This window comes from Bradyrhizobium sp. 613_E4_N2_2 (genome assembly GCF_052075995.1).
In the GTDB taxonomy this organism is placed as follows: domain Bacteria; phylum Pseudomonadota; class Alphaproteobacteria; order Rhizobiales; family Xanthobacteraceae; genus Bradyrhizobium; species Bradyrhizobium barranii.
In genome coordinates this window covers 569,201-625,930 of the sequence record NZ_CP197234.1, presented here as the reverse complement: position 1 = coordinate 625,930, position 56,730 = coordinate 569,201, and the positions used below count along the sequence as shown (strand labels likewise).

At 63.8% G+C, this 56,730-nt stretch carries 51 protein-coding genes and 1 tRNA gene (2 of these 52 only partly in view); 18 read left to right on the top strand and 34 right to left on the bottom strand.

Annotated features, from left to right (window positions below):
• A protein-coding gene (locus tag AB7290_RS02915; protein WP_085403616.1) for a branched-chain amino acid aminotransferase crosses the window boundary here: on the bottom strand, positions 1-19 show its beginning. It extends 869 nt beyond the left edge of the window; the window shows 19 of its 888 coding nt (coding positions 1-19); the start codon lies at positions 17-19; its stop codon lies beyond the left edge, outside the window.
• A gap of 104 nt (positions 20-123) precedes the next feature.
• On the opposite strand from AB7290_RS02915, the gene AB7290_RS02910 reads away from it, so the two are divergent.
• A complete protein-coding gene (locus AB7290_RS02910; RefSeq protein ID WP_085403617.1) occupies positions 124-1,059 on the top strand; it encodes an alpha/beta hydrolase in 936 nt (311 codons plus the stop codon).
• Between the two features lie 97 nt (positions 1,060-1,156).
• On the opposite strand, the gene AB7290_RS02905 is transcribed toward AB7290_RS02910, so the two are convergent.
• On the bottom strand, positions 1,157-1,405 hold the full coding sequence (locus AB7290_RS02905; protein WP_071916977.1) for a hypothetical protein: 249 nt from the start codon (positions 1,403-1,405) through the stop codon (positions 1,157-1,159).
• A 481-nt stretch (positions 1,406-1,886) separates the two neighbouring features.
• Between AB7290_RS02905 and AB7290_RS02900 the strand changes: the two genes are divergently transcribed.
• Positions 1,887-2,087 (top strand): diguanylate cyclase domain-containing protein, encoded by a 201-nt coding sequence (locus tag AB7290_RS02900; RefSeq protein ID WP_094184333.1) that lies wholly within the window; start codon positions 1,887-1,889, stop codon positions 2,085-2,087.
• Between the two features lie 16 nt (positions 2,088-2,103).
• Here the strand turns inward: AB7290_RS02900 and AB7290_RS02895 are convergent, their stop codons facing one another.
• From AB7290_RS02895 to AB7290_RS02885, 3 genes are all read right to left on the bottom strand, one after another.
• Positions 2,104-2,664: a carboxymuconolactone decarboxylase family protein gene (locus tag AB7290_RS02895; RefSeq protein WP_028149518.1), complete on the bottom strand. Its 561-nt coding sequence runs from the start codon at positions 2,662-2,664 to the stop codon at positions 2,104-2,106.
• Between the two features lie 110 nt (positions 2,665-2,774).
• Complete coding sequence (locus tag AB7290_RS02890; RefSeq protein WP_085403619.1) at positions 2,775-3,938, bottom strand: PLP-dependent cysteine synthase family protein; 1,164 nt, start codon at positions 3,936-3,938, stop codon at positions 2,775-2,777.
• Positions 3,939-4,044: 106 nt separating this feature from the next.
• Positions 4,045-4,509 (bottom strand): Lrp/AsnC family transcriptional regulator, encoded by a 465-nt coding sequence (locus AB7290_RS02885; RefSeq protein ID WP_038943290.1) that lies wholly within the window; start codon positions 4,507-4,509, stop codon positions 4,045-4,047.
• A 163-nt stretch (positions 4,510-4,672) separates the two neighbouring features.
• Here AB7290_RS02885 and AB7290_RS02880 point away from each other — a divergent pair, with 163 nt between their 5' ends.
• Positions 4,673-5,686 carry a 1-aminocyclopropane-1-carboxylate deaminase gene (locus AB7290_RS02880; protein ID WP_085403702.1) on the top strand — a complete coding sequence of 338 codons (1,014 nt, stop codon included), beginning with the start codon at positions 4,673-4,675 and terminating at the stop codon, positions 5,684-5,686.
• A 188-nt stretch (positions 5,687-5,874) separates the two neighbouring features.
• Here the strand turns inward: AB7290_RS02880 and recQ are convergent, their stop codons facing one another.
• The 5 genes from recQ to AB7290_RS02855 form a co-directional block, all read right to left on the bottom strand.
• Positions 5,875-7,740: a DNA helicase RecQ gene (gene recQ / locus AB7290_RS02875; protein WP_085403620.1), complete on the bottom strand. Its 1,866-nt coding sequence runs from the start codon at positions 7,738-7,740 to the stop codon at positions 5,875-5,877.
• A 302-nt stretch (positions 7,741-8,042) separates the two neighbouring features.
• Positions 8,043-8,786 (bottom strand): polysaccharide deacetylase family protein, encoded by a 744-nt coding sequence (locus tag AB7290_RS02870; RefSeq protein ID WP_085403621.1) that lies wholly within the window; start codon positions 8,784-8,786, stop codon positions 8,043-8,045.
• A gap of 106 nt (positions 8,787-8,892) precedes the next feature.
• Positions 8,893-9,894: a homoserine O-succinyltransferase MetA gene (gene metA / locus AB7290_RS02865; RefSeq protein ID WP_085403622.1), complete on the bottom strand. Its 1,002-nt coding sequence runs from the start codon at positions 9,892-9,894 to the stop codon at positions 8,893-8,895.
• Positions 9,895-9,906: 12 nt separating this feature from the next.
• Positions 9,907-11,208 carry an O-acetylhomoserine aminocarboxypropyltransferase/cysteine synthase family protein gene (locus AB7290_RS02860; RefSeq protein ID WP_085403623.1) on the bottom strand — a complete coding sequence of 434 codons (1,302 nt, stop codon included), beginning with the start codon at positions 11,206-11,208 and terminating at the stop codon, positions 9,907-9,909.
• A gap of 423 nt (positions 11,209-11,631) precedes the next feature.
• Positions 11,632-13,206: an amidase family protein gene (locus AB7290_RS02855; RefSeq protein ID WP_085403624.1), complete on the bottom strand. Its 1,575-nt coding sequence runs from the start codon at positions 13,204-13,206 to the stop codon at positions 11,632-11,634.
• A gap of 264 nt (positions 13,207-13,470) precedes the next feature.
• On the opposite strand from AB7290_RS02855, the gene AB7290_RS02850 reads away from it, so the two are divergent.
• Entirely contained in the window at positions 13,471-14,289 is an 819-nt protein-coding gene (locus AB7290_RS02850; RefSeq protein ID WP_085403625.1) for a uracil-DNA glycosylase, read from the top strand.
• Positions 14,286-15,896 carry an amidohydrolase family protein gene (locus AB7290_RS02845; protein WP_135215346.1) on the top strand — a complete coding sequence of 537 codons (1,611 nt, stop codon included), beginning with the start codon at positions 14,286-14,288 and terminating at the stop codon, positions 15,894-15,896. Before AB7290_RS02850 ends, AB7290_RS02845 begins: the two co-directional genes overlap by 4 nt.
• A gap of 7 nt (positions 15,897-15,903) precedes the next feature.
• Here AB7290_RS02845 and AB7290_RS02840 read toward each other — a convergent pair whose 3' ends face one another.
• Positions 15,904-16,938, bottom strand: coding sequence for an aldo/keto reductase (locus AB7290_RS02840; RefSeq protein ID WP_085403627.1), 1,035 nt, complete (start codon positions 16,936-16,938; stop codon positions 15,904-15,906).
• A gap of 10 nt (positions 16,939-16,948) precedes the next feature.
• Positions 16,949-18,130: an MFS transporter gene (locus AB7290_RS02835; protein WP_085403703.1), complete on the bottom strand. Its 1,182-nt coding sequence runs from the start codon at positions 18,128-18,130 to the stop codon at positions 16,949-16,951.
• Positions 18,131-18,228: 98 nt separating this feature from the next.
• Between AB7290_RS02835 and AB7290_RS02830 the strand changes: the two genes are divergently transcribed.
• Positions 18,229-19,179 carry a LysR family transcriptional regulator gene (locus AB7290_RS02830; protein ID WP_135215347.1) on the top strand — a complete coding sequence of 317 codons (951 nt, stop codon included), beginning with the start codon at positions 18,229-18,231 and terminating at the stop codon, positions 19,177-19,179.
• A gap of 47 nt (positions 19,180-19,226) precedes the next feature.
• Here AB7290_RS02830 and AB7290_RS02825 read toward each other — a convergent pair whose 3' ends face one another.
• The 3 genes from AB7290_RS02825 to AB7290_RS02815 form a co-directional block, all read right to left on the bottom strand.
• Positions 19,227-19,661, bottom strand: coding sequence for a cupin domain-containing protein (locus AB7290_RS02825; protein ID WP_014490468.1), 435 nt, complete (start codon positions 19,659-19,661; stop codon positions 19,227-19,229).
• A gap of 186 nt (positions 19,662-19,847) precedes the next feature.
• Complete coding sequence (locus tag AB7290_RS02820) at positions 19,848-20,813, bottom strand: LysR family transcriptional regulator (protein WP_161495886.1); 966 nt, start codon at positions 20,811-20,813, stop codon at positions 19,848-19,850.
• A gap of 226 nt (positions 20,814-21,039) precedes the next feature.
• Entirely contained in the window at positions 21,040-22,449 is a 1,410-nt protein-coding gene (locus AB7290_RS02815) for an amidase (RefSeq protein ID WP_085403630.1), read from the bottom strand.
• A gap of 100 nt (positions 22,450-22,549) precedes the next feature.
• Between AB7290_RS02815 and AB7290_RS02810 the strand changes: the two genes are divergently transcribed.
• Positions 22,550-23,110 (top strand): TetR/AcrR family transcriptional regulator, encoded by a 561-nt coding sequence (locus AB7290_RS02810; RefSeq protein WP_085403704.1) that lies wholly within the window; start codon positions 22,550-22,552, stop codon positions 23,108-23,110.
• A 355-nt stretch (positions 23,111-23,465) separates the two neighbouring features.
• Here AB7290_RS02810 and AB7290_RS02805 read toward each other — a convergent pair whose 3' ends face one another.
• The 6 genes from AB7290_RS02805 to AB7290_RS02780 form a co-directional block, all read right to left on the bottom strand.
• Positions 23,466-25,199 (bottom strand): long-chain-fatty-acid--CoA ligase, encoded by a 1,734-nt coding sequence (locus AB7290_RS02805; RefSeq protein WP_085403632.1) that lies wholly within the window; start codon positions 25,197-25,199, stop codon positions 23,466-23,468.
• Between the two features lie 347 nt (positions 25,200-25,546).
• Positions 25,547-25,708 carry a hypothetical protein gene (locus AB7290_RS02800; protein ID WP_161495887.1) on the bottom strand — a complete coding sequence of 54 codons (162 nt, stop codon included), beginning with the start codon at positions 25,706-25,708 and terminating at the stop codon, positions 25,547-25,549.
• 126 nt (positions 25,709-25,834) lie between these two features.
• A complete protein-coding gene (locus AB7290_RS02795; protein ID WP_085403633.1) occupies positions 25,835-26,155 on the bottom strand; it encodes a hypothetical protein in 321 nt (106 codons plus the stop codon).
• 184 nt (positions 26,156-26,339) lie between these two features.
• Positions 26,340-26,762 carry a tautomerase family protein gene (locus AB7290_RS02790; RefSeq protein WP_085403634.1) on the bottom strand — a complete coding sequence of 141 codons (423 nt, stop codon included), beginning with the start codon at positions 26,760-26,762 and terminating at the stop codon, positions 26,340-26,342.
• Between the two features lie 141 nt (positions 26,763-26,903).
• The gene (locus AB7290_RS02785) at positions 26,904-27,764 is read right to left on the bottom strand and encodes an SDR family oxidoreductase (RefSeq protein ID WP_085403635.1); all 861 of its coding nucleotides are present in this window, start codon (positions 27,762-27,764) and stop codon (positions 26,904-26,906) included.
• A gap of 157 nt (positions 27,765-27,921) precedes the next feature.
• Entirely contained in the window at positions 27,922-28,455 is a 534-nt protein-coding gene (locus AB7290_RS02780; RefSeq protein WP_085403636.1) for a PaaI family thioesterase, read from the bottom strand.
• 300 nt (positions 28,456-28,755) lie between these two features.
• Between AB7290_RS02780 and AB7290_RS02775 the strand changes: the two genes are divergently transcribed.
• Positions 28,756-29,718, top strand: coding sequence for a helix-turn-helix domain-containing protein (locus AB7290_RS02775; RefSeq protein WP_161495888.1), 963 nt, complete (start codon positions 28,756-28,758; stop codon positions 29,716-29,718).
• 146 nt (positions 29,719-29,864) lie between these two features.
• On the opposite strand, the gene AB7290_RS02770 is transcribed toward AB7290_RS02775, so the two are convergent.
• Positions 29,865-29,954, bottom strand: a tRNA-Ser gene (locus AB7290_RS02770).
• Positions 29,955-30,150: 196 nt separating this feature from the next.
• Here AB7290_RS02770 and AB7290_RS02765 point away from each other — a divergent pair.
• Complete coding sequence (locus AB7290_RS02765; protein WP_063980509.1) at positions 30,151-30,492, top strand: hypothetical protein; 342 nt, start codon at positions 30,151-30,153, stop codon at positions 30,490-30,492.
• 37 nt (positions 30,493-30,529) lie between these two features.
• Here AB7290_RS02765 and AB7290_RS02760 read toward each other — a convergent pair whose 3' ends face one another.
• The 5 genes from AB7290_RS02760 to AB7290_RS02740 all read right to left on the bottom strand — a co-directional run bounded on the left by AB7290_RS02760 (position 30,530) and on the right by AB7290_RS02740 (position 39,330).
• Positions 30,530-31,993, bottom strand: coding sequence for a trehalose-6-phosphate synthase (locus tag AB7290_RS02760; protein ID WP_085403638.1), 1,464 nt, complete (start codon positions 31,991-31,993; stop codon positions 30,530-30,532).
• A gap of 235 nt (positions 31,994-32,228) precedes the next feature.
• On the bottom strand, positions 32,229-33,050 hold the full coding sequence (gene otsB, locus AB7290_RS02755; protein ID WP_063980508.1) for a trehalose-phosphatase: 822 nt from the start codon (positions 33,048-33,050) through the stop codon (positions 32,229-32,231).
• A gap of 3 nt (positions 33,051-33,053) precedes the next feature.
• The gene (locus AB7290_RS02750; protein WP_085403639.1) at positions 33,054-34,541 is read right to left on the bottom strand and encodes an MFS transporter; all 1,488 of its coding nucleotides are present in this window, start codon (positions 34,539-34,541) and stop codon (positions 33,054-33,056) included.
• 502 nt (positions 34,542-35,043) lie between these two features.
• Entirely contained in the window at positions 35,044-37,077 is a 2,034-nt protein-coding gene (locus AB7290_RS02745; protein WP_085403640.1) for a methyl-accepting chemotaxis protein, read from the bottom strand.
• Between the two features lie 213 nt (positions 37,078-37,290).
• Entirely contained in the window at positions 37,291-39,330 is a 2,040-nt protein-coding gene (locus AB7290_RS02740) for a methyl-accepting chemotaxis protein (protein WP_135215351.1), read from the bottom strand.
• A gap of 341 nt (positions 39,331-39,671) precedes the next feature.
• On the opposite strand from AB7290_RS02740, the gene AB7290_RS02735 reads away from it, so the two are divergent.
• The 4 genes from AB7290_RS02735 to AB7290_RS02720 all read left to right on the top strand — a co-directional run bounded on the left by AB7290_RS02735 (position 39,672) and on the right by AB7290_RS02720 (position 44,749).
• Entirely contained in the window at positions 39,672-40,157 is a 486-nt protein-coding gene (locus AB7290_RS02735; RefSeq protein WP_085403642.1) for a (2Fe-2S)-binding protein, read from the top strand.
• A gap of 85 nt (positions 40,158-40,242) precedes the next feature.
• Complete coding sequence (locus AB7290_RS02730) at positions 40,243-42,585, top strand: xanthine dehydrogenase family protein molybdopterin-binding subunit (RefSeq protein WP_085403643.1); 2,343 nt, start codon at positions 40,243-40,245, stop codon at positions 42,583-42,585.
• Positions 42,586-42,598: 13 nt separating this feature from the next.
• A complete protein-coding gene (locus tag AB7290_RS02725) occupies positions 42,599-43,399 on the top strand; it encodes an FAD binding domain-containing protein (protein WP_085403644.1) in 801 nt (266 codons plus the stop codon).
• Between the two features lie 231 nt (positions 43,400-43,630).
• Positions 43,631-44,749, top strand: coding sequence for a CaiB/BaiF CoA transferase family protein (locus AB7290_RS02720; RefSeq protein ID WP_085403705.1), 1,119 nt, complete (start codon positions 43,631-43,633; stop codon positions 44,747-44,749).
• Between the two features lie 138 nt (positions 44,750-44,887).
• On the opposite strand, the gene hppD is transcribed toward AB7290_RS02720, so the two are convergent.
• Positions 44,888-46,006 carry a 4-hydroxyphenylpyruvate dioxygenase gene (hppD, locus tag AB7290_RS02715; RefSeq protein WP_085403706.1) on the bottom strand — a complete coding sequence of 373 codons (1,119 nt, stop codon included), beginning with the start codon at positions 46,004-46,006 and terminating at the stop codon, positions 44,888-44,890.
• A 119-nt stretch (positions 46,007-46,125) separates the two neighbouring features.
• Between hppD and AB7290_RS02710 the strand changes: the two genes are divergently transcribed.
• Positions 46,126-46,605, top strand: a complete 480-nt coding sequence (locus AB7290_RS02710) for an Lrp/AsnC family transcriptional regulator (RefSeq protein WP_038959069.1) — start codon at positions 46,126-46,128, stop codon at positions 46,603-46,605.
• Positions 46,606-46,678: 73 nt separating this feature from the next.
• Positions 46,679-46,990, top strand: coding sequence for a DUF1272 domain-containing protein (locus AB7290_RS02705; RefSeq protein ID WP_085403645.1), 312 nt, complete (start codon positions 46,679-46,681; stop codon positions 46,988-46,990).
• 114 nt (positions 46,991-47,104) lie between these two features.
• On the opposite strand, the gene fahA is transcribed toward AB7290_RS02705, so the two are convergent.
• The 5 genes from fahA to AB7290_RS02680 all read right to left on the bottom strand — a co-directional run bounded on the left by fahA (position 47,105) and on the right by AB7290_RS02680 (position 52,785).
• Positions 47,105-48,379: a fumarylacetoacetase gene (gene fahA / locus AB7290_RS02700; protein WP_085403646.1), complete on the bottom strand. Its 1,275-nt coding sequence runs from the start codon at positions 48,377-48,379 to the stop codon at positions 47,105-47,107.
• A gap of 227 nt (positions 48,380-48,606) precedes the next feature.
• Positions 48,607-49,953, bottom strand: a complete 1,347-nt coding sequence (hmgA, locus tag AB7290_RS02695; protein ID WP_085403647.1) for a homogentisate 1,2-dioxygenase — start codon at positions 49,951-49,953, stop codon at positions 48,607-48,609.
• A 2-nt stretch (positions 49,954-49,955) separates the two neighbouring features.
• Complete coding sequence (locus tag AB7290_RS02690; protein WP_085403648.1) at positions 49,956-50,912, bottom strand: MBL fold metallo-hydrolase; 957 nt, start codon at positions 50,910-50,912, stop codon at positions 49,956-49,958.
• A gap of 23 nt (positions 50,913-50,935) precedes the next feature.
• Entirely contained in the window at positions 50,936-51,160 is a 225-nt protein-coding gene (locus tag AB7290_RS02685; RefSeq protein WP_014490505.1) for a DUF2783 domain-containing protein, read from the bottom strand.
• A gap of 8 nt (positions 51,161-51,168) precedes the next feature.
• Complete coding sequence (locus tag AB7290_RS02680; protein ID WP_085403649.1) at positions 51,169-52,785, bottom strand: FAD-dependent oxidoreductase; 1,617 nt, start codon at positions 52,783-52,785, stop codon at positions 51,169-51,171.
• 110 nt (positions 52,786-52,895) lie between these two features.
• Between AB7290_RS02680 and AB7290_RS02675 the strand changes: the two genes are divergently transcribed.
• Both AB7290_RS02675 and AB7290_RS02670 read left to right on the top strand, forming a co-directional pair.
• Positions 52,896-53,438: a MarR family winged helix-turn-helix transcriptional regulator gene (locus AB7290_RS02675; protein ID WP_085403650.1), complete on the top strand. Its 543-nt coding sequence runs from the start codon at positions 52,896-52,898 to the stop codon at positions 53,436-53,438.
• A gap of 45 nt (positions 53,439-53,483) precedes the next feature.
• Positions 53,484-54,248 carry a class I SAM-dependent methyltransferase gene (locus tag AB7290_RS02670; RefSeq protein ID WP_244623222.1) on the top strand — a complete coding sequence of 255 codons (765 nt, stop codon included), beginning with the start codon at positions 53,484-53,486 and terminating at the stop codon, positions 54,246-54,248.
• Between the two features lie 19 nt (positions 54,249-54,267).
• Here the strand turns inward: AB7290_RS02670 and AB7290_RS02665 are convergent, their stop codons facing one another.
• Positions 54,268-55,074: an N-acyl homoserine lactonase family protein gene (locus tag AB7290_RS02665; protein WP_085403652.1), complete on the bottom strand. Its 807-nt coding sequence runs from the start codon at positions 55,072-55,074 to the stop codon at positions 54,268-54,270.
• Positions 55,075-55,441: 367 nt separating this feature from the next.
• Between AB7290_RS02665 and AB7290_RS02660 the strand changes: the two genes are divergently transcribed.
• Positions 55,442-56,730 carry the 5' portion of a caspase family protein gene (locus AB7290_RS02660; RefSeq protein WP_085403653.1) on the top strand. It continues 220 nt past the right edge of the window, so only the first 1,289 of its 1,509 coding nucleotides appear in the window; the start codon lies at positions 55,442-55,444; its stop codon lies off the right edge, out of view.

Genomic DNA, 56,730 nt, shown 5'->3' with positions numbered 1-56,730 from the left:
GTTTCTTGATCTCGGCCATGACCGGCCTCCCTTGGACATACCCGGGCACTATTGTCCCAATGTCTAAATGATTCCCTGCTGGGATATGGTGCGTTACCCTCTCCGACGAGGGGAGAAGGATCCATGCCGCTTGATCCGCTTGCAAGGCGTTTGTTGACCATGATGGCTGCGGCCGCCCCGCAGGGGCGGAGCCGGCCGAGCGTGGAGGCACGGCGGCAGTCGCTGGCCAAGCTGATGCAGTTTGCGCGCACTGATGCGCCGGATGTGACCACCGCCGACGGCACGCTTCCGGGTCCCGGCGGAGAGCTGCCCTATCGCCTTTATTCGCCCGCATCAGCCGGCGACCACGCGCCGGGCTTCGTGTTCTTTCATGGCGGCGGGCTCGTGGCCGGCAGCATTGCGACGCATGACCGCATCGCGGCGGCGCTGGCGCATGTAACCGGCTGTCGCCTCGTCTCGGTCGATTACCGGCTCGCGCCTGAGTACAAATTTCCTGCCGCCGTCATTGATGCGATCGCGGCCACGGAGTGGGTCGCGCGGCAAGCTTCGTCGCTGGGCATCGACGCCGAACGGCTGGTGGTCGGCGGCGATTCCGCCGGCGCCACGCTCGCTGCGATCGTGTGCCAGGAAGCGATGCAGACCACCGGCCTCTCGATCGTCGCGCAATGCCTGATCTGCCCGGTGCTGGATTTCGAGGAGACCTCGCCTTCGCGCGAGGCATTCGCCGAAGGCCATCTGATCGATCGCGCCACCATCGAAGCCGATCTCGCGGATTATCTGCCTGATGGCATCGACACCGCCGACCCCCGTATCTCGCCCTTGCGCGCGATGCGGCTTGCAGGCCTGCCGACCGCGATCATCCACACCGCCGAATTCGATCCGATGCGCGATGAGGGCAATGCCTATGCGCGCAAGCTGCTCGCCGCGGGCGTCGCGGTCGAGCACGTCTGCCATGATGGCATGGTCCACAATTTCCATGCCATGGGCGCGATCCTGCCGCAGGCGCAGCTCGTGCTGTCGCAGATCGGCGAACAGGTTCGGCGGGCGGTGGAGAAATGAGGCGCTTTCTTACCCTCTCCCCCTGTGGGAGAGGGTGGATCGCCGCGTAGCGGCGCTTCGCGCCACCTTCTCCACAAGGGGAGAAGGGAAGAAGGCATCACGCGCGCGCGCCGAGCACGGCCCGCGCCGCCACGACGTATTCCAGCCAATGCGCATCCGCATAGCGTTCGGCCTGCCGTGCGCAGGTGACGTCAGGGGCATGGGCGGCGGCAATCGTGCGCGCGAATCGCTCTTCGGCGACCGTCACGTCACCGGGCTCGGCCGACGGTACGCTAGCCGCCGCCGCGGTCGGAGCGACAGCGAGGCCCGCCAGACCAGTGAGCAGGATGCGGCGTGACGTGTTCATGGCTGTGTCCTTCCAATGTCCGGCCCGCACTCCGGCCGGCGCGTGTGTCAGTGCGATCACGGCAGGGTAGCCGCGCACATCCGTGCCGTCCATCGCTTACGGATACCGCTTGACCCCACGAGCGATCACGTTCCATCCAACAACGGTTCCGTCATCAAATCGCCACGCGTCGGATTGTCACGTGTCCCATCACGGCCCATCGCATCGCCAGGCTTCGCGCGCGCTGTCGCGATGGGACTGCTTTGTCTGGCGATCTCGGCAGGCACTGCCTTCGCTGCCGACGATGAGGACGACGCGCCGGCAAAGCCCGATGTCCCCAACATCTACCTCGATCTTCGCACGATCTATGCGACGATCCACCCGCCGGCACGCTCGGGCTCGGCTTCGGCAACACATCATTGTCGGCCGCATTCGAAGCGCTGGCGGTACGCAGAGGCACGACGCTGCCGAGCGGCTTGCCGGCGGCATCCGCAAGCGCGTGATGAGCGCGCAGGTCTTTGCCGACAAGGTTCAGTTCGGCCTCACCGTGAGCATCGGCATGGCGGAAGCCACCGTCAGCATTTCCGGCATCGACGCGCTGATGGGCGCGGCCGATCATGCGCTCTACCAGGCCAAGGCCGAAGGCCGCAATCGCTGCATCGCCTGGGCGCCCCCGCCGCCTGCAGGCAAGGCGGCGGAGTGATCGAAGGACGCAGCGTCTACTCCGGCACCGGCACGTCGAACGTGTTGAGGGTGACCGAGACCATGCAGTAGACGCCGACGAGATAGGACAGTTCGGCCGCGCCGTGCTCGCCGAACTCCTTCACCGCGGCGCGCCAGGTCAATTCCGGCAGCACGCCGCCGCTGACCAATGCGGACGCCACGTCGTAGGCGACGGCCTCCTGCTTGGTGAGATCGACCGGCCGCTGGCCCGCGACGATGGTCGCGAGCTTCTCGTCGGAGAGGCCGCGCTGCTCGGCAACGAGCACATGAGCATAGAGCTCGTAACCGGAGCGGAAATGCGAACCGGTGACGAGGATCGCGACCTCGCGCACCGGGGCCGGCAGCAGCGGGTTCGATGCGATTGCCTTGACCAGCTCCCACACCGGCTTGCCGAAACGCGGCTCGCGGATCCAGGGATTCCACGGCCCCAGCAGCGCGCCGTCGTCGCGCATGTTCACGAAGCCCTTGAAGTGGTCCTTGATGCCGGCTCGCATGTCGTCATAGAGGGGCTTCTGTTCGTCGGTCAGATCTTTCGGATCGAGAATGGGAAGGCGCACGGCGGGGATCTCCTCGTTGAGAAGAGGCGAAGCTCACCCGCGTGTGCGTGCAAGGCAAGTGAAGTTGCCGTGACGGTCGTGCCATTTTGGAAGTGGCAGGGAAACGTCGGCTAGGATGCCTCGGGGCTTGGTACGATCTGCGGATTTGCGACGTCGTCGACATCGAGCGTCAGTGGCTCGCCCGTCGTGAGGAACGACGACAGGGCCGCCTCGAACGGCGCAGGATCGAGGCCGCGCCCCTTCAGCCATTCGGGCTCGTAATAGGTCTGCCGGTAGCGCTCGCCGGAATCGCAGATCAGCGTCACCAGCGACCCTGATACGTTCGCCTGTCGCATCTCCGAGGCGAGGCGGCACAGTGCCAGGAAGTTGGTGCCGGTGGAGCCGCCGACCGCGCGGCGCAGCCGGCGCGACAGCACGTTCATCGCCGCGATCGTTGCCGCATCCGGGATCTTCATCATGCGGTCGACCACGCCGGGGACGAAGGAGGGTTCGCAGCGTGGCCGGCCGACGCCCTCGATCAACGATGGGCGTTCGCAAACGTGAGAGCGGTCCTGCGTGCGGAAGCAATCGAAGAAGGCGGAATGCTCGACATCGGCGACGCACAGCCGTGTCGGATACTGGCGATAGCGCAAGTACCGCCCGATGGTGGCCGAGGTGCCGCCGGTGCCGGCGCCCATCACGATCCAGTCCGGGATCGGCCGCGGCTCGCCCGCCAATTGCGTGAAGATCGATTCGGCGATGTTGTTGTTGCCACGCCAGTCGGTGGCGCGCTCGGCGAAGGTGAACTGGTCCATGTAGTGGCCGTTCAGCCGCGTAGCGAGCGCGGCGGCTTCCGCGTAGAGCGCGCGGCCGTCGTCGATCAGGTGGCAGTTGCCGCCATAATGCTCGATCGCGGCGATCTTCTCCGCCGAGGTCGTGCGCGGCATCACGGTGTAGAAGGGCACGCCGATCATCTGCGCGAAATAGGCTTCCGACACCGCCGTCGATCCCGACGAGGCCTCGACCACGGGCGTGCCTTCGCGGATGTGGCCGTTGCAGAGCGCGTAGAGGAACAGCGAGCGCGCAAGGCGGTGCTTCAGGCTGCCGGTCGGATGCGTGGACTCATCCTTCAGATAGATATCGATGCCTGATAGCGCCGGCACGATCAGCCGGATCAGATGCGTGTCCGCCGTGCGGCACTGGTCGGCCTCGATCGCGGCGACGGCCTCGTCCACCCAACCGCGCCGATAGGCCGGCCCGGCCGGATTGAGGTGGCGGAAGGGAAATGTCTGCATCGCCTGAACCTCCCATGATGCGGATCGCGCATCAAGTGCACTGGATTTTGTTTTGACGCGTTTTATGACGCGAACCGGTTTCCACTTCGCTGGAAAACGCTATGGCTCAAAACTCCAGCGGTGCGTTGTCGACGACCTCCTTCATCACGAAGAAGGTGCGGGTCTGGCGCACGCCGGGCAGTGCGATCAGCTGTTCGCCGTGGATGCGGTTGAAATCCTCCATGTCGCCGACGCGGATCTTGAGGAAATAGTCGAAGTCGCCGGCGACGAGGTGGCAGTCGAGCACGCATTTCAGCCTGGTGATCGCCTGCTCGAAGGTGGCAAAACTCTCCGGGGTCGAGCGGTCGAGCACGACGCCGACCATCACCAGCGTGCCCTTCGCCACCTTCTTCGGCGCGACCATGGCGCGGACCGCGGCGATGAAGCCGTCCTCGAACAGGCGCTGGGTGCGGCGATGGCAGGTGGCGGGGCTGATGGCGACGGTTTCGGCCAGCTCGGCGTTACTCAGCCGGCCGTTATTTTGCAGCAATCTCAACATCTTGAGGTCAGTGCGGTCGAGTCGGGCGGCCATGGAAGAAGCTCTCGGTCTTTGGCTCTAATCTGGAAGAAAGTAGATCTATTGGACGCTAGGCTGCAAGCTTTGCGACAGTTGCTGCGCAATATTTGAAAGCACATTTGCCCACGGCAGTGCTAGGCGCTTTAGCCAATTCAACGCCAATCGGGATGACCCAATGATGCTGGACAAATTCGCGCGCTATCCGCTGACCTTCGGCCCGACGCCCATCGAGAAGCTGGAGCGGCTGTCGAAGCATCTCGGCGGCAATGTCGAGATCTATGCCAAGCGCGAGGACTGCAATTCCGGCCTCGCCTATGGCGGCAACAAGCTGCGCAAGCTCGAATACATCATCCCGGACGCGATCGCCTCGAACGCGGACACGCTGGTCTCGATCGGTGGCGTGCAGTCCAACCACACCCGCATGATCGCCGCCGTCGCCGCCAAGATCGGCATGAAGTGCCGCCTGGTGCAGGAAGCCTGGGTCCCGCACGAGGACGCCGTCTACGACCGCGTCGGCAACATCATGCTGTCGCGCATCATGGGCGCCGACGTGCGCCTGGTGGACGACGGCTTCGACATCGGCATCCGCAAGAGCTGGGAGCAGGCGATCGAGGAGGTGAAGGCGGGGGGCGGCAAGCCCTACGCGATTCCCGCCGGCGCATCCGTGCACAAATTCGGCGGGCTCGGCTATGTCGGCTTCGCCGAGGAAGTGCGCAAGCAGGAAGCCGAGCTCGGCTTCAAGTTCGACTACATCGTGGTCTGCACCGTCACCGGCTCGACCCATGCCGGCATGCTGGTCGGCTTTGCGGCGGATGGCCGTGCGCGAAAGGTGATCGGCATCGACGCGTCGTTCACGCCGGCGCAGACGAAAGCGCAGGTGCTCTCGATCGCGCAGAACACCGCAAAGCTCGTCGAGCTCGGCAAGGACATCGTCGAAGACGACGTCGTGCTGATCGAGGACTACGCCTATCCCGCCTATGGCGTGCCGTCGGAAGAGACCAAGGAAGCGATCCGCCTCACCGCACGGTTAGAGGCGATGATCACCGACCCTGTCTATGAGGGCAAATCGATGCAAGGCCTGATCGACCTGACCCAAAAGGGCCATTTCGAGAAGGGCGCAAAGATTCTCTACGCCCATCTCGGCGGCGCGCCGGCGCTCAACGGCTACGGTTACGCATTCCGGAACGGCTGAGGCAGCGCCGTACCTCGCGCCTCCACTCGCTGTCGTCCCGGGCAAGCGTAAGCGCAGACCCGGGACCCATAACCCCAGGGAGATGTTTGGCGAAGAACGTCTCCCCACGTGCCCCAAGATAAATCACGCGGTATGGATCCCGGATCTGCGCTCCGCTTCGCTGCGCTTGTCCGGGATGACGAGAAGCCCTACCGCGCCTTGACGATCTGGAGCAGCTCGTCGCCGTAATGCTCGAGCTTCTTGTCGCCGATGCCGGGCACGTTGCGGAGCTCGTCCAGCGTCGTCGGCCACGCCCGGACGATGCCGTCGATAGTGGCATCGTGCAGCACGACATAGGCCGGCACGCCGCGTTCGCGCGCGATGTCCGAACGCCAGGACCTCAGCCGCGCCCGCAATTCGGGATCGACATCACCCTGCGGCGCGTTGGCCGCAGGCGCGAGGTCACCACGGCGGGATTTTGTCCGGCTCGCGCGAACACGCGTGCCTGGCGCTTCCTCGCGCAGCCAGACTTCGGTCTCGCCGCGTAGCACACCGCGCGCGCTCTCCGTCAGCTTCAGCGCGCCGAACGCCTCGCTGTCGCTGTACAAATGCCCCATCGCCACCAGCTGCCGCAGCACAGTGCGCCACTGCTTCTCGTTCAGCTCGCGCCCGATGCCGAACACGGACAATTTGTCGTGGCCGAACTGCGTCACCTTTTCGGTGAGGCGGCCAATCAGGACGTCGATCAGCTGCATCGCACCGAAACGCTGCCCGGTGCGATAGGCGCAGGACAGCAGCTTCTGCGCCAGCACCTTGCCGTCGCGCATCTTGGGCGGCGTCAGGCAGTTGTCGCAATTGCCGCAATTGTTCGCCGACTCGGCCTCGCCGAAATAGGCGAGCAGCCGCTTGCGCCGGCACTGCGCAGTCTCGGCGAGGCCGACCAGTGCGTCGAGCTTGCCGATCGACACCCGCTTGAAATCGTCAGAACCGCTGGACTCGTCGATCATGCGGCGCTGCTGCACGATGTCGGAGAGACCATAGGCCATCCAGGCCGCCGACGGCTTGCCGTCGCGACCGGCGCGCCCCGTCTCCTGATAATAGGCCTCGATGCTCTTCGGCAGATCGAGATGGGCGACGAAGCGGACGTCGGGCTTGTCGATGCCCATGCCGAAGGCGATGGTCGCGACGATGACGATGCCGTCCTCGTTGAGGAACCGGTCCTGGTTGCGCGAGCGTATGCTGCTGTCGAGCCCGGCGTGATAGGGCAGCGCCGCAATGCTGGCGTCGTCGAGCGCGGCGGCAACCTCCTCGACGCGATTGCGCGACAAGCAATAGACCACGCCGGCGTCGCCCGCATGCCGCTCCCGGATGAATTCTTTCAGCTGCGACACTGCGTTGCGCTTGTCGACGATCTCGTAGCGGATATTCGGGCGGTCGAAGCTGGAGACGAATTGCGGGCTGTCGGCGAGCCGGAGGCGCTCGACGATCTCCTTGCGCGTCAGATCGTCGGCGGTCGCGGTCAGCGCGATGCGCGGAACGTTCGGAAAACGTTCGGCGATGATGGAGAGGCCGACATATTCGGGGCGGAAGTCATGGCCCCATTGCGAGACGCAATGCGCCTCGTCGATCGCGAACAGCGCGACCTTCGCCTGCGCCAGCAGCGCCAGGCAGCGCGGCGTCACCAGGCGTTCCGGCGCGACATAGAGCAGGTCGAGATCGCCCGCGATCAGGCGGCGCTCGATGTCGGAAGCTTCCTGCAGCGTCAGCGACGAGTTCAGCGCCGCGGCGTTGACCCCGGCCTCGAGCAGGCCGGCGACCTGGTCGCGCATCAGCGCGATCAGCGGCGACACCACGATACCGCAACCTTCGCGCAGCAGTGACGGCAGTTGATAGCACAGCGACTTGCCGCCGCCGGTCGGCATCAAGACCAGGCAATTGCCGCCATCCGTGACGTGCCGGATGATCTCGCCCTGCGCGCCGCGGAACCCCGGCAAGCCGAACACCGAATGCAGCACCGACAGCGCGTCGCGGCCGTTGGCCGGCGCAGGCAGCGGGGCGGTGGAGGGAGCGGACATGGGTGTGTCGGTGCAAGGCCGTAGGATTCGTCACAAGGCCAGTCGCATGACCGCGCGGGCATGGCAAGACTGTTTGGATGGCAGGCAGGACTCTTCCCCTCTCCCCTTGCGGGAGAGGGTGGATCGCCGCGTAGCGGCGAGACGGGTGAGGGGTATCTATCCACGGATTCGGTAAAGCTTGCTCGGTGGAGACATACCCCTCATCCGGCGCCATAGCCGAAGCTTTGCTTCGGCGTTCCTAGGAACGGCGGCCGAAGGCCGCCTATGCCACCTTCTCCCACAAGGGGAGAAGGAAGAAGAAGCTACGCCCCGATCCGTCGCAGCGCTTCCGCGACCGTCACGATCGGCATGTCGCGCTTCCCGGCCGCCTCCAGCGCATGGCGCATCAGGTGCGGCGTGCAGCCGTAGGGGCTTGGCGCGTCGGCGACGTCGTGGCCGTAGAAGATCAGCCATCCGCCGCTTGTCACCGCCTCGTCGAAATAGCGATCGACGCCCGCAAGATCGATCTCGCGATCGACCAGAGGCGAGGCGCGCAGGAACTGGAGGTCGATGACGTCGCGATTGACGCCGGGAAGGATGCCACGCGCGGAGCGAAAGGCCTTTGCAAGCTGCGGCTTGCGCCAGACCGAGGCGATTCCATAGGGGTAGGCGAAGTTCTCCAGCACGATCGAGGAATCGATGCCGTGGAAATGGCTGCGGTTACGCTCGATCTCGCGCGCCATGGCGGCCTCGTCGAGATCGGCCGAGCTCTGGTGCGAAAAGGTATGGCAGGCAATCTCGTGACCGGCCAGGTGAAGCCGCACGATCGCGTCGTTCGACAGGCCGTGCCAATGATCCGACGGACGATCGATCAGGCTGCCGGCGAGGTAATAGGTGCCGCGGCCGCCATGCCCCTCGAGAAGCTCGGCGCCCTCGCCTGCAGCGCTATCGGGCGCGTCGTCAAACGTAAAGCTCACCATCGGCGCATGCGCAGGCAGCCGGTGCGGCGCGGCACGAAAATGCCGGGCCAGCCGATTGCTCACGCGTCCCTGGAGTGCCGACCACACGACTGCGTTTCCTGCGATTCCCTTGTTTCTCTACTGAAACATTCGTGCACTGGTAGAGGCAAGCCTAACGCCCGGGTAATCCTAATGCGGAACCAACGCCCTTCGTCTAGCGTGCCAGGACCGAAATATCGGCTTCCGCACCGAGATATTGCAGCCAGTTGCGGAAAAGCGCCGCCGCGGCGCTGCCAGCGGCGATATCGGCGCGCAGATTCAGCGCAGGCAGTTCGTTGGTGAGCGCGGGGTGGCGCTGTTGGGTCGCCTTCTTCTCGAACCGGGCGAGCTTCTCTTCGGTCGCTGCGTCAAAATAACTCACGGGCAGGTGCGGATAAGCCTCGCGCTCGCGCGCGAGATAGCGGCCGATATCGCGCAGATATTCGCGCTGAAGCGATAGCGCATCGTATTCCGGGTGGCCCTGGAAGAACACGAAGCGGCTGGCATATTGCCTGACGAAGATATCGACGCCGGCCTTTGCCGAACGCGTCAGCACCTGGTAGCCGGCCTGCGTGAGGTCGCTCTCGGCGATCTCGTTCAGGCGGGAATGCGAGACCTTGAGGGGCGCAGGCGCAGCGCGCGTCAGCGCATCGTTCGTCGCAGCTTCGCAGTCGAAAATGCCGTGACATTTGGCCGGGAGCCGCCGCCTCACGATGCCGTCGAGATGCAGCACCGCCGCATGCGCGGCGAGGCACGACCAGATCGTCGAGCGCGTGTTGACCTTGGCCCAGTCGATCAGCTCGGTGAGGTCGCGCCAATACGGCTCCTGGTCGAGCTCGGGCGCGACCGGCTCGGCGCCGGTCACGATCAGCCCGTCGAACTTGTGGCGCCTGAGCTCGCTGAGTTCCGAATATTCGCTCTCGACATGCCACTTCGCCTCGGGCGACCGCTTCACCGAGGGCAGCGAGAAACAATGGAAACGGATGCGGCGCGGACCTGCGGCCGCCTGGAGCAGCCGCATGAACTGCCGCTCGGTCGCCTTCAGCGCCGGATCCGGCATGTTGTTGATCAGACCGATCGTGAGATCGGCGAAACCTTGGTCGCGCGCGAAATCGCCTTCGGCCGGCACCAGCGCCGGGCTCGATATACCTTGATCCCTGTCGATCAAGATCGTCATCGGCGCCGTCGCCTACTCCGCGGCCTGGAGGCGTGCCGACGGGCAGGCCTTCTCGAGCGCCTGGTCGATGTCCTCGATGATATCTGCGGAATGCTCGATGCCGATCGAGAGGCGGATCGTCTCCGGCAGCACGCCGGCGACGCGCTGCTGCTCCGCCGACATCTGCCGGTGGGTGGTCGAGGCCGGATGGCACGCCAGCGACTTGGCATCGCCGATATTGACCAGGCGCGTGATCAGCTTCAGCGCATCGTAGAAGGTCTTGCCTGCTTCCATGCCGCCCTTGATGCCGAAGGTGAACAGCGAGGAGGCGTTACCGTCCAGATATTTCTGCACCAGCGGATAGTACGGGCTGTCCGGAAAGCCGGTGTAGTTGACCCAGGCAACGCGCGAGTCCTTGCGCAGGAATTCGGCGACCTTGCGGGCGTTCTCGACATGGCGCTCCATGCGCAGCGCGACGGTCTCGATGCCCTGGAGCAGCAGGAAGGCGTTGAACGGCGACAGCACCGAGCCCATGGTGCGCTGATAGATACTCCGCGCGCGCTCGATATAGGCGGTCTTGCCGAAGCGCTCGGCATAGACGAGGCCGTGATAGGAGGCGTCAGGCTTGTTGTAGCCGGGGAAGCGGTCGGCGTGCTTCGCCCAGGGGAAGTTTCCGGAATCGACGATGGCCCCGCCCAGCGTGGTGCCGTGGCCGCCCAGAAACTTGGTCAGCGAATGCACGGCGATGTCGGCGCCGTAGTCGAACGGCTTGAGCAGGATCGGGGTCGCGACGGTGTTGTCCACGATCAGCGGCACGCCGTGCGCATGCGCGATCTTGGCGAGAGCCTCGATGTCGCAGACATTGCCGGCGGGATTGCCGATGGTCTCGGCGAACACGGCGCGCGTGTTCTCGTCGATCAGTTTTGCGATCGCATCCGGCTTGTCGCTCTCGGCGAAGCGGCCGGTGATGCCCTGCCGCGGCAGGATGTGCGAGAGCAGCGTGTGCGTGGTGCCGTAGAGCTGCGGCACGGAAACGATGTTGCCGCCGTGATCGGCGACGTTGACGAAGGCGAAATGCAGCGCAGCCTGGCCGGTCGCGACCGCGAGCGCGCCGACGCCGCCTTCGAGCTGGGCGATACGCTTCTCCAGCACCGCGCTGGTCGGATTGGCGATGCGGCTGTAGCGAAAACCTTCGGCCTCGAGATTGAAGAGCGCGGCGCCGTGATCGGCGCTGTCGAAGGCATAGGCGGCGGTCTGGTAGATCGGCACCGCAACTGCGTGCGTGGTGGCTTCGGGCTCGTAGCCGGCGTGAATAGCGATCGTCTCGTTGCGCATCGTGCCACCTCCGCGTGGAGCGGGCCGCACTTATTGGCCTGTATGAGGCATGTGCGTTGTCCGCCGCTCCTCTGTTAGAGGTGGGTGGTAAAGCGGACAATAATTCGCCTAGAGATCGAGGAAGTAACCCTAACGATTGTTGGTGAATTGGCTAAAACTTGAATCGAATTGGATTAATGAATTGCTGCGAGTCAACGCGGCAGTGACGGTGCTTCCCTTCTCCCCTTGCGGGAGAAGGTGGCGCGAAGCGCCGGATGAGGGGTATCTATCCATACGGCTAAATGCTCGCCTGTGGGGAGAGACCCCTCACCCGTCTCGCCGCTTTGCCATAGCCGATGCAAAGCATCGGCGTTCTAAGGACGGCGGCCGAAGGCCGCCTATGCCACCCTCTCCCACAAGAAGGGGAGAGGGTGAGAGTACTCCCTACTCCATCGTCTCCCAGAGCCGGTGAGCGAGCACACCGGCACGCTTCTCGATCGCGGCCGCCGCATCGAGCGCGAGGTCCTCGCGATAGCGGCCGGCGATCAGCTGCACGCCGATCGGCTTGCCGTCATGCAAGGTCACCGGCACCACCGCGCCGGGCAAGCCCAGCACGTTGATGGCGGAGATGAAGCGGATCTCGCCCCAGAAGATTTCCTTCACGCGATCGGCGCTGACGGTGTCGTCGCGCGGTCCCGGCGTCGGCTTCACCGTGGTCGGCGCCAGCACGACCGGATACTCTTCGAAGAACAATTGCCAGGCGCGGATATGGCCGTTGCGTGCGGCCGTCGCCTGCATCCAGGCCTTGAGATCGAGCACATTGGCCTTGGTCTTCATGCCGCCCCAGGCCTTGTGGAAGTCCTCGGACGTCACCTTCAACATACCGGCCTCCTGCATCACCACGGTCTCGTTGGTGATGATGTCGCACCAGGTCTGCCAGACCCCGTCGATGTCGGGGACATCGACCTCGGTCACGCGATAGCCGGAACGCTCCAGGTGATCGGCGGCCTGACGCAGCGCCGCGCGGACGGATGGATCGACGTCCATATCCTCCGGAATCCTGGCCAGTGCGACCTTGATCGGTCCCTTCGGCTTCGGCCCGGCCAGCGGCGCCGGCACCCACCAGGGATCGCGCGGATCGCGCTGGCTCATCACATCGAGCGCGAGGCGGACGTCGCCGACGTGACGGGCGAGCGGGCCCTGCGCCGACATCAGATGCGCCAGCATCGGCCGCTCGGCCGTGGCGCTTCCGTTGAAGGCGGGGATGCGCCCCTGCGTCGGCTTGATGGTGGCGACGCCATTGCAATGCGCCGGCCAGCGCAGCGAGCCGCCGATGTCGTTGCCATGGGCGATGGTGCCGATGCCGGCGGCGACCGCCGAGCCCGCTCCGCCCGAGGAACCGCCGCAGGTGATGTTCGGATCCCAGGGGTTCAGCGTCAGCCCGTGTAGCGGATTGTCGGTGAAGCCGCGGAAGGAGAATTCCGGCGTGTTGGTGAGGCCGATGACGATCGCGCCGGCTTTCTTGAGATTGCGCACCACGGGCGAGTCCGACGGCGCGACAAAATCCTTGTTGGCGGGCACGCCGTTGAAATTCGGCCGGCCTTCGTAGTCGACATTCTCCTTGATCGTGATGGGCACGCCGTGCAGCAGGCCGAGCGCGCCGCCCCTGGCGCGCTGCTTGTCGGCCGCATGCGCAGCCTTCAGCGCTTCCTCGCTGAGATCGACGACAACCGCGTTCAGCCGCGGATTGACGGCGCGCATCCGTTCGAGATGCACTTCGACGGTCTCGACCGCGGAGATCGCGCCGTTGCGGATCGCGGCTGCGGTGTCGACCGCGGACCATTGCCAGACCGGACCTTTCGGACGGCGTGCCGTGGCCGCCTTACGCGGTGCCGGCTTCTTGACCGTCTTCTTGACCGCCTTCGCAACGGCCATCTTGCGGGCGGTGCTCGTCTTGACCGAGGTCTTCGTTACTTTCCTTGCAACACTTTTCTTCTTCGTCGCCGTCTTCTTCGCCACGCCGCATCTCCAAAAAATTGCGCGGCGGAGGTTATGGAGATCACGCGAGCGTGTACAGGCGCGTTTCTGCATGGCGCGTCGCCGCGACGCTCTGCCACGGGCCGGCGCGAGAGACGCGCATGAACCTTTGGCCCCGCTCTCCTGACCCATATACTGGTTGAATGGTGGAACAAACCACCGCTAAGATTGTGCCATCAAGATTGTGCCATGGCGATTAGGTTTTTGACCTAGCTATTCTGACAGCGACGCATCGGAGCATTTGCCATGCTCGTGGAATTCGACAGCGGATACGATCAGCAACCCTTCCGCGATCTGTGCGCCGACTATCCGGCCGCTGAAACCTACGATCCCGACGATTTCCGGATTGAATGGGGGCCGATCTTTCACCGCGGCCGGCTCGACGGATCGGCGCGTGTGCTCGTCGTCGGTCAGGATCCCGCCCAGCACGAGACGATCGTGCGCAGAATTCTGGTCGGCACTGCGGGCCGCCGGACGCAAGGTTTCCTGGCGAAGCTCGGCATCACGCGGAGCTACGTGATGGTGAACACCTTCCTGTACAGCGTCTACGGGCAGAGCGGCGGCAACAAGCACAAGAACGAGCCGGGGATCGTCGAGTATCGCAACAAATGGTTCAAGGCCGTACTCGCGCCGGGCAATATCGAAGCCGTCGTCTCACTCGGCGGCCTCGCCGACGAGGCGTGGAAGGCCTGGCTCAAGACGTCCGACGGCGAGGCCTACAAGACCCTCGCCTATCAGCATATAACGCACCCGACCTGGCCGGAAAGCTCGGCCCACGATAACGCGACGCGGGCCGCGAACACCAAGATCATGCTGACCAAGTGGAATGCCGCGCTCGCGGCTCTCGCGCCTGGGCTCCAGCATCCCGACGTGCCGACGACGCTCGTGCCGTATGGGGACGCCTTCAAGCCGACCGAGCTCTTCGACATCATCGCAATGGATCTTCCCGCCGGACTGCCGGCGTGGATGCGCGGAGACACGCCATGGGCCGTGCGCCAGGGCGCCGACGCGGCCACCAAGCGGCGCACGATCACGATCACCATCCCCGACGGAGTGATCCCATGAGCCCGGCTGCCAACCCGAAACGATGGGCCCTGAGCGGGCGGATCGTGACGATGACCGCCGAGGGCGACGTCATCAAGAGCGGGACGATCTTCATCGAGGACAATCGCATCGCGGCGATCGTACCCAAGGGACAGCCGGCCCCGGCAGGCTTCGAGGCCGTCGTTGCAGTGGCGACCGGCGGCACCATCTATCCTGGCCTGATCGAGCTGCATAATCACCTGAGCTACAACATCCTGCCGCTCTGGCGCGTGCCGCAGCCCTACGGCAATCGCGACCAATGGCAGAACGCCAAATCGTACAAGACGTCGGTGACCGGCCCGATGAGCGCGATCGCGCTGGCCGACGACGGCTCGCTGCTGCCGGCCCTGGTCCGCTATGTCGAAGCCAAGTGCATGGTCGCCGGCACCACGACGAGCCAGGGGATCACGCTGTCGAACTGGAGCGGCACGATCCATAAATATTACAAAGGCGCGTTGCGCGCCGCCGAGATCGGCAGCCCGCCCGATCTGCCGCGGGCACACTCGAAGATTCCCGACATCGATGCCGAGGATTGGGCGAAGTTCGACAACGAGTTGAAATCGTCATCGTGCTTCCTGCTGCATCTCAGCGAAGGCATCGATACCAAGGCGCATAGCCACTTCCTCGCCTTGCGCAATTCCGAGGGAGATTGGGCGATCGAGCCGTCACTCGCCGGCATTCATTGCACGGCACTCGATGCGACCGACTTCGGAACGATGGCCGAAAACCATGCCAAGGTCGTCTGGTCGCCCCTGAGCAATCTCCTGCTCTACGGAAAGACGACCAATGTCGTTGCCGCGCGCACGGCCGGCCTCACCATTGCGCTCGGTTCTGACTGGTCGCCGTCCGGCAGCAAGAACCTGCTCGGCGAGCTGAAGGCGGCCAAGGTCGTGTCCGCGCATTTCAATCTCGGCTTCAGCGACTACGACATCGTCTCGATGGCGACGCGCAATCCGGCCGCGATCCTCAAGTGGGATACGAAGCTGGGAACGATTGCCAATGGCAAGTTCGCCGACCTTCTGGTCGTGAAAGGAGTCACCGGCGATCCGTACGCTCATCTGATCAAATCGCGCGAGCAGGACATCGTTCTGGTCACCATCGGCGGACGAGCCCGTTATGGGACGAAGACGGTCATGCAGAAGGCGGGCGGAATCGGCGAGGCGCTCAAGATCGGCAGCAGCGCGCGGGTGATCGACTTCACCTCGCCCGACCAGGATCCCGGGATCGAGAGGATCACGCTGGCGGAGGCGACGAGCCGCCTCCGTGCCGCGCTCGGCAATCTCGGCACCTTGCAGCCGCACAGCCTCGCCATGAGCGATGCGATCGCCCGCGGAGCGGTGTCACGCACTGGATGGCGCCTCGCGCTCGACGAGCAGTTCGGCAACAATGTCCAGCTCCGCCCGCGGCTGGAATATAACGGCGTCAGGACCGGTCCGGATTTGGCGGCGGTGGCGGCAGCGGCCGAGCCGCTGCACCCGATCAAGCTGGATGGCCTCACGGTATCAGGCGATCCCGCGTTTCTGGACACGCTGAAGAACGAGCCGAATCTTCCAGCGGGAATCGCGACGGCGATCGCGGCTTTTTACTAGTCGTTCGTCACACCAGCGGCGGATTGAGGCGCGTAAAGCCTTCCTGGATGCGATAGGGGTAGTAGGGATAAGGCGGCATCACGGCGCTGACCTCGTCGAGACGCGTGATCTGCGCAGCGCTCAGCGACCAGCCAACCGCGCCGAGATTGTCGCGCAATTGCGCTTCGTCGCGGGCACCGATGATCACCGAGGATACGGTCGGACGCGACAGCAGCCAGGCAATCGCGATTTGCGGCACGGTGCGGCCGGTCTCCGCGGCGATCGTATCAAGCACGTCGACGATGGCATAGAGACGCTCATCATCCACGGGCGGGCCGAACTGCGCGGTGGCGTGCAGACGGCTGTTCGCAGGGAGCGGCTCGCCGCGCCGGATCTTGCCGGTGAGCCGGCCCCAGCCGAGCGGGCTCCAGACCAGCGCGCCGACGCCCTGGTCGCGAGCGAGCGGCATCAGTTCCCATTCATAGTCGCGGCCGAGCAGCGAATAATAGACCTGATGCGCGACATGGCGCGGCCAGCCGTGCCGTTCGGCAATTGAGAGCGACTTCATCAGCTGCCAGCCGGCGAAATTGGAAACACCGACATAGCGCAGCTTGCCGGCACGTACGAGCGTATCGAGCGTGGACAGCACCTCCTCGATCGGCGTGAACGCATCGAAGGCATGGAGCTGGAGCAGATCGAGGTAATCGGTGCCGAGCCGCCGCAGCGCTGCTTCGACCGAGGCGACCAGACGATATCGCGAAGAGCCGGCATCGAGCGGACCGTCGCCCATCGGCAGGCTCATCTTAGTGGAGATCAGCACCTTGTCGCGGCGTCCCCTGATCGCGGCGCCGAGGATTTCCTCTGACGCGCCGTTCGAATAGACATCGGCGCTGTCGAACAGATTGACGCCGGCCTCGAGGCAGATATCGACCAGCCTGCGCGCTTCGTCAGCGCCGCTGCGGCCCCAGGCCGAGAACAGCGGGCCTTCGCCGCCAAACGTGCCCGTGCCGAAGCTGAGGACGGGTACCCTGAGGCCGGAAGCGCCGAGATTGCGATATTCCATGATCATTCTCCTATTCCGCCGGGCACGCCGCGACTGCGGACTGCGTTCGATCGAGCTGAAGGCTCCATAGCGCAAGCACGAGACCGACGGCCGTGATGCCGGCCGCGACCAGCGGCAGCGCGGAGAGACCGAGCCCGCGGTCGATGGTGACGCCGCCCGCCCAGGCGCCGAGCGCGTTGCCGAGATTGAAGGCGGCGATGTTGAGGCTGGACGCGAGCGTACGGCCGCTGGGGCCGGCGGCTTCCAGCACGCGAAGCTGGAGCGGCGCGACGGTCGCAAAGGCCGCGATGCCGAGCAGCAGGATCAGGGCGATGGCTGCGATCTTGACCGACAGCATGGCGGCAAGGCCAAGCAGCACGATGGCGAGCGCAGCGAGCGTGCCGATCAGGGCACGCGCGAGGCCACGATCGGCGAGCTTGCCGCCGGCGACGTTGCCGATCGCGAGACCTGCACCGAACACCAGCAGGATCGGCGACACCGCGGCTTCCGAGAAACCGGCGAAGCGCGTCAGGATCGGCTGGATATAGGTGAAAACGACGAACAGGCCGGCAAAGCCGAACACGGTCATGGCAAGGCCGAGCAGCACCTGCGGCCGGCCGAGCACCGCGATCTCCTCGGAGAGCGAGATCGGCTTGTCGCCATTGCCGACATGGCCGGGCACGAATGTGGCCACCACTGCGAAGGCGATCACGCCGATCACCGTCACCGCCCAGAATGCCGCGCGCCAGCCGAGCATCAGGCCGAACCAGGCGCCGAAGGGCACGCCCAGGAGCGTCGCGACCGTCAGGCCGATGAACATGGTCGCAATCGCCGACGCGCGCTTGTCCTCCGCGACGAGGCTGGTGGCGACCACCGAGCCGACGCCGAAGAAGGTGCCGTGGGCGAGCGAGGTCAGCACCCGCGCCGCCATCAGCCATTCGTAGTTCGGCGCCAGCGCGCAAGCCGCGTTGCCGAGCGTGAAGATCGCCATCAGGGCGAGAAGGACGGTTTTCCGCGGCATCCGCCGCGTCGCCAGCGTCAGCACAGGCGCGCCGACGAAGACGCCGAGCGCATAGCCGGAGATCAGCAGCCCCGCGACCGGCACGGAGACATGCATGTCCGCGGCGACCTGGAGCAACAGGCCCATAATGATGAACTCGGTGGTGCCGATGCCGAAGGCACCGGCGGTGAGGGCGAGGACGGCGGGAGGCATGCGTGGCTCCAATGCGAGGGACGAGCCACGCAGATAGCCGCAGCGCAGCAAAACCATTAGGATGTCCGCAATCCAATCATTTGTGACGTGAATTCAATATGGCCCGTTTCGACACCAACCGCTCCGCCGAGATGGAGGTTTTCGTCCGCGTCGTCGATCTCGGCGGATTCACCCAGGCCGCGCGAAAACTGCGCCTGACGCCGTCGGGCGTCAGCAAGCTGATCTCGCGGCTGGAGACGCGCCTCGGCTCGCGGCTGATCAACCGCACCACGCGCAAGCTGACGCTCACGGAGGAGGGCCAGGCCTTCTACCAGCGCGCCGTGCGCATTCTCGGAGAGATGGAAGAGGCCGAGCGCGAGGCGGCTTCAGGTGCTGCGCCGCGCGGCCGCCTCACGGTCAACTGCAACATTCCCTTCGGCATGCTGCACGTCCTACCGCTGATTCCCCGCTTCCTCGAACGCCATCCCGAGGTCACACTCGACCTCGTGCTGACCGACACGCTGATCGACCTGATGCAGGAACGGGCCGATATTGCCATCCGCGTCGGGCCGCTGAAAGCTTCACGCCTGGTCGCGCGAAAGCTCGGCACCAGCCGCATGGTCGTCGTCGGCACCCCAAACTATCTGGCGCGCTTCGGCACGCCGAAGACGCCGGCGGATCTCACTGAGCACCGCGGCATCGGCTGGACCTTTCCGCGCATCCGCGACGGCTGGCCATTCCGGCGCGGCGACCGCACCGAGGAAGCCATGCCGCCTCCGGCCGCGCGCGCCAGCGACGGCGAGATCGCCCGCCGCCTCGCCCTCGGCGGCGTCGGCCTCGCCCGCCTCGCCCTCTTCCACATCGGCCCCGACATCGAATCGGGCCGCCTCGTCCCGGTGCTGCAAAGCTACAATCCCGGCGACCGCGAAGACATCCACGCCGTCTATGTCGGCCACACCGCGCCCCTGCCCGCGCGCGTGCGCGCGTTCATCGATTTCCTGGCCGAGCATGTGCGGGTGAGCGACCCCGCGCTGAAGCGCGCGGGGGACGGGAGGTGGAGGGTGGCCTAGGGACGTCGAAATCGCGGCGATACGCGCGTTCGGTGCTGCCCATCGTGTCATGGGAGCGGACCAACTATCCGTTGGCCGTTGCGCGCTGCGATCGTCGGCAGCATGTCCATGTGCTGCTCGCGCGGCTCGGGGATCCTGTGCAGATCGCGGAAGAATTCCTCGTGACGACGCGGCGTGGAGACGAGGATGTGTCTCGCGTCGGCCGGCCCCTCATTGGTGAAGCCGTGAACAACTCCTCTCGGCACGAGAATCCGCGAACCGGGTCCAGCGACCTCGGTCTGGTCTCCCACGAGGTATTTCACCTGGCCCTCCAGGAGGACAAACAGCTTGTCCTCCTCCTCGGAGATGTGGGCGGGTGCCCCGAAGCCCGGCTTGATGGTCATGTCCAGCACCGTGAACGGGCTTTCCTGCGGATTGATAATTTTCGTCGTGAGACCGGCAAATTCGGTCGTTTCGAACTTCGTCGTGATGACGCTCTGCATGGGCCAAGGCTCCATTGACTTCGGAGCTCAGTAGATTGCATGCGGGAGGGCTGCGGATTAGTCCCCTTCCGCAAGCCACAGCGGCTGTAGTTCTGGCCAATTGGCATCGGAGTTTCCCGAAGACCAGTTCTGCTGCCCGAACGGTCCACCTCAAACTGTCGGCATGAACAACGACAACTACGGAAATCACCGCCCCGCAGCTGCAAGCTGTCGCTCGAACACACGGGTAAAATCCGCGACCTTGGCGCTCAGATCGGCCCGCGACGGATATGTGAGATGCAGGCGGATCGTCCCGGAGAACTGCTCTGGCAAAACCGGCACGACGAGCCCCGATGCATATTCCACTCTGCAGAGGGCTTCCGGAAGCAGACCAATCCCCTGGTGATTCAGCACAAGCTCACGAGCAAGAGCGAAGGAGTCGACCGCGACATGAAAGGCGGGCCACGTCGCCCCGCCCGGCAAGGAGCGGGATAGAAGGCGCAGCAATTCCGGCCTCGATGGCCCGATCAAGGTCGACGCGTCGCGAATATCGACGGGGATCCCGTGACTGCTCACATAGTCTGCGCTCGCATAAAGACCAAACTTCATGTCGATTGCGCCCTTGATCAGGGCTTCCTGAGGATTGGCCGCTCCGATGCGGAGCGCAATATCAATATCCCGGGAGATGAGATCGAGCACGTCGTTAGTGAGCGACACCTCAAAGCGCACATTGGGGTGATCGTTTCTGAAATCCCCGATCGCGGCTGCCACGATCCTGACCGGAAAGTCGGCCGGCAGCGTGATGCGGATTTCGCCGGCATATGGGTCGTCAGCACCGCTTACCCCCCGGATCGCGTTGACAAGCAGGGCAAGCGCGCCAGCCGAACGCTGGTAGAGTTCTCGTCCTGCGGCCGTGAGGGCAAAAGCGCGCGTGGACCTCTTGAAGAGCCGCGCACCGAGCGCCGCCTCCAGGCTGCGGATGCGCAAGCTGACGGACGACCTCGGCGTGTTGGTTTCGCGGGCTGCCGCCGCAAATCCGCCGGCGCGCACGACAGCGACGAATGTCTGCAGGGAATTCAGGTCGATCGGCTGCGCGTCGGTGTGAGCGAGACTTGAATGTTCATTCTGATCATCCTTCTCGGCCTCTTCGAGAGCGCTGCTGTGTGCCTTCATGACGTCCTGCTTCCGGTGATGGTCCGGCGCGCGCGGGAACTTCATAAGGGAAGGGAGCGGCAACCGATAGCGAACCTATGGACGGCAACAATGACCGGAGCTCATCAGGATTTGCGACGCAATTGAACGTGACCGTCGGTTGATTGAGCAAGCCGCGATATCGTCAGCTCATCCTTCATGGTGGATGCTCTCAGGGGAGGGCGGGATGAATCCCGCCCTCTCATCGTCAGATAGTCGGATGAAGGTCGCGAACGGGGCTAACCTCCTCGAGGAGCGAGGCGATCTTGAGCGTCGTCGATTCCGCCAACCAGGAGGAGACGATTTGCACGCCGATCGGAAGGCCATCATGGCTCGTTCTAAACCGCATTGATAGCGCGGGCATTCCCGTCAGGCTAAACGGTGATGTCGCGCTCATCACGTGGAAGGGCGAAACCGTCACGCCATCGACCACGAGGTCCTTGAGACCGTGTTTGGTCGCCGGGAACGGGGTCACCGGACATAGCAGCACATCGTACCGCTGGAAGTATTCGGCGAAGCTGTCGCGAAGGCGCTCTATGGCCTGCTCGGCGGCGACGAAGTCGACGATCGGCGTATCAGGTGCATCAAGGACCAGTTTGGCGTGCCTGAAGATCTCGGCCTCATGGCCGGCGGTGACCTTCTCGAACTCGCGCCGGGATTCCATCTGCTGGAGCTGCCAGAGGACGCTGTTGGCATCGGTCTGCTCCAGCACCGGCAACCGGACCTCCTCAACGTGGCAGCCTGCATTCCTCAGTGCATGCGCCGCTGCCTTCACGGTCGCGACCACCTCCGGATCGGTTGGTCCGAAGAAGCCCGGGGAGGCCAGCCAGCCCACACGAAGCTCACGGGTCGATTTCGTACCTACCCCTGTATCGAGGCTGGGCGAGCTGACCGAGAAGCCGTCGGCACCGTCAGGTCCTGCCATCAAGGAATAAGCGAGCGCCACATCGCGAACCGAACGCGCCATCGGACCGATGTGCCAGAAACGGCGCGGCACCCGGGGCCAGTGGCCCGTCATCGGCATTCGACCGTGAGTGGCCTTGAATCCGACGACACCGGTATGCGCTGCCGGGCCGCGCAAAGAGATCGAGAGATCGCTGCCCACACCGAGTGGCGACATGCCCGCTGCGATGGCAGCGGATTCACCGCCGCTCGATCCGCCCGGCGTGTAGTCGAGGTTCCAGGGGTTGTTGGTTTGGCCCGTCAGGAGATTGTCGGTTTCGATCGAATAGGAAAATTCGGGCGGGTTCGTCTTTGCGATAAGAATGGCGCCGGCGGCCTTCAGCCTGGCCACGACGGTGGCATCAGTGTCAGGCACGCGCCCCCTGAAAATCGGCGAGCCGCGCTGTGTCAGCACACCCGCCGTGTCGATCCCATCCTTGACCGTGAACGGAACGCCATGGAGAGGGCCGAGCTGGGCGCCCGATATCACCGCCGCTTCGGCCGTCCTGGCGCCTTCCATCGCGCCGTCGGCCAGCGTCACGATCGCATTCAGCTTGGGATTGACCGCCGCGATGCGGTCGAGATGCGCCTGCATGACCTTGACCGGCGAAAGCTCCCGTTGAGCGATCAGCTGGGCGATGCGCGTGGCGTCCATTCCAACGATGTTATCCATCATATCTGTCCTACCTGCCATTTGGTAGGCTGGACATGTCTCTCGCATTTATGGACTTCAATCCCTACCTGTCATTTGGTAGGGACACGTTGAGGTGATCACGATGAGCGAAAATGCGAGGGAAGCAATCCTGGCCGCGGCGCGCAGGACAGCGCAGGCCCACGGGTATGGCGGGTTGAACTTCCGCGACATCGGGGCTGAAGTCGGCGTCAAGGCTGCGAGCATCTATCATCATTTCCCCGGCAAGGCTGAGCTCGGGGCCGCGGTTGCGAGACGCTACTGGGAGGATACGGCGGCGAACCTCGAAGCTCTTTCAAAAGCGAACGGAGATCCAAGAAAAGCGCTCCGGGCCTATCCGGGACTTTTTCGTCGATCGCTCGAGCAGGACAATCGCATGTGCCTCTGCAGCTTCATGGCGGCCGAATATGATGATCTGCCGGACGCCGTGAAAACCGAGGTGCAGGCGTTCGTCGATGTCAACGTGGCGTGGCTGACCAGGATGCTCGCCGCAGCTTCAGTTCCCGCCAGCAAGCGTGAAGCAAGGGCGCGCGCGATCTACGCGGCCGTTGCCGGCGCGCAGCTGATGGCGCGGAGCCGCGCCGACCTGAAACTGTTCGATGTGCTGATCGAAAGCTATCGCGGATCAGGCTTGATCCCGACTTGAAAGCCGATCCTGCCTGCGCCGTCCAAATAGCTGGCGGAGATGAATCGCGGACATCTTTGGCTCCTTCACGTCGGCGCTTGCGTGCCAATTGACAGTCAATTGGAGAACGTGCTCGCCCTGCGGACGAGCAGTTCATCGCCCTTTTCGGCTGATTTCGAGCGCGGGTGCCTGGTATGGCGTTGAGACAACAACGCGCTGACCGGGCGCCAGTACTGTCACAAAGCGGATCGGCGTTCCCGCTGCACCCTGTGCAAGAGTCGTGACGACGCGGAATCCATCGGGCTCGACCGTGCAGTAGGCGACGCCGGATACATCGCCGAGATTGATGCTCAGGCCCTCGATCGGCCGCAGGCCGTTAGCGTGTGCGGCTCCGAGTGAGGCGAAGGTGACGGCGGCTGCGAGAAGCGAGCTGCGGACTGACATAGGAACCTCCGTTGGCTTCGGCGGCGGGCGGGTTGCCCGTCTGGCTGATCGCGGCGAAATCGCGGTTTCCGTAAAGCTCGCGCAATTTGGTCTTCAGGACTTTTCCGGTCGCCCCGTGCGGAAGCTCGTCGACGAACAGAACATCGTCCGGCATCCACCACTTCGCGATCTTGCCCTCGTAAAAGGTCAGGAGATCTTGCGCCTTGAGCCTCGATCCCTGGCGCCGGACCGCAAGCACGAGCGGGCGTTCGTCCCATTTTGGATGCGCAATACCAATCACCGCCGCTTCGACGATTTCGGGGTGGGTCATCGCCAGGTTTTCGAGTTCGATAGACGATATCCATTCGCCTCCGGACTTGATGACGTCCTTCGAGCGATCCGTAACCTGCATATAACCGTCGCTGTCGATCGTGACGACATCACCCGTGAAAAACCAGCCATCGGCACGCTCGCTTTCCGGCATCTTGTAATAAGCGCGGGCAATCCAGGGCCCCCGAACCACGAGGTCGCCAACGGCCTTGCCATCGTGGGGGAGTTTTCTGTTGTTGCCATCGCGAATGCCGATTTCGACCCCGAAAAGCGCACGTCCTTGTTTGACCTGGCGAGACCGCCGTTCAGCTCTCGACGAGGTCATGTGCTTGCGCAGTGGCTTCGAGATCGTCGCGAGCGGGCTGGTTTCCGTCATGCCCCAGCCATGCAGAACTTCTACTCCGTATTCGTCCTGCAGCGTTTCCATCAGGGCGGCCGGACATGCCGTGCCACCGATCAGCGCGCGATTGAGCGTCGTCGGCTTCACGCCGGCGCTTTGCAGGTATCGAACATAGCCCAGCCAGACCGTCGGCACGCCGCCGGCGAAAGTCACCCCGTGGTCCTCGAACAACCTGTGCAGGCTCTCACCGTCGACGTTTTGGCCGGCCATCACCAGCTTCGAACCCCTCGCCGTTGCACAATACGGCATTCCCCAAGACATTGCGTGGAACATCGGCGAGACAAGCGCGACCGTGTCATCCAGAGAAATGCGACAAGCGTCTGGGAGCGCTGCGGCGCAGGAATGCAGCACGGCGCTGCGATGGCTATACAGCACACCCTTTGGGTTTCCTGTCGTTCCCGACGTGTAGCACAGTCCGCATGCCGTGTTCTCGTCGAACTCCGGCCATGCATAGGCTTCCGAGCACCCGGAGAGAAATCCTTCATAGGATGGGAAGCCTTTGGCTCCCACGAGCTTTGCGTCGCCAGCCTCGCCCAGATATATCCACGCTTCAACAGTCGGACATTGCGGCATTAAAGAGTGTACGAGATCGATAAAAGCCAGATCGAAGAATACAATCGCATCTTCGGCGTGGTTGATGATGTATATGATCTGGTCCGCGAACAGCCTTGGATTGATCGTGTGGCAAACAGCTCCCATTCCGGAAATGCCGAAGTATAGCTCCAGATGCCGATAGCTATTCCAGGCTAAGGTCGCCACGCGATCGCCTGGCTTAATGCCGATCGAATCCAATGCATTTGCGAGCCGAGAGCTGCGCTCGAGAAGGCCGCTGTAGTTCGTGATGTGATCGGGCCTGTCGGGAGTTCGGGAGACGATCTCGACATCGGGAAAGGAGCGCGCCGCGTGCATGAGAATGGACGACAGGAGCAACGGAGTTTGCATCATTAAGCCAAGCATGGCGAATGTTCCCTCGGTTTCAACGCTTTCACTTCAGCCGCAAGCGACTGTTCGTGCGGGCAGGAGATGGTCCGCACGGGTATCCATTTGGCGGGAGGTTTTCATCAGCCAGGACGACGTCTCGCCCGCTCTCTCGCCCTTGGGCGCCCGGCCCCCGAAAACGCGCCTTCGCGCGAGACCTGAGAAGGATGGCGAGCTTGAAGTGAACGACTAGCAGCCTGATCGCAAAGGACGTGACGAGCCATATGACTGACAGGGGCATTTGTCTTCCAAACACGATTTAGATTCGATGCTGTGAATGAAGCTAAGACTCTGGAAGCTGGATGTCGTGAGCCGCCGGCGCCCTTTCACCGGTACTGGCACGCACCGCTCACTGCCACGTCGCGCCGCGAAGCGGTCAGGGCCGACGCGGAGACGGATAACGGCGGCGCGGATAGGGCTGGAAGCAACGCCAACGTCATGAGCAGGGTACGACGGTCGATGCCGGAGCGCAGAATGGCTTCCTTCATGTTCGGCTACTCCTAATTCAAATAGATCGGGTGGAGCAGGTTCGGCGAAAATGCGATGGACCGCTCTGCCGCTGATCACGCTCATCGCCCTTCCCGTTCGCTGGGAAGGCGCCATTTGGCCGGAAATTAGTTCGAGACCGATTTCACCTTGCGGACGAGCACGCTGTCGCCGTTCCGGCTGATTTCGAGCGCATTTACCTGGTGCGGTGTTGAGAACGCCACGCTCTGACCCGGGGCAAGAACACACACAACACGGATCGGCGTTCCCGTCATGCCCTGTGCAAGGGTCGTTACGACATGGAATCCGTCGCGCTCTACGGTGTAGTAGGCGACACCGGACAGTTCGCCAACGTCGACGCTCATGGCATCAATCGGACGCAGGCCATCGGCGTGGGCGGGCTGCAGAGAGGCGAATGCTGCGGCAACAAGCAGGCTACGGATCGACATAGCGATCTCCTTTGGGTTGCGACATAAAACCTGTAAAGCGTCGAGGCTGAAGAACACTGCGACGAGCCGGCCGGGCGGTATTACGTCCGCCCGGCGCCTTTCGGCATTTTGGCGTTCGCGCCGCCGAAGCTTGGCGGATTGATACCCATCGCCGCGATCAGCTCGCTGAAGGTTGCGCCCACACTCAGGTATATGCTGACGGGCGGTCCTCTTTGACCCAGTGCTTTTCAGCCTCAGAATCGGGGTCAGGCGGCTTCATTCCTTGGATGGTCCAGAAATCGATTGGCGTTTCGTCAATGTGGACCTCCCAGCCATAACCCCGCTCTCGTGTGAAGGGATTGAGCGTAGTGTTGACGCGCTCCAGCCACCACGCTCGCCGCTCGGGAGCAGTTGCGCGAGCAATCTGATCAATCCAAATCCTGACAAAATCGTTCGCTGCCTTTCCACCGATAAAGAACGAGTTCCTTGGCAATTCGTGAAAGACAACGCTTGCATAGAACCGGGGCAAGCCGACATCCGCGTAGAGGTCCGTGATACGCGTCGCAAGCGCGCACTTGTCCTCGGCTGAGTACGCATTTTCCGGACAGTAAATATGCCACAGAGGCATTTGAGCTCTCCTTGTTAAGCTTTGGCGATATTCGTCCTGGCTTCTTCATTCTTTCGAGGGCCTATTCCTGGCAGGGCGCGCCCGCCAGCGTGCTGCCGCGTGAGGACGGGTCGACGGCAGGCGCCGACCCGGAACGCTCCATCACGCGAGTTTTTCGAGATGCCCGAGGCCCAGACCGTCGACGACGGCCCTCTGGACGGGCGCGATGTCGGCATTGATCTTGTCAGCACCGAACGACGTGCCCACCACCGTCCGAGCGGCGCGACTGCCCTTCGCCTGGCCGACGAGCTTGGCGACGGCCTCGGCAATGTCATGAGGCTTCGGAGCGTCCTTTCCCTGCAACATTGACGTGAAGGTCTTGTAAATGGCGTCGGGAATCTGGCCGACCTCGCCGTAGGACTTCGTGATGTCGCCGTCGGCAGGCCTCTGGATGCTCGAGTACAGGCTTGTCGGGTAAGCGCCAGGCTGAACTTCCACCACGTCTACGCCGAGTTGGGAGACCTCCAGCCGAATGCTGTCGGTCAAAGCTTCGATCGCCATCTTGCTCGCGCCGTAGATGCCGACGAAGGGGAACGTCACCCGGCCGAGGACCGAGCCCATGTTGATAATGAGGCCTTCGCGCTCCCGACGCATCGAAGGCAGCACTGCCCGCGTAACGCGGAGGAACCCGATGACGTTGGTGTCGAAGATCGCCTTCGCCTGATCCGCCGTGAAGGCTTCGGTTACGCCGACCGACGCAATGCCGGCGTTGTTGACCAGCACGTTGATCTTGCCGGCCTCGGCGAGGATAGAAGCAATGGCGCGATCGACCGAGCCGTCATCGGTAACGTCGAGTTCCACGACGCCTATTTTCTGGCTCCGCAGCGCGTCGGCGTGGCTGCGATTGCGGCCGGCGATGTCGCGCATCGCGGCAAACACGCGATAGCCGTCGCGCGCCAGCTTTTCCGCGGTTTCGCGGCCGAAGCCGCTCGATGTGCCGGTAATGAGAATAGTCCTGGTCATGGTTTGACTCCGGTGATGAGGGTTGCGGGTCAATGCGAGATGATCAGCCGGTATGGCTGGTCAGGAACTGGCGGGGTACCGCGACCGGGATGTCCGAGAACGAGCTTGAACAGACGTCGGGAGCGGCGGGCTGGAGTGATGAAGCCTTGGATGCGAGTCAGAAGGCGAATTCCAGGCTGGCGTGCGCAACCAACTTTCCCGTCGACGCAAACGAAACGCGGGTTTCCGTGAAGGCCGACGCTTTGCCAAAGCGCAATACTTCTGCTCTTACATGATAGTCATCGTTGACGGCTGGACGCAGGAAGTGAGTGTGCTGATACACGGTGCCTTTAGTGATGAGCCCCGTCGTGCCCACAGACAGTGATGCAACCGAGTCAATGGCCGCCATAATTGCCTGGCCACATACCGCGCAGCTTGACAATTTGAGCGCATCATTTTGTGGAAGCATCGCGGACACGATGCCCGGGCAGACCTTGAACTCGCGAAGGCCGAGCATTTTCACCCAAGGCGCGAAAACATATTCGTACAACTCAAGAACGGTGGCATCCGTCACTGGCAAACAATGAAGCGGAACCGGAATTCCAGGCCGCCCAACTGCCGAGGCAGGATCGGACTCGTTTTGCGTTGCCTGCTCGGTCACAAGAGCCCGGTTTCCCGTTAGCGTCATTGTATTCTGAACTTCTGCAATCATTGTTGTCTCCGATTCTCGTCAAAGCGTGACTACGATGATCGGAATCTAGGCGGCTGGACCGCAGGTGTCGTGAGACGATCGCGCCCAATCGTCCGTACGAACGCGCACCGCCTGGCGCGCCTCGCGGCCATGCTGACACGATCTCGGGGGCGTGATTTGGCGTGACGCAGAGTTGAGTGGGACCCGTCCCGGGCCACGCTAGCTTGATCAAACGTCTACCCGTGGTTTCGGCGCGGGCCATTACAAACCGTGCGATTAGGCTTGCCAAGACTCGCTTTACCAAGACCCGCGGAGGCGATGATGCACCCGAGCGACGATTTTCTCAGCGCTCCAGAATTGGACTATGACGGTTTCCGAGCTGCAATGCGCGAGGATTGGGGATGGTTTACTCCTGCTCGCGAAACCAACATCTTCGCCAGCAAGGTGCGCACGCGGCGCCTCTTCGGATTCGCTGCAGTGGATCTCACCTGCAGCGCTACCCGCCTTGAGCGGACGGAACAGGACATTCGCCGTGATAATATGGAGTACTATTTCGTCACAGTTCAGGATACCGGCGAATCGATTATCATTCACAACGACCGAGTCGTAAATATCACTGCTGGCGATGTCGTCCTGCTCGATTCCACAAAGCCCGTGACATTCATCTCGCGGGCCCAAGACAGCGCGCGATGGCTTGGTGTGCAAGTGCCGCGCCAGAAGCTGGCGTCGCATCTCGGCTTCGAACCGCAAGGTGGCGTGTGCGGTCCTCGCCAGGCGCAAGCGTCACGTCTGCTTTGTCAACTCGCTCTTGACCCGATCAGCGATGCAGAACCGGCGTTCGCGTCGACTGATAACTTTATGCATCTGGTGGTCTACGATCTCCTCGGCGCACTGTTTGCACCTCCCGCCCCGCTTGGCTCGCGTCACAACGACAAGCTGTTCATGCGCGTCTGCGGCATCATAAAGGACCGCTTTGCCGATCCGGACATCTCTCCGCGGGAGGTGGCTGCCGAGGCGGGAATTTCACTGCGCTATTTGCAGAAACTGTTCACGGTCCGTGGGTCGACATGCGGTCACTACATATGTTCGGCCCGTCTGGATCATGCGGCGCGTCTGATCGAACGCCGCGCGTTGATGAAGACAGGTCAGCCGCTCAGCGATATTGCCTACGCCTGCGGCTTTCGCGACTACACGCATTTTGCGCGCGGCTTCCGCCGGCGTTTCGGCACCGCGCCGGGCGCCGTCGGAGCAGGCACCACCGATAACGACAGCGCACGGGTGTGAAGGCTGCAGAAACAGAGGCAAGCGCAGTTAAGCTCGGCTCTCGACCGAATTCAGAAAGGATCTCGCTTTCCAACCCCTGCCGCGCCCAGAAGCAAGCCGGGGGTCGACCGTCGAAAACAGAGATCTACCTAACATTCGATAGGAGCTGGCGGAGAGAGTGGGATTCGAACCCACGGTACGGTTTCCCGCACACACGCTTTCCAAGCGTGCGCCTTAAGCCACTCGGCCATCTCTCCGGAGCGCCCTCTCTTGAAGGGGAGCCGATGATTTTGCAAGAGATCGCGGGTAAATCGGGTGAATTTTCCGTAAGACATTGTATTTGAAAGACAATATCTGGCGCCAGCTGGCGCTTCGGAACCGCTCAAAGGCTGAACCGGAAGCGGGTTTGGCGCGACGATTCACTCAAGACCGCCAAACACGACCGGGGACGCCATGACCATCCAAAAGACCATCGTCGCGCTGGGCCTGATTTCGGCCCTTGGCTCCGCCTTTGCCGCGTCGGCCGCCGCGCAGGTCTGCACCCGGCAGGGCGTCGACGTGAGTTGCGACGACGGGCGGCGCGGGGTGCTTTCGGGCGATGCCATCATCTGGCCGGACGGGACGCGCTCGAACGCCTCGCCGCATCCGAGCGTGATCATCGGCAACAAGAGCTCGGTGCATGTCGGACCCGGCGTGTTCGTCGGCCAGGGCAAGGGCATGGTGCCGCTGGACGATCCCAACGCGCCGAACAAGCGGCAATGCGCGATTCTGGACGGGGTGTCGTATTGCTATTGAGCACCTCTCCCCGCGAGAACGGGGAGAGCAAGAGAGCTTAAATCAACCTTACACCTGATATCGCCGACTTCAGCCAGCGTAGCGCCTGCGGCGGCTGGGTCTCGAGCGGCGCGACGACGGCCTTCTCGGTCCGGCACTTCTCCAGCTCGGCAACGAAGTCGGCGGACCATTGCTGGATGGTGTGGCCGCGCAGCGTCTTCATCATCGCGTCCCAGCGCATCTTGCGCTCGGTGAGCGACATCGCGGCCGCGACCGCGATCGCGCGGGCCATGCCGTCGATATCGTGCGGATTGACCAGCAGCGCCGTTTCGAGCTCGTTGGCGGCGCCGGCGAACTTCGACAGCACCAGCACGCCGGGATCGGCCGGGTTCTGCGCGGCGACATATTCCTTGGCGACGAGGTTCATGCCGTCATGCAGCGGCGTCACCACGCCGATCTGCGCGGTGCGGTAGAGACCCGCAAGCACGGCCTGGCTGAAACCCTTGTTCAGGTAGCGGATCGGCGTCCAGTCGACCTCGCCGTGGCGGCCGTTGACGTCGCTGACGAGACGCGCGACCTCGTTCTGGAGATTGCCATAGGCCTCGATCGCACCGCGCGAGGGGTTGGCGATCTGGAGCAGCGAGATGCTGCGCGCAAACTGCGGATGCTCGGTCCAGAGCCGGTCGAACGCGCTGATGCGATTGACGAGACCCTTGGAATAGTCGAGCCGGTCGACGCCGATCGCGAGCCGCTCGCCGTTGAGACTGCGGCGCAGCCGCGACACGTCGGGATGCGAGGCCGATTTCGCCGCGTAAGCCGCGAACTTTTCCGCATCGATGCCGATCGGAAAGACCTCGCAACGCGTACGGCCATGCTGCGAGATCGCGACGCCGTCTTCGACGGCGAGACCGAGTTCACTCGCGACATAGCCAAGGAAATTCTGGCAATCCTCATTGGTCTGGAAGCCGAGCAGATCGTAGGCCAGCATCGCCGTGATCAGTTCGCGATGATTGGGCACGCCCTGCATCACCGCGACGACCGGCCACGGCGTGTGCAGGAAGAAGCCGATCGGATCATCGACGCCGAGATCGCGCAGCTCCGCGCCGAGCGCGAGGAAATGATAATCCTGCACCCAGAACGCCGTTTTCGCTTTCCGGAAGCGCATCAAGGCGCGCGCCATGAAGGCGTTGACCTCGCGATAGCTGACATAGTCGTCGCGCGAGACGCGGATCAGATCGCTGCGCGAATGCAGCGCCGGCCACAGCGCCGAATTGGCAAAACCTTCGTAATAGCCGCCGTAATGCGCCGCCGGCAGATCCAGCGTCGCTATCGCACCCGACCCAAGCGCTTCGATCTCGGCGAACGGTTCCTTCTGATGGCCGTCGCGCACACGGCCCGACGAACCCACCCAGATAGCACCCGAATGTTCCACCACGGGAAGCAATGCCGCAGCCAAGCCGCCCGTCATCGGCTCGTTGGGTTTACCGCGCGCAACTCGATTTGAAACGACGACTAAATTCACAGGTCGTCCCCTCCTTCATTCCAACCCGTTTAACTGCTGTTCATCAATATGGTTCCTGTCCATCATTTGTACGAAATGAAACCAAAATCAGGCACATGCGTTGGAACCAGTTTTTCTGCTGGGAACCCGGCGGTTTCGCTCAACAAAGTCAGTTTTCGTGACTGTGTTGCCCAGCATGAATTGCGCGCGCAAGCGAACGACGCGAGCGACAATGTGGCCCCGAGGTGTCGGTGCCTTATTCCAACCTTGTGTCGTCGAGCAGACGCGCGAGGAACGCGCGCACATCCTTCGGCTCATCGAAATGGCCGTTGACGCCGATGGCGCGGCGACCGACCGAGAAGGACAGCCCGTTCATGTCGGGCATGATCGCGAACACGGTCTCATCGGTAACGTCGTCGCCAATGAAGATCGGACGGCGCCCTTTGAAGGGCTCATGCTTCATCAATTCGCGCACGCCGGTGGCCTTGGTGAAGCCGGAATGCTTGATCTCGCAAACGAACTTGCCGGGCAGCACCTCGATCGGCGCATTGGGCAGATCGGCGCGGATCAGCGAGACGGCTTCGAAGATCGCCTTCTCCGCATGCGGCGCGAGACGATAATGCAGCGCCAGCGAATAGCCCTTGTCCTCGAGCAGAATGCCGGGGCTGAGCTTGGCGATCGCAGCCAGGCGCCGCTTCAGTTCCTTGTCCATCGGCGGCGCGTGCACGTCGTCGGCCTCATTGCCCACCGACAGGCGCATTTCCGCGCCGTGACCGGCGACCGCGCGAAACACGTCGGGTGCGAAGATCAGGTCGATGTCGTTGAGCGAACGGCCGCTGACCATCGCCAGCGCGCCGGACGTGCGCTCGGTCAACAGGTTCAGCGTTTCCGACAGGCCCGGCGGCACCCACACCTCGCGCGGCGTCGGCATCAGGTCGAGCAGCGTGCCGTCGATGTCGAGCAGGATCGCGGTCTCGCCGAGATGCGGCACGAGCGCATGCGGCACCGGCACCGCGTCGGGCGCTTCTTCGTCAACCATGGGGCGCTTCTGATCCAATTCCGCGAGTTCCGATTTCATAGTCTACTCCATAAAGGCAAGCGGCCGCGCGATTTGTTCGAGCGATTTGCGTTCCGCGGCGACGGCGTAGCGCCACGCCACGATCGCAGCCACGATCATCAGGAAGGCCCCCAGCAAATAGCCCGCGAACACGCTGGTGCGTGATCCCGTGTCGATCAGCGCGCCGAACAGCGCGGGCCCGATCACGCCGCCGATGCCGGTGCCGATTGCGTAGAACACCGCAATCGCCAGCGCGCGCACTTCCAGAGGGAACGTCTCGCTGACGGTCAGGTAAGCCGCGCTCGCGGCGGGCGAGGCAAAGAAGAAGATCACCATCCAGGCAATGGTCTGCCCCTGCGCGCTCAGCGCGCCGATCGAGAACAGATAGCCCGAGAGCGCCAGCAGCACGCCCGACACGCCGTAGGTAAACGTAATCATGACGCGGCGGCCGAGCGTGTCGAACAGGCGCCCGAGCAGCAGCGGACCGAGGAAGTTGCCCGCGGCGAACGGCAGGAGATACCAACCGACATGCTCGGCGCTGATGCCGTAGAAGTCGGTCAGCACCAGCGCGAAGGTGAAGAAGATCGCATTATAGAAGAATGCCTGCGCAACCATCAGCACGAGGCCGACCAGGGAGCGCTGGCGATAGACGGAGAACAACGTGTGCACGACCTCCCTGATCGGCGTGTGGTCGCGCATCTTCAGTCGGATTTTCGTGAAGCGGCCGTCGCTCGCATGCTGGTCGTGCCCGATCACCGAGCGCTCGATCTCGTCCACGATGGCGTGGGCCTGGTCGGGCCGGCCGTGGATCATCAGCCAGCGCGGGCTCTCCGGAATCCACATCCGCATCAACAGCACGACGAGGCCGAGGATCGCGCCGATGAGATAGGCGAGGCGCCAGCCGAGATCGGGACCGATCAATGCGGGATCGAGCAGCACAATGGCCGCCACCGCGCCCATCGCCGCGCCGATCCAGAAACTGCCGTTGATGACGAGATCGGTCCAGCCGCGATAACGCGCCGGCACCAGTTCCTGGATCGTCGAGTTGATCGCAGTGTACTCGCCGCCGATGCCGGCGCCGGTGAGAAAACGAAACAGCGCGTAGCTCGCGACATTCCACGACAAGGCGGTCGCGGCAGTCGCGGAGAGATAAAGCGCCAGTGTGATGAAGAACAGTTTCTTGCGGCCGATGCGATCGGTGAGCCAGCCGAAGCCGAGCGCGCCGAGCACCGCACCGGCGAGATACGCGGAATTGGCGATACCGAGATCGAGATTGGAGAATTGCAGCGACGGACTCTGCTTCAACGCGCCGGAGAGCGCGCCGGCCAGCGTCACCTCGAGCCCGTCGAGGATCCAGGTGATCCCGAGCGCCAGCACGACGCGGGTATGAAAGCCGCTCCACGGCAGCGCATCGAGCCGCGCGGGAATGCTGGTCTCGATGATGCGGTCAGCCGCGACCGCCGCAGAGACTGCAGGTCCATAATTCAGCGCTGGGCTTTGCTGCAATTCCATCGCGTTGCTGGGTCTAACCAATGGAAGCGGCCCCGGTTCACATGGTGTGGACGGGGGCGTTCCGATCATGGAGGTGCGGCATTCCGCCTGCCACCTGCGACAACGCCTGCGGCAAAGGCGGGTTCCCGCGGGAACAGCCGCTGGGATCGTCCGTTTCCGATGGAGCCGCAGGGAGTTGACGCATGGCTCACGTCAGAAAGACGACACATTCGCGCAAAACCTGGAGCGCGCGAAGGTGGAGTTGAAGCGGACGTTCGGGAGGGAGTGAGACTCGCTCTTTACCCCGCTGTCGTCCCGGACAAGCGAAGCGCAGATCCGGGACCCCTAACCACAGAAAGTGGTTTGGCGAAGACTTGGAGTTACCACCGTCCGTCTCAACTATCCGTTGGGAGTATGGATCCCGTATCGGCGCGCGCCTAAGGGCGCGCTTGTCCGGGACGACAGCGGAGTATGAGGCGATAGCGAGGTCTTCAGGCGCCAAGCGCCTGACGCGCGGCGAGCCTTACGCGGCCCTGATATTGCCCATAAAGCGATCGAGCTCGGCGCGCAGGCGCGTGCTTTCGGATGACAACGTCTTGGCCGAGTTCAGCACCTCTTCCGAGGCCGAACCGGTTTCGGCGGCGCCGCGGTTGACCTGGCCGATGTCGGTGGCGGCGGTCTGGGTGCCCTGCGCAACGGTCTGGACGCTGCGCGCGATTTCCTGCGTCGCGGCGCCCTGCTGCTCCACTGCGCTCGCAATCGACGTCGAGATCGACGAGATCTGGCCGATGGTCGCACCGATTTCCTTGATCGCGGCGACCGACTCGGCGGTCGCACCCTGCATCCCCGTAATGTGGGAGGAGATTTCGTCGGTTGCCTTCGCGGTCTGACTAGCCAGCGACTTCACTTCGCTGGCGACCACTGCGAAGCCGCGGCCGGCCTCGCCCGCGCGCGCCGCCTCGATGGTGGCGTTGAGCGCAAGAAGATTGGTCTGCTCGGCGATCGCCGTGATCAGCTTGACCACTTCGCCGATCTGCTGGGCGGCGTGCGAGAGCTTGCCGATGCGGCCGTCGGTTTCCTTCGCCTGCACCACGGCAGCTTCCGCAATACGGCTGGAGTCGCGCACCTGGCGGCCGATCTCCTCGACCGAGGCCGAGAGCTCTTCGGTGGCGGTTGCGACCGACTGCATGTTGCTGGAGGCCTGCTCGGACACGCCGGCGACCTGGCTCGACAGGCTCTGCGTGGTCTCGGCGGTGCGGGTCAGCGTGGAGGCCGCCGATTCGAGCTGCACGGCCGAGGCCGAGACGTTGGAGACGATGGCGCCGACGGCGCTCTCGAAATCGTCGGCAAAGCGAATCAGCTCGGAGCGGCGGCTTGCGGCCTGCTCGCGATTTTGGGCTTCGCTGGCGGCGGCGTCGCGCTCGGCTTTCGCGACAGCCTGAACCTTGAATTCCTCGACTGCACCGGCCATCTCGCCGATCTCGTCCTTGCGTCCCAGGCCCGGCAACACGACGTCGAAATTGCCGGACGCAAGCTCGCGCATCGCCTTGCACATCGCGATCATCGGACGCGAGATGCCGTTGCCGAGCATCAAGGCCAGCACGGCGCCAATGGCGAGGCCGCCGAGTGCCATCATCAGCATCAGCCGTTCGGTCTCGGTGATGGTGGAGTTGGCGCTCGCTTCGATGCGCTGCTGATCCGAGGTCAGATCGGACCGCAGCTCGGCCGAGAGCTTGAGAATGCCCGCCGCCGTCTTGGTCATCTCGCCGTTCAACTTGACGATGACCTTCACGTTCTCGGTCAGCTTCGAGAATGAGGTGCGGTACTGCTTCAGCAGATTGCCGATCTCGGTGACGCGGTCGGTGATCTTCTGGTCATTGGCATAGATCGAGACCAGCAGGGTCTCCAAAAACTTGATGCGGGCGATCACGCCGTCGGCGGTCTTCGGCTCCGGCTTGGCGACGAAGGCACTGACCGAGGTCGAGACCGCGAGATATTGCGAGGTGACGTCCTTGGCCGTGGTCTGAACCGAGTTCAGCCCTGCCAGCGCGGCCGTATCGGCGAGATCGTCGAACTTGAAGCGGATCTTGTTGCCGACGCTGTTGAGCTCGTCGGCGGCGATCTTGTTGTTCTCGCGCGTCAGCGTGATGATCTCACCGAACACCTTGGTGAAGCGCTGGAATTCGGCCCCGAGCTTGCCGACCTGCTCGCGGCGCGCCGCGCCGGTCGTGGCCGCCACCGACTTGGCGATCGCGCCCTTCAGATTCTCTTCGGCGGCCTTGGCCGCGGTCTCGTCATCGGTCGCGCCCGTCAGCGTATAGGCCCGCGCCAGTCCCTGATAGGCGATCAGCTCGCGGTCCACGGTCCGCGCGAGGTCCGCTTCCGACACGCTGGCCCGGTAGGAGGCCACGGCGGCCTGGATCCGCTCGAAGCCGAAATAGGCGAAAGCCATGCTGACGGCGAGGATGGCGAGCACCGCCACGAAGCCGAGGATGATTTTTGCACGAAAACGCAGGGTGAAGAGCTTCGATGTGTTCGGCGTCGACTTGACGGGCATTCCCCACCCCATTCCATTCGCGGAAAACCAGGCGCAGCCCGGAAGCAGCCCGCTTCCTGACTCGTGAGCACGGTAGAGTGCAAAGGATAAGCGGCGGTAAATTTATGGCGTCGCAACTTGCGGTTAGGTGACGCGGCCGAGCCTGTCGTCCCCGCGAACGCGGGGACGACAGCCGAGAGTGGAGCGACAACGAGGGCTTCAGGCGTCGCAAACCTACGCCGCCCGGATATTCCCCATGAAGCGATCGAGCTCGGCGCGCAGGCGGGTGCTTTCGCTGGACAGGGTTTTGGCCGAATTCAGGACCTCCTCCGAGGCCGAGCCGGTTTCGGCGGCGCCACGGTTGACCTGGCCGATGTCGGTGGCGGCGGTCTGGGTGCCCTGCGCGACGGTCTGGACGCTGCGGGCAATCTCCTGCGTCGCGGCGCCCTGCTCTTCCACCGCGCTAGCGATCGAGGTCGAGATCGACGAAATCTTGCCGATGGTGGCGCCGATCTCCTTGATCGCGGCGACCGACTCGGCGGTCGCACCCTGCATTCCCGCGATGTGCGAGGAAATCTCGTCGGTGGCCTTCGCGGTCTGGCTGGCCAGGGACTTCACTTCGCTGGCGACCACGGCAAAGCCGCGGCCGGCCTCGCCCGCGCGCGCCGCCTCGATGGTGGCGTTGAGCGCCAGAAGGTTGGTCTGCTCGGCGATCGCGGTGATCAGTTTGACCACCTCGCCGATCTGCTGGGCGGCGTGCGACAGCTTGCCGATCCGGCCGTCGGTTTCCTTGGCCTGGACCACCGCAGCTTCCGCGATGCGGCTGGAATCGCGGACTTGGCGGCCGATCTCCTCGACGGAGGCGGAAAGCTCTTCGGTCGCGGTTGCGACCGACTGCATGTTGCTCGAGGCCTGCTCGGAGACACCGGCGACCTGGCTCGACAGGGTCTGCGTGGTTTCGGCGGTTCGGGTCAGCGTGGAAGCCGCCGATTCGAGCTGCACGGCGGAAGCCGACACGTTCGACACGATGGCACCGACCGCGCTTTCAAAATCATCGGCGAAGCGAATCAGCTCCGAACGGCGTGCGGTGGCCAATTCCTTGTTCTGGGCTTCGCTGGCGGCGGCGTCGCGCTCGGCCTTGGCCACGGCCTGAACCTTGAATTCCTCGACCGCGCCGGCCATCTCGCCGATCTCGTCCTTGCGGCCGAGGCCCGGCAGCACGACGTCGAAATTGCCCGACGCAAGCTCGCCCATCGCCTTGCACATCGCGATCATCGGACGCGAGATGCCGGTGCCGAGCAGGAAGGCGAGGATCGCGCCGAGCAGCGTGCCGCCGACGGCCAGCATCAGCACCAGTTGCTCGGTCCGTCCGATGGTCGCTTCCGACTCCGAATCCAGCCGCTGCTGCTCGGCGACGAGGTCCGCTTTCATCGCGGTCGCGCCTTGCAGGATCGCACCGGCAGAACCGCTCATCTCGGTGACGAGCTCATCCACCATCTTGGCGTTGGCGATCAGCTTCTCCAGCGCTTCGCGATAGGCCACGAGGATGGTCTTGGCGTCCTTCAGGCCGGCGACGATCTTGTCGTCCATGGAATAGACCGCGCCGAGCGAATTCTCGACGAATTTCAGCCGCGCCAGCGCGCTGGTCGCGATCGCCTGGTCGGACGTCAGCACGAAATTGGTCGCCGCCGCGCTCGCGGTCTGGAACTGGGCGTTGACCTGCTTGGTGCCGAACTCGATCGACTGCGCCTCGGAATCGGAGGCATTGTTGCCGATATCGTCAAGCTTGTATTTCAGGAGATTGGCTTGGCGCGTCAGCTGGTTCTGCACCAGCAGCGCGCTGTCGCGCTTGGCCTTGAGGACCTTGGCGAAGGTCGCGGAGAAGTTGGAGAATTCCTTGGCGAGCTTGTTGAGGCCGTCCTGCCGCGCCGGCTTCTGGGCACTCTTGACGGCCTGGTCGATGGCGCTCTTCAGGCCGGTCTCGGCGTCCAGCGCTGCCTTGGCATCGTCCTCCTTGCCGGTGACGACGAAATAACGGACGGCCGAGCGGTAGGCGAGCAGCTCGCGGTCGATGTTGCGGGCGAGATCGGCCTCGGTGACGCTGCTGCGGTAGGACCCGACCCCGGCCGAGACCCGCTCGAAGCCGAAATAGGAGAAAGCCATGCTGCCGGCGGAGATCACCAGCACCGCGGCGAAGCCGAGGATGATCTTGGCGCGGAACCGGAGGGTCGGAAATATTGTACGCTTCGACGGCGACGCGATACGCCCGGACATTCCAACCCCCATTTTCTATTCAGCCGTGATCCGGAGGCGGCTCGCCTCCAGACCCGGATGCGCAAAACTAGGGCAGAATGGATAAAGGGCGGTAAATTCGCCGCACCTGCGCAATTTCCGGCTTTGTCGGCCAAAAGCCGACCGGATGGGATGACGGCTGGCATCCCACATGGGCCGGCCATTTTGCGGCGGTCGACCCGCTTCGCCCACCCAAGTCATTGCCCGATCGTCGGGATCGATGACTTTTCCATGACCGGCGTGACCAAAATCCTAGTTGCAATGTCCGTGGGCGGCGGTCTCTAATTAGAAACAATCAAAATCAATCCGGGGAGGTATGTTCCGTGTCTACAGTCAAACTGACGGTGAACGGCAAGGCCGTTGCCGTCGACGTCGAGGACCGCACGCTGCTGGTCCAGCTCCTGCGGGATCACCTCAACCTCACCGGGACCCATGTCGGCTGCGATACCAGCCAGTGCGGCGCCTGCGTCGTACACGTGGACGGCAAGGCGGTGAAATCCTGCACCATGCTGGCTGGTCAGGCCGACGGCGCCAGCGTCACCACCATCGAAGGCATCGCCAAGGGCGATGAGCTGCACCCGATGCAGGCCGCCTTCCGCGACAATCACGGCCTGCAATGCGGCTATTGCACGCCGGGCATGATCATGTCGGCGATCGACATCGTGCACCGCCATGGTGGTGAGCTCGACGAGCCCACGGTCCGCCACGAGCTCGAAGGCAATATCTGCCGCTGCACCGGCTACCACAACATCGTCAAGGCCGTGCTGGATGCAGCCGGGCGCATGAAGGTCTCGCAGGCGGCCGAGTAAAGCAGCGCGCCTCGAATAAAGAACCACCGCTGCTGCTTTCGAGGGAAAGCGCAGTCAAAGAAACTTCCGGTCGGGAGGACCAGACATGGGTGTTGAAGGCATCGGCGCGCGCGTCGTGCGCAAGGAAGACAAGCGTTTCATTACCGGCAAAGGCCGTTACGTCGACGACATCAAATTGCAGGGCATGACCCATGCCCATTTCATCAGAAGCCCGCATGCGCATGCCAAGGTGAAGAAGATCGATTCATCCGCCGCGCTCGACATGCCGGGCGTGGTCGCCGTGCTCACGGGACAGCAGATCGTCGACGACAAGGTCGGCAATCTCATCTGCGGCTGGGCCATCACCTCCAAGGACGGCAGCCCGATGAAGATGGGCGCATGGCCGGCGATGGCGCCGGAAACCGTGCGCTTCGTCGGTCAGGCCGTCGCGGTCGTGATCGCCGACAGCAAGAACCTCGCGCGCGACGCGGCCGAAGCCGTGGTCGTGGATTATGAAGAGCTGCCGGCAGTCGCCGATATCCATGCCGCGATCAAGGCCGGCGCAGCCCAGCTTCACCCCGAAGCCCCCGGCAACCAGGTCTATGACTGGGTGATCGGCGACGAGGGCGCGACGGATGCCGCCTTCGCCAAGGCCGCCAATGTGGTCAAGCTCGACGTCACCAACAACCGCCTCGCCCCGAACGCGATGGAGCCGCGCGCGGCGATCGCCGACTATGACGCGGCGGAAGAGCACTTCACGCTCTATACGACCTCGCAGAACCCGCACGTCGCCCGCCTCGTGCTGTCGGCGTTCTACAACATCGCCCCCGAGCACAAGCTGCGCGTGATCGCCCCCGACGTCGGCGGCGGCTTCGGCTCAAAAATCTTCATCTATCCCGAGGAGATGGTGGCGCTGTGGGCCTCGAAGAAGGTCGGCCGTCCGGTAAAATGGACCGGCGACCGCACCGAGGCCTTCCTCACCGATGCGCATGGCCGCGACCACGTCACCCATGCTGAGATGGCGTTCGATGCCAACAACAAGATCACCGGCTTGAAGGTGAAGACCTACGCCAATTTCGGCGCCTACATGTCGCTGTTCTCCTCGTCGGTCCCGACCTATCTCTACGCCACGCTGCTGTCGGGCCAGTACAACATCCCGGCGATCCATGCCGAGGTGGTCGGGGTCTACACCAACACCACGCCGGTCGACGCCTATCGCGGCGCAGGCCGCCCCGAGGCGAGCTATTTGATCGAACGGTTGATGGAGACGGCGGCGCGGCAGCTCAAGGTCGATCCGGCAGCACTGCGCCGGAGCAACTTCATCACCCAGTTCCCGCACCAGACGCCTGTCATCATGGCCTATGACACCGGCGACTTTAACGCCTCGCTCGACGCCGCGATGAAGGCGATCGACTATGCCGGCTTCGCAGCCCGCAAGGCCAAGGCGAAGGCGGACGGCAAGCTGCGCGGCATCGGCGTGTCCTGCTACATCGAGGCCTGCGGCATCGCGCCGTCGAAGGCCGTCGGCAGCCTCGGCGCCGGCGTCGGCTTATGGGAATCCGCCGAAGTGCGGGTCAACCCGGTCGGCACCATCGAGATCCTGACGGGCTCGCACAGCCACGGCCAGGGTCACGAGACCACGTTCTGCCAGCTCGTCGCGGAGCGCCTGGGCGTTCCCATCAGCCAGGTCTCGATCGTCCATGGCGACACCGACAAGGTGCAGTTCGGCATGGGCACCTACGGCTCGCGCTCCGCGGCCGTCGGTCTCACCGCGATCCTGAAGGCGATGGAGAAGATGGAGTCCAAGGCCAAGAAGATCGCAGCGCATGCGCTCGAAGCGTCCGAGGGTGACATCGTCATCGAGAACGGCGAGTTCAAGGTGGCCGGTACCGACAAGGCGATCGCCTTCCCGATGGTCGCGCTCGCGGCCTACACCGCGCACAATCTGCCTGACGGGATGGAGCCGGGCCTGAAGGAAAGCGCCTTCTACGATCCGACCAACTTCACCTTCCCGGCCGGCGCCTATATCTGCGAGCTTGAGGTCGATCCCGGCACCGGCAAGACCTCCTTCGTCAACTTCGTCGCGGCCGACGATTTCGGCCGGCTGATCAACCCGATGATCGTCGAGGGACAGGTCCATGGCGGCCTCGCCCAGGGCATCGGGCAGGCGCTGCTCGAGCACGCCATCTACGATGCCAACGGCCAGCCCGTCACGGCCTCGTTCATGGATTACTCCATGCCGCGCGCCGACGACCTGCCCTCGTTCAACCTCTCCCACACCACGACGCTGTGCCCGGGCAATCCCCTGGGCATCAAGGGCTGCGGTGAGGCCGGCGCGATCGGCGCCTCTGCGGCCGTGATCAACGCGATCACGGATGCGATCGGCAAGAACAATCTGGAAATGCCCGCAACCCCGGATCGGGTGTGGCGCACGATCCACGCGGCCTGAGAGGAGCAACAAGATGTACCAGACCACTTATCATCGCCCCTCCTCGGTCGACGAGGCCGTCGCCCTGTTCGGCAAGAGCAGTGAGGCGAAATTCCTCGCCGGCGGCCAGACCTTGCTGCCGGTCATGAAGCAGCGGCTCGCCAGCCCGTCCGACGTGATCGACCTCGGCAAGATCAAGGAGCTGCACGGCGTCGAACTCTCGGGCGACGTGCTGACCATCAAGGCCGGCACGACCTATTTCGACATCATGCAGAATGCCGATGTGAAGAAGGCGATCCCCGCGATCGCCTATCTCACCTCGGTGCTCGGCGATCCCGCCGTGCGTTATCGCGGCACGATCGGCGGCTCGATCGCCAACAACGATCCCGCCGCGGATTATCCGGCCGCGCTGCTGGCGCTCGGTGCCACCGTCAAGACCAACAAGCGGTCGATCTCGGCCGAGGACTTCTTCCAGGGCCTGTTCACGACGGCGCTGGAAGACGGCGAGATCATCACTGCGGTGTCGTTCCCGGTGCCGGCGAAGGCAGGCTACGAAAAGATGCGGCATCCGGCCTCACGCTTCGCGCTGACCGCCGTGTTCGTCGCGCAGACGAAGTCGGGCGAGATCCGTGTTGCCGCCACCGGCGCCTCGCAGAGCGGCGTGATGCGGGTGCCCGCGATCGAAGCCGCGCTGAAGGCGAACTGGTCGCCGTCGGCGCTCGACAATGTCAGCATTCCGGCGAGCGGATTGCTGGCCGATATCCACGGCACGGCGGAATACCGCGCCAACCTCGTCAAGGTGATGGCGCAGCGCGCGGTGGCTGCCGCGGGCTGACCGAGTCGATAAAGCGCGACAGCGCGTCGCGCCTTAGCGCCTCAACACAAATCTTCCGCGGCGCGCAGCAATGCGCGCCGCTTTTATTATGCGCCCATGCATGAAAACCGCTTGCCTCGCGGACATGAAGGCGAGAAAAGTTAATCAGCCAATTAACTCGCCCCAAAAGAGGAACGTCAAAGGCGATTGCCGGACCACCGGCATTCGCCGGCGACCCGAGGAAACAACAACGTGCTCGATAAACCAGCCCAGGAAAAATCAGAAGGCTCCTCCGTCCGCGCCTCCGGCCCGCTCTCGGGTTTCCGTGTCGTCGAATTCGCCGGCATCGGACCCGGCCCATTCGCCTGCATGATGCTGGCCGACATGGGCGCCGAGGTCGTCACGCTCGATCGCGTCGGCGCCAAGAAGAGCATGAAGTCGGTGGCGGGCCGCGGCCGCAAGGTGATCGAGCTCGACCTCAAGGACAAGGCGGCGATCGCAGAGGTGCTCGACCTGCTTGCGAGCGCCGATGCATTGGTCGAGGGCTTTCGTCCCGGCGTGATGGAGCGGCTCGGGCTCGGCCCCGATGTCGTGCTCGCGCGAAATCCCAAACTCGTCTACGGCCGCATGACCGGCTGGGGCCAGGAAGGCCCGCTGGCCAACGCCGCCGGCCATGACATCAACTACATCTCGATCACCGGCGCGCTCGCCGCGATCGGCACCAAGGAAGCCCCGGTGCCCCCGCTCAATTTGGTCGGCGATTTCGGCGGCGGCGCGCTCTATCTCGTCGTCGGCGTGCTCGCCGCCCTCCTCGAAGCGCAAAGGTCCGGCAAGGGCCAAGTCGTGGACGCCGCGATGTGCGACGGCGCGGCATCGCTGATGTCGTTCTTCTTCGACATGAAGACGATCGGCCGCTGGAGCGAGGGGCGCAACCAGAACTTCCTCGACGGCGGCGCACATTTCTACGGCGTCTATGAATGTGCCTGCGGGCACTTCGTCTCGATCGGCTCGATCGAACCGCAGTTCTACGCGCTGCTGCGCGAGCACGCGGGCCTGACCGATGCCGACTTCGACGCGCAGATGAACCCCAAGGCCTGGCCCGCGCTGAAGCAGAAATTGCAGGCCGTGTTCAAGAGCAAGACCCGCGAGGACTGGTGCAGGATCATGGAAGGCACCGACATCTGCTTCGCGCCGGTGCTGACCATGTCGGAAGCGACCGAGCATCCGCACATGGTCGCCCGCAATGTCTTCCTCGAACGCCACGGCGTGAAGCAGCCGGCGCCGGCACCAAGGTTCTCGCGCACGCCGTCGGCGGTGCGGGAGCCGGAGGGCGCGGAGATTGGTGCCGTGACGGCTGCGTGGAAGAGGTAGATCTAGCCCCGGCAAAGATCGCGTAGGGTGGGCAAAGGCGCGAAGCGCCGTGCCCACCATCTCTCCACAATCTTGATAGAAGTGGTGGGCACGCTTGCGCTTTGCCCACCCTACGGCAGTGTGCCCGAACGCAGCGACCTACGCCGCGTTATCCACCTTCAACACGCCGCGCCGGATCTGGTCCTCCTCGATCGATTCGAACAGGGCCTTGAAGTTGCCCTCGCCAAAGCCGTCGTCGCCTTTGCGCTGGATGAACTCGAAGAAGATCGGGCCGATCGCGTTCGCGGAGAAGATCTGCAGCAGCACCTTGGTCTGGCCGCCATCGACCACGCCTTCGCCGTCGATCAGGATGCCGTTGGTCTGGAGCCGCGCGACGTCCTCGCCGTGCTTCGGCAGGCGCGCGTCGATCTTCTCGAAATAGGTGTCGGGCGGTGACGGCATGAAGGGCAGGCCGGCTTCGCGCAGGCCTTCGATGGTGGCGTGGATATCGCGGCAGCCGCAGGCGATGTGCTGGATGCCCTCGCCGCGATAGATATTCAGATATTCCTCGATCTGGCCGGACTCGCCAGCGTCCTCGTTGATCGGAATCCGGATCTTGCCGTCGGGGCTGGTCAGCGCGCGCGAGAACAGGCCGGAGGCGCGACCCTCGATGTCGAAGAAGCGGATCTGGCGGAAGTTGAACAGCTTTTGGTAGAAGCCCGTCCACACATCCATGCGGCCGCGATGGACGTTGTGGGTGAGGTGATCGAGATAGAACAGGCCGGCGCCGACCGGCTTGGGATCGCGGGCGCCCAGCCACTCGAACTCGGCATCATAAGCCGAGCCCTTGGCGCCGTACCGATCGACGAAATAGAGCAGGCTGCCGCCGATGCCCTTGATCGCGGGCACATCGAGCGTCTTCTGCGCCGACGACACATCGGCAGGTTCGGCGCCTAGCGCGATCGCGCGGTCATAGGCCGCCTTCGCATCGACCACGCGAAACGCCATCGACGGTGCGCAGGGACCATGTGCGGCGACGAAGTCGAAGCCGTGGGTGCCGGGCTCCTCGTTGACGAGATAGTTGATGTCGCCCTGGCGATAGACCGTGATCTTCTTGCTCTTGTGACGCGCGACGGGCGCATAACCCATCAGCTTGAACAGCGCGTGCAGCTCTTCCGGATTGGGATGCGCATATTCGACGAACTCGAACCCGTCGGTGCCCATCGGATTGTCGGCGGTGATGGTGGCCGGCGGTGCATCGTGCGGAAACGGACCCATGGTGCTCTCCAATTGCTGCTGCCATGAACTATCCTTCACCGGGCGTGCAATGAGCGTGCAAACGGGACGCGTTTTGGCTATCATATGCACGATCCGTGCATGAAATGGATAAATGACGCATGATCTCCGTAGACGCCTTCGACCTCAAGATCCTGGGCGCGCTCCAGGACGACGGCCGCCTCACCAACCAGGAGCTCGCCGATCTCGCGGGTCTCTCGGCCTCGCAATGCTCGCGGCGGCGGATGCGGCTGGAGGAGGAGAAGGTGATCTCGGGCTATCACGCCGATCTCTCCAGCGAAGCGCTGGGCTTCGGTGTGATCGCCTTTATCCAGGTGGGGCTCGCGACCCACTCGCCGGACAATTCGAAACGCTTCCGCGCCTTGGTCAACCGCATCGACGAGATCCAGGAAGCTTATTCGCTGACGGGCGACGCCGATTACGTGCTCAAAGCCGTGCTGCGCGATCTCAAGGGTCTCTCCAATCTCGTCAACGACGTGCTGATGCCGCACCAGAGCGTGGCGCATGTGCGCTCCTCGATCGTGCTCGACAGGCTCAAGGAAAGCTCGCGGCTGCCGCTGAAGGATTTGAAGGCTGGCTGAAATCGAGGGAACTACGCCATTCGCGCTTCACGCGCCGTCTGCGATGATCAAGCCAATCTGCGGAGATTCAGCCATGGCCCTCCAGCTTCGACCGAACTGCGAATATTGCGACCGCGACCTGCCGCCTGATGCGACGGATGCGCGGATCTGCTCCTATGAATGCACGTTCTGTGCGGATTGCGTGGAGACGAAACTCTCCAACGTCTGCCCGAATTGCGGCGGCGGCTTTGCGCCGCGCCCGATCAGGCCGACGCGGGAATGGCGGCCGGGCGTGTGCGTCACCAAACACGTGCCGTCCGACAAGCGGGTGCATTTGAAATACAGCCCGGAGGATGTCGCCGCGCATTGCGCGCGGGTGCGCGACGTGCCGCCGGAGAGGCGATAGGTCTCGTAGGGTGGGCAAAGGCGCCTTAGCGCCGTGCCCACCATGTCTCCGCAACTATGATCGGAATGGTGGGCACGCTTCGCTTTGCCCACCCTACGACACCGGAACGCGCGGCTACTCCGCCGCCAAAATCGTCCCCTCGACCTCCCCGAACCCGACCCGGTAGCCGTTGCCCTGGCACCAGCCGCGCATGACGAGACTGTCGCCGTCCTCCAGGAACGAGCGCTTGGCGCCGCCGGGCAATTCCACCGGCTCGGTGCCGTTCCAGCTGATCTCCAGCAGGCTGCCGCGCTGGTTCTTCTCCGGGCCGGAGATCGTGCCGGACCCAAGGAGATCGCCAACATTCATCGCGCAACCGCTGGAGGCGTGGTGCATGAGCTGCTGCACCGATGACCAGTACATGTACTTGAAATTGGTGCGGCTGATGCCGGCGGGCGCGTTGGCGCCGGCGGCGCGCAGGGATACGTCGAGCTCCAGATCGTAATTCTGCGGCTTGGCCTGCTTGAGATAATCCAGCGGCGCCGGCTCCTGCTCCGGTCCCTTCAGCCGGAATGGCTCCAGCGCCTCGCGCGTCACCACCCACGGGCTGATCGAGGTCGCGAACGCTTTTGCCAGGAACGGCCCGAGCGGCACATATTCCCATTGCTGGATGTCGCGCGCGCTCCAGTCGTTGAGCAGCACGAAACCGAAGATCATCTCCTCGGCCTGTTGCTCGGTCAGCATGCCACCCATGGCTGAGGGCTGGCCGACCACCACACCCATCTCCAGCTCGAAGTCGAGCCGCTTGCACGGTCCGAAGCTCGGCAGCTCGACATTCGGCGGCTTCAGCTGGCCGCGCGGCCGCTTCACCCTCGTTCCGGAGACCACGACGGTCGAGGCGCGGCCGTTATAGGCGATCGGCATGTGCAGCCAGTTCGGCTGCAGCGCGTTGTCCTTGCCGCGGAACATCACGCCGACATTGGTGGCGTGCTCCTTCGACGAATAGAAATCGGTATAGCCGGACACTGCGAACGGCAGATGCAATTTCGCATCGCGCATCGGCACCAGGGCCTGCTTGCGCAGCTCCTCGTTGTCGCGCAGCTCCGGATGATCGTGACGCAGCAGCTCGCTGATCCGCGCGCGTGTCTTCGTCCAGACTTTTGGGCCGAGCGCCATGAACGGATTGAGCGAGGGGCCGGAAAACACGCCGAGCGGCCCGACATCAAGCCGGCAATCCTGCTCGAGCGCCCAGAGATCGAACACGTAGTTGCCGATCGCGACACCGACGCGCGGCGTCGGATTGGCCGAGGTCGAGAACACGCCATATGGCAGGTTCTGGATCGGGAAGTCAGAGGCGGGATCGACGTCGATGAAGGAGCGGAGGCTGGGGTCGTTGGGGTGGGTTGTCACTTTCGGCCTGGTCCTTTCTTCCTTCTCCCCTTGTGGGAGAAGGTGGCGCGAAGCGCCGGATGAGGGGTTCTATCCGCGCGTCCGAATGAGAGAGGTTCAACCGTGGAGACAGACCCCTCACCCGTCTCGCCGCTACGCCGTAGCCGATGCAAAGCATCGGCGTTCTTAAGAGACGGCGGCCAGAGGCCGCCTATGCCACCCTCTCCCACAAGGGGAGAGGAAGACCGTCACGGCTTGTTCGGATCGAACCGCTTCTCAAGTCCCGTCCAGCAGTCCGCGTAATTGTCCTGCAGCGTCGACGACTTCGCGGCATGCGCTGTCACGCGCTGCGGGTAGCGGGTCTCGAACATGAAGGCCATGGTGCCGGTCAGCTTGACCGGTTTCAGCTCGCCGTTGCTGGCGTGCTCGAAGGCATCGCGGTCGGGGCCGTGCGGCAGCATGCAATTGTGCAGGCTGATTCCGCCCGGGACAAAACCCTGCGGCTTGGCGTCGTAGACGCCGTAGATCAGGCCCATGAACTCGCTCATGATGTTCATGTGATACCAGGGCGGGCGGAAGGTGTTGTCGGCCACCATCCAGCGCTCGGGGAAGATCACGAAGTCGATGTTCGCGGTGCCCGCGGTCTCCGACGGCGAGGTCAGCACCGTGAAGATCGAGGGATCGGGATGATCGAAGCCGATCGCACCGACCGGCGAGAAGGTGCGCAGATCGTATTTGTAGGGCGCGTAATTGCCGTGCCAGGCGACGACGTCGATCGGCGAATGTGGCAACGTGGTCTTGAACAGCGATCCGCCCCATTTCACGTAGAGCTCGGTCGGCGTGTCCTTGTCCTCGTAATGCGCGACCGGGGTGAGGAAGTCGCGCGCGTTGGCGAGGCAATTGGCGCCGATCGGCCCGCGCTCCGGCAGCGTGAAGGCGCCGCCGTAGTTTTCGCAGAGATAACCGCGCGCAGGACCGTTCGGAATCTCGACGCGGAATTTGACGCCGCGCGGGATCACCACGATCTCGCCGGGCTCGGCGTCGATACGGCCAAACTCAGTGACGACGCGCAGATTGCCCTGCTGGAGCACGAACATCAGCTCGCCGTCGGCGTTGTAGAAGTGCTGGTCCACCATCGATTTGGTGATGAGGTAGATGTGCGCGGCCATGCCGGCCTGCGTGTTGACGTCGCCGGCGGTCGTCATGGTCTGCACGCCCTGAAGGAAGGTCATGTCCTCCTTCGGGATCGGTGCCGGGTCCCAGCGCAGCTGCGCGATCGGCAAATCGTATTCATGGCAGGGCGCCGAGCGCCACAGGCCGGCATCGGCCTTCTCGAACCGGCCGGAATGCTTCACCGAGGGACGGATGCGATAGAGCCAGGAGCGCTCATTGGTGCCGCGCGGCGCGGTGAATGGCGAGCCGGAAAGCTGCTCGGCATAGAGCCCGTAGGCACAGCGTTGCGGCGAGTTGCGCCCGATCGGCAGCGCGCCCGGCAGCGCCTCGGTCTCGAAGCTGTTGCCGAAGCCGGACATGTAACCCGGCGTGACCTGCGCCGAACTGCGGATGATCTGATCAGGCGAGGTGTTGACGTTCATGACTATCCTCCTCCTTGCAGGGCGGCCCACATTTCCTGGTCGCGCTTGTCGGTCCAGATCACGGGGTCGTCGATCCCCGACGCCTCGTCATAGGCGCGCGACACGTTGAACGGCAGGCAGTGCTCGTAGATGGCGAAGCTGTGGAACTTCGGGTCCATCACTTCGCGCGTCGCCGCCATCGATTCTTTCAGCGTGCGCCCCTTGGCGACGGAGACCTCGGCCGCGCCATAGAGCGAGGTGACGAAGTCGCGCGTCATCGCGATGGCTTCGCGCACCGTGGCTGTGCCCTTCAGCGCATCACCGCGGCCCGGCGCGATCGCCTTGGGATTGAAGTTGCGGATCTCGTTCAGCGTCAGCGGCCATTCGCGCAAATGCGCGTCGCCGCAATAGCAGGCCGAGTGATATTCGATGAGGTCGCCGGAGAACATGACCTCGGCATCCGGCACCCAGGCGACGATGTCGCCGGAGGTGTGGCCCGCGCCAAGCTGCATCAGTCGCACTTCGCGCTTGCCGAGATAGATCGACATCTCGCCTTCGAAGGTCAGCGTCGGCCAGGTCAGGCCGGGAATGCTCGCGGCATCCTGGAACAGCCGCGGGAAGCGGCCGTATTCGGAATCCCAATCCTGCTGGCCGCGCTCCTCGATCAGACGATAGGTTTCCTGCGAGGCCACGATGCCCTGCGCCTTGTAGGCGGACGCACCGAGCACGCGCACGGCGTGGTAGTGCGACAGCACGACATATTTGATCGGCTTGTCGGTGACGGTGCGGACGCGCTCGATCACCTTGTTGGCCATCGCCGGCGTCGACTGCGCGTCGAACACCAGGCAGCCGTCGTCACCGACGATGATCGCGGTGTTCGGATCGCCCTCCGCGGTGAAGGCATAGAGATCGGTGCCGATCTCGGAGAAGGTGATCTTCTTTTCGGAGAGATCGCCGGTGGATGCGAAGTTCTTCGCCATCAGGTCATCCTTAGGTCTTTGGGTTATTGTTGTTGCTGTTGTTGCTGCTGGCCGTCGGTCATGCGCCGCTTCGCGAGCACGATCGCTTCCCGCAACACGTCGATGTCGCCGATATGGTTGGCGAGGATCAGGACCAGTGCCGCGTCGAAATCGGCGCTCTGCTCGTCGGTGAAGCCGCGGTGCGCCTCGACGATGGCACGAAAGGCATCGTCGGGCCGCGCGAAGTTGGAGCTGGTTGAAAGCGGCATGCGAATCCTCAATTCAAGCCTTGGGCCCGCGACAACGCGGCCGCGATCGCCGCACGCGTCGGATGGTGGAAGCGCGCCGCAACGTAGCCGTCGGGCCTGAGCAGATAGGCTGTACCTGGCTCGGCGCCATAGCGCTTTGCGACAAGGCCCGAGGGATCGGCAAGCCCGCCCTCGCCACCGATGCGGATATCCTTGACACCATCGGGCGCATCGACCGCCGCGCCATTGCTGAACGACAGCAAGGTGAAGTCCGCTCCACCCCGGCGGAATGCGTCGGTCAGATAGGCCTGCTCGCCAACGGGGGCGTCGAGCATGGAGCAGCCGGGCAACGGTCCGCCGCGCCACGCATCGGCATCGGGCGATGACAGCGGCGAGTCGTAGCTGCACGGTACCGAGAGCCGCCCACCATTGACCATGCGCTTGCCGAACTCCGTTTCCTTGGCCAGCGACAGCACCGCCTTGCGCAGCCGCGCCTCCTGATGCGAGTTCGGCGCCATGAAATCGGTCGAGCGGGTCGATTCGCGGATGTTCTCGTCGGCAGCCAGGCTGCGCTCGACATGGTAGCTCTCGAGCAGGCTCGCGGGCGAGGTTCCGCGCAGCACGCGGTCGAGTTTCCAGGAGAGGTTCTCCGCGTCCTCTAGCCCGGAATTGGCACCGCGCGCACCGAAGGGCGAGACCTGATGCGCGGAATCGCCCGCAAAAATCACCCGGCCGTGGAGGAAGCGATCCATCCTCCGGCACTGGAATTTGTAGAGCGAGATCCACTCGAACTCGAACTTGTCGTGACCGAGCATGCGCGCGATCCGCGGCCGCACGTTCTCCGGCTTCTTCTCGACGACGGGATCGGCAAAGCGATTGAGCTGGAGATCGATGCGCCAGACATCGTCGGGCTGCCGGTGCAGCAGCGCGGAGCGCCCGGCATGAAACGGCGGATCGAACCAGAACCAGCGCTCGGTCGGGAACTCCGCCGTCATCTTGACGTCGGCGATCAAAAATTGGTCCTCGAACACCTGGCCGGCGAAGTCGGCGCCGACCATCTGCCGCAGCGACGAGCGCGCACCGTCGCAGGCGACGACGTATTGCGCGTGCAGGCGATAGGCGCCCTCCGGCGTCTCGATCGTCAGCGCGACGGAATCGTTGCGCTGTTCAAGCGCCGTCACCTTGTTGCGCCAGCGCAGATCGATCTCAGGGAGATCACCGATGCGATCGACCAGATAGGCCTCGGCGTAATATTGCTGGAGATTGATGAAGGCCGGCCGCTTGTGACCGTCTTCCGGCAGCAGGTTGAACTGGTAGAGCTGGGACTCGCCATGGAAAATGCGACCGACGCTCCACACCACGCCCTTCTCGACCATGCGGTCGCCGACGCCGAGCCGGTCCCAATATTCGAGCGACCGCTTGGAGAAGCAGATCGCGCGCGAGCCTTCGCCGATCCGGTCGGCATCATCCAGCAGCACGACGCGCTGGCCGCGCTGGGCAAGGTCGATCGCGAGCGACAGGCCCACCGGGCCCGCGCCGACGACCACCACGGGATGCTCGGCCGCGCTGTGGCCGGGACGATCCTGGTCGGGGTGGCGGCGATAGCCGAACTGGGTTTTGGCCTGCTGCGTATTGGCCTGCGCCATGCGCTAACCTCGGCTCTGGTCAAGAGAGGACTGATCTGCTAGATAGTCTCACGTGCAACTATTTTGGACCGGAGCCGGCCGGCCGTCAACTGGAAATCGGAGCGCAAGTCTTGGCGAGGACATCCAGCGATGCGGCGCTGAAGAGACAAGAGATGGACGAGGCGTCGCCGCGGCCGAAAGCGCGGCTCGATTTGTTCAAGTTCGTGCCGTTCCGCCTCAACCGGCTTGCAGCGGAGGTGAGTTCCGCGCTTGCGGTCGAATATCAGGAGCGGCACGGCCTCGACATTCCGGCCTGGCGCGTGATCGCCACGCTCGGCTTCCGCAACGATGCCTGTAGCGCGCAGTACATCGCGCAATGCACGCGCACGCACAAATCCACCATCAGCCGCGCCGTGACCACGCTGCTACACCAGGGGCTGATCGAGCGGGTCGAGAACGAAGCCGACCGCCGCGAATTCCGCCTGCAACTGACGAAGAAGGGTCGCGCGCTGTACGAAGAGCTGTTCCCGCAATTGCTGCGACGGGAAGACGAGATCCTCGCCTGCCTCTCCGCGCAGGAGCGGAAGCAGCTCTCGGCCCTGCTCGGCAAGATCGAACAGAGCCTCGACCTAGTCCAGACCAGCGAAGAGGCCGACGCGAAAGAGGCGTATTAGGGCGCGTACTCATAGAGGTGCAGACGTCGGCTTTTGGGAGGCCGATTGAGAAAGCTTGGCAGGTCCGTGACGGCACTGGCTTATATAACGGCGCTACTTGCGGCGTTTGCCGCAACTCGCGCATACGCCGCTGACATAGGTTATCTGGCTTCCCCCGGAGTCGCTGCAAACGAGTTTCCCTCACCACAGCGCCCTGTTGCACGGATCGTCAGCCCGCGCCGCGCCGCCGAAGAGCGCCGAGACGCCCTCAATGAGGCCGGTCAAATCGCACGTGCTCTTGAACTGAAACCAGGTATGACAGTGGGCGACATTGGAGCAGGCAGCGGCTACCACACGGTCAGGCTCTCGCACCTCGTCGGCCCCGCCGGCTCTGTCGTTGCCCAGGACGTCACGCGGGATTACCTCATCGAGCTCGCCACGCGAACAGAACGTCTGAAGTTGACGAACGTGCAATTCGCCCTCGGCGAACCACACGACCCGCGTCTGCCCGCTTCCTCGCTGGATGCTGCAATCCTCGTGCACATGTATCACGAGATAGCCCAACCCTATGCCTTCCTCTACAATCTCGCGGCCGCTCTAAAGCAGGATGCGCGGGTCGGAATTGTCGATCTTGAGCTTCCGACGTCGAAGCATGGCACGCCAATTGAGCTCTTGCGCTGCGAATTGACCGCCGTCGGCTATCGCGAGGTTGCCACATATAAGCTCGCAGGGGACGGAGGATACCTGGCGGTATTCTCTCCGCCGGAGGTAGCGGCTCGAAAATCTCCCCGCGATATCGTTGCTTGTGCGGATCCTGCCGGCACTCGCTGACACCACGCCCCGGATTCCGTCACTTCGCAAACGACCGCGACGGCGGCAAATGCAGCGCCCAGGCATCGACCTTGTCGCTGGCACGCGGATAGATCTCCGTCACGATCGGATCGTGGCCGGGAATGAACCTGTCAGGATGACCGGCGAGGCGTTCGATCGTCTCCCAGCCCTGCGCCATGTCGCCGATATTGTAGACGATGGGGAACGGACTCCTGCGCTGCAGATTGGCGTAGTAGTGTGCGGCATCGGACGCCAGCACCACCGGCCCGCGCGCGGTCTCGACCTTGACCACCTGCAAGCCATCGGAATGGCCGCCGACACGATGCACGGTGACGCCGGGCGCCACCTCGCCGTCGCCGGAATAGAAATTGACGCGCTCGCCATAGACATGACGCACCATCTGCGTGACGTGCTCGACCGAGAACGGATGTCGCAGCAGTCCGTTACACATGCAGCGTCCCGTCGCGTAAGCCATCTCGCGCTCCTGGAGATGGAAGCGCGCGTTCGGGAAGCGATCGAGATTGCCGGCGTGGTCGTAATGCAGATGCGTCACGATAATGTCGCGAACGCTCGACGCCGCGACGCCAAAGCGCTCCAGCGCATCGACCGGATTGAGCGTCAGCTTGCGCGCCCGCGCGCTCGCCTCCTCGGCGTTGAAACCGGTGTCCACCAGGATGTCGCGGCCGCCGCCGCGGATCAGCCAGACGAAATAGTCGAGATCCTGTGCCGCGCTGTCATGCGGGTCGGGCTGAAGGAAGTTCATGTTGGGGGTGCGTGGCGACATCGTCGCATAACGCAGGGCGTAGATTTCGTAGGCGTTTCCCATGGTTTTCTTTTCTGAGTTGGACCTTCGGGGACGATCAAGCGCACCAAGCCATTGTCGGCCGCAAAGGTCAAACACCGGAGGGCTGCGACAGCGTCCAGCCTGCTATGTGAGACCCCTCACATCTTCTTTGTCGCGGCTGCTCCAGCATCCTGCCGCAGAGTCGAACCAGATGGCGCCGAGCACAACCGTGATAGTCCGTTTATTCCCCTCCCGGCGCGCCCATGCATCGCGGTCAATTGTCGCGATAATGCCGAATCTCCAAGCGGTTGACGCCCCCCTTCCGCGGTTTGATAATGCACATTGCGTAAGTTAAGGTCGCCGCGGCGCAAGCTGGGAACGGCGCCTTTTTGGCTGGACCGCGCTGATTATGAAAATTCGCTTCCTTTTTCTTCTGCCCTTGCTCGTTTCGCTCGTCCCGGTTGCGCCATCCCTGGCCGCCGGCGACCGTTATGCGTTGGTCATCGGCAACGCCAAATATCCGGACGCGGACGCCCCGCTGAAGGAACCGCTCAACGACGCGCGCGACGTCGCCGACGAGCTAAAGCGCGACGGCTTTTCCGTTGAAATCGGCGAGAACCTGACCGGCGACGGCATGCGCCGCGCCTTCGACAAGCTCTATGGCAAGATCAAGCCGGGCTCGGTGGCGCTGATCTTCTTCAGCGGTTTCGGCATCCAGTCAGCGCGCCAGAGCTACATGCTGCCGATCGACGCGCAGATCTGGACCGAATCCGACGTGCGCCGCGACGGTTTCAGCCTGGAGACCGTGCTCGGCGAGCTCAATACCCGCGGCGCGGGCGTCAAGATCGCGCTGGTCGACGCCTCCAGGCGCAATCCCTTCGAGCGCCGGTTCCGCAGCTTCTCGGCCGGCCTGACGCCGGTCATCGCGCCGAACGGCACGCTGGTGATGTACTCGGCGGCACTGGCCTCGGTGGTCTCGGACGCGGGCGGCGATCACAGCCTGTTCGTCCAGGAGCTCCTGAAGGAGATCCGCGTCCCCGACCTGATGGCCGAGGAGACGCTGAACCGCACCAAGATGGGCGTCACCCGCGCCTCGCGCGGCGAACAGGTGCCGTGGATCTCCTCTTCCCTCGCCGAGGATTTTTCCTTCATTCCGGGCGCCGGCGGATCGCGTCCGTCGATGACGGCACCACCGCCATCGCCGCCGGTCGTCGCCAACAACCCGCCGCCGGCTCCGCCCGCACCGCCTCCGCCGCCGAAGCCGGCGGACACGGCAGCGGCACCTGCTCCGGCACCAGCACCGGCGCCCTCACCGAAACCGCAGGTCGAGGCCGCCTTGCCGCCGGCGCCACCGCCGGTGAAACCAGCCGAGACCACCCCCGCACCGAGCATGGATAGCGGGCCGAGCGCGGCCGCGCTGGCGGAGGATCCGACCATCAAGGGCCTGACGGCCAAGATCGCCGCCAATCCTGATGACGTGAACGCGCTGTACCGGCGCGGTCAGGTCTATGCCAGCAAGGGCGCCTACAATTTGGCCATCAAGGATTTCGACGAGACGCTTCGGATCAACGCGAAGGACGTCGAGGCGTTGAACAACCGCTGCTGGACCCGCACCGTGGTCGGCGACCTCCAGGGCGCGCTGAAGGATTGCAACGAGGCGCTGCGGCTGAGGCCGAATTTCGTCGATGCGCTGGACAG

What these genes read in the sequence shown, in the direction of transcription:
- AB7290_RS02910 (WP_085403617.1), top strand. Translation starts at nt 124, where the DNA reads ATGCCGCTTGATCCGCTTGCAAGGCGTTTGTTGACCATGATGGCTGCG.
- AB7290_RS02840 (WP_085403627.1), bottom strand. Translation starts at nt 16,938, where the DNA reads ATGGAATATCGCAATCTCGGCGCTTCCGGCCTCAGGGTACCCGTCCTC.
- AB7290_RS02885 (WP_038943290.1), bottom strand. Translation starts at nt 4,509, where the DNA reads ATGGCCGCCCGACTCGACCGCACTGACCTCAAGATGTTGAGATTGCTG.
- AB7290_RS02705 (WP_085403645.1), top strand. Translation starts at nt 46,679, where the DNA reads ATGGCCCTCCAGCTTCGACCGAACTGCGAATATTGCGACCGCGACCTG.
- AB7290_RS02815 (WP_085403630.1), bottom strand. Translation starts at nt 22,449, where the DNA reads ATGATGGATAACATCGTTGGAATGGACGCCACGCGCATCGCCCAGCTG.
- AB7290_RS02785 (WP_085403635.1), bottom strand. Translation starts at nt 27,764, where the DNA reads ATGACCAGGACTATTCTCATTACCGGCACATCGAGCGGCTTCGGCCGC.
- AB7290_RS02825 (WP_014490468.1), bottom strand. Translation starts at nt 19,661, where the DNA reads ATGCAGAGCGTCATCACGACGAAGTTCGAAACGACCGAATTTGCCGGT.
- AB7290_RS02690 (WP_085403648.1), bottom strand. Translation starts at nt 50,912, where the DNA reads ATGGCGAAGAACTTCGCATCCACCGGCGATCTCTCCGAAAAGAAGATC.
- AB7290_RS02685 (WP_014490505.1), bottom strand. Translation starts at nt 51,160, where the DNA reads ATGCCGCTTTCAACCAGCTCCAACTTCGCGCGGCCCGACGATGCCTTT.
- AB7290_RS02880 (WP_085403702.1), top strand. Translation starts at nt 4,673, where the DNA reads ATGCTGGACAAATTCGCGCGCTATCCGCTGACCTTCGGCCCGACGCCC.
- AB7290_RS02775 (WP_161495888.1), top strand. Translation starts at nt 28,756, where the DNA reads ATGCACCCGAGCGACGATTTTCTCAGCGCTCCAGAATTGGACTATGAC.
- AB7290_RS02835 (WP_085403703.1), bottom strand. Translation starts at nt 18,130, where the DNA reads ATGCCTCCCGCCGTCCTCGCCCTCACCGCCGGTGCCTTCGGCATCGGC.
- AB7290_RS02750 (WP_085403639.1), bottom strand. Translation starts at nt 34,541, where the DNA reads ATGGAATTGCAGCAAAGCCCAGCGCTGAATTATGGACCTGCAGTCTCT.
- AB7290_RS02810 (WP_085403704.1), top strand. Translation starts at nt 22,550, where the DNA reads ATGAGCGAAAATGCGAGGGAAGCAATCCTGGCCGCGGCGCGCAGGACA.
- AB7290_RS02805 (WP_085403632.1), bottom strand. Translation starts at nt 25,199, where the DNA reads ATGCTTGGCTTAATGATGCAAACTCCGTTGCTCCTGTCGTCCATTCTC.
- AB7290_RS02900 (WP_094184333.1), top strand. Translation starts at nt 1,887, where the DNA reads ATGAGCGCGCAGGTCTTTGCCGACAAGGTTCAGTTCGGCCTCACCGTG.
- AB7290_RS02710 (WP_038959069.1), top strand. Translation starts at nt 46,126, where the DNA reads ATGATCTCCGTAGACGCCTTCGACCTCAAGATCCTGGGCGCGCTCCAG.
- AB7290_RS02765 (WP_063980509.1), top strand. Translation starts at nt 30,151, where the DNA reads ATGACCATCCAAAAGACCATCGTCGCGCTGGGCCTGATTTCGGCCCTT.
- AB7290_RS02780 (WP_085403636.1), bottom strand. Translation starts at nt 28,455, where the DNA reads ATGATTGCAGAAGTTCAGAATACAATGACGCTAACGGGAAACCGGGCT.
- AB7290_RS02790 (WP_085403634.1), bottom strand. Translation starts at nt 26,762, where the DNA reads ATGCCTCTGTGGCATATTTACTGTCCGGAAAATGCGTACTCAGCCGAG.
- AB7290_RS02890 (WP_085403619.1), bottom strand. Translation starts at nt 3,938, where the DNA reads ATGCAGACATTTCCCTTCCGCCACCTCAATCCGGCCGGGCCGGCCTAT.
- AB7290_RS02745 (WP_085403640.1), bottom strand. Translation starts at nt 37,077, where the DNA reads ATGCCCGTCAAGTCGACGCCGAACACATCGAAGCTCTTCACCCTGCGT.
- AB7290_RS02830 (WP_135215347.1), top strand. Translation starts at nt 18,229, where the DNA reads ATGGCCCGTTTCGACACCAACCGCTCCGCCGAGATGGAGGTTTTCGTC.
- AB7290_RS02725 (WP_085403644.1), top strand. Translation starts at nt 42,599, where the DNA reads ATGTACCAGACCACTTATCATCGCCCCTCCTCGGTCGACGAGGCCGTC.
- AB7290_RS02860 (WP_085403623.1), bottom strand. Translation starts at nt 11,208, where the DNA reads ATGCGCAACGAGACGATCGCTATTCACGCCGGCTACGAGCCCGAAGCC.
- metA (WP_085403622.1), bottom strand. Translation starts at nt 9,894, where the DNA reads ATGACGATCTTGATCGACAGGGATCAAGGTATATCGAGCCCGGCGCTG.
- AB7290_RS02730 (WP_085403643.1), top strand. Translation starts at nt 40,243, where the DNA reads ATGGGTGTTGAAGGCATCGGCGCGCGCGTCGTGCGCAAGGAAGACAAG.
- AB7290_RS02740 (WP_135215351.1), bottom strand. Translation starts at nt 39,330, where the DNA reads ATGTCCGGGCGTATCGCGTCGCCGTCGAAGCGTACAATATTTCCGACC.
- AB7290_RS02665 (WP_085403652.1), bottom strand. Translation starts at nt 55,074, where the DNA reads ATGGGAAACGCCTACGAAATCTACGCCCTGCGTTATGCGACGATGTCG.
- AB7290_RS02800 (WP_161495887.1), bottom strand. Translation starts at nt 25,708, where the DNA reads ATGAAGGAAGCCATTCTGCGCTCCGGCATCGACCGTCGTACCCTGCTC.
- recQ (WP_085403620.1), bottom strand. Translation starts at nt 7,740, where the DNA reads ATGTCCGCTCCCTCCACCGCCCCGCTGCCTGCGCCGGCCAACGGCCGC.
- hmgA (WP_085403647.1), bottom strand. Translation starts at nt 49,953, where the DNA reads ATGAACGTCAACACCTCGCCTGATCAGATCATCCGCAGTTCGGCGCAG.
- otsB (WP_063980508.1), bottom strand. Translation starts at nt 33,050, where the DNA reads ATGAAATCGGAACTCGCGGAATTGGATCAGAAGCGCCCCATGGTTGAC.
- AB7290_RS02850 (WP_085403625.1), top strand. Translation starts at nt 13,471, where the DNA reads ATGCTCGTGGAATTCGACAGCGGATACGATCAGCAACCCTTCCGCGAT.
- AB7290_RS02795 (WP_085403633.1), bottom strand. Translation starts at nt 26,155, where the DNA reads ATGTCGATCCGTAGCCTGCTTGTTGCCGCAGCATTCGCCTCTCTGCAG.
- AB7290_RS02845 (WP_135215346.1), top strand. Translation starts at nt 14,286, where the DNA reads ATGAGCCCGGCTGCCAACCCGAAACGATGGGCCCTGAGCGGGCGGATC.
- hppD (WP_085403706.1), bottom strand. Translation starts at nt 46,006, where the DNA reads ATGGGTCCGTTTCCGCACGATGCACCGCCGGCCACCATCACCGCCGAC.
- AB7290_RS02680 (WP_085403649.1), bottom strand. Translation starts at nt 52,785, where the DNA reads ATGGCGCAGGCCAATACGCAGCAGGCCAAAACCCAGTTCGGCTATCGC.
- AB7290_RS02820 (WP_161495886.1), bottom strand. Translation starts at nt 20,813, where the DNA reads ATGAAGGCACACAGCAGCGCTCTCGAAGAGGCCGAGAAGGATGATCAG.
- AB7290_RS02905 (WP_071916977.1), bottom strand. Translation starts at nt 1,405, where the DNA reads ATGAACACGTCACGCCGCATCCTGCTCACTGGTCTGGCGGGCCTCGCT.